Genomic DNA, 54007 nt, shown 5'->3' on the forward strand with positions numbered 1-54007 from the left:
GCGAAGGTAACGGCATGGATTCCAGGGTCTTCGCGACGGAGCTTCGCTCCTGCTCCGCCCTGGAATGACGATCGCGAGGGGTGTTTCGGCCAATCTCCAACGCATGCCACCTGCCAACGCAAACAGAGCCGACCGGTCAAAATCCCCTGTGCAGTGCCACTAGTTCCCCGGCCTTGGCCTTGGCAACGGGATGCCGATCTTTGGCGTCGGCGCGAAAGCGCTTGCCGCCGCCGGGATCGCGGCGTTGCCGCTGGAGATCGCTTCCGCCGGTTCGGTCGGCTGCGGTTCGGCCACGGCGGCGCCGCCATGATAGGTCACCGCTTCCAGCGAGGGCGCGTCCGGCGCATTGACCACGTCCTGGCATTGCTTGGGCAGGTTGGCCATCGTCATCAGGTCGCGCGCCTTGGGCGCATCCGGATTCTTGTTCGGCCGCCACGGCTCCTCGGTGAACCACCAGGCCAGCGGCTTGCCGCAGCCATCGTCGCCCGGCGTCGTCTCTTGCCCCTTGCAGAAGGGCGAGCCCGGCTGGCAGCCAATGCGCATATGGAAATGATAGTCATGGCCCCAGAACGGCCGGATCTTGCGCAGCCAGGAGCGGTCGCCGGTGACGGTGTCGCAGAGCTTCTTCTTGATGCCCGGATTGACCAGGATGCGCTCGACCTCAGGATAGCTCGCCGCGCGCTTCAAAAGCAGCGTATGCGCCGGCGTCCACAGCGCGTCCTTCACCAGATGCGTTTTTTCGTCGACCATCAGCGTCGCGCTCATGGTCTCGCGCTGCGCCATGGTCAGCGGCCGCTTCGGCATCGGCGTCAGCCAGATATCGGCGTCGAGCCCGATCTGGTGCGAGGCGTGGCCGGTCATCATCGGTCCGCCGCGCGGCTGCGAGACGTCGCCGACCAGAAGCCCCGGCCAGCCATCCGCCTGGGCATCGCGCGCTAGCTTCTCGATCAGTGCGATCATCGCCGGGTGGCCCCAGCGCCGGTTGCGCGACGGGCGCATCACTTCCCAGGTCGGGCCGTCCATCGGCAGCGCGACGCCGCCGGTGAAGCAGCCTTTCGAGTAGAAGCCAAAGGATTGCGCGGGCGCCACGGCCGGCAGTTTTCGGGCGCCGAACAACTCCTTGGCGCGAGGTTCGGCCGAAATAGCGACAGCCGCCAGCGCGGCCAGGGCCACCAGCGCCAGGGCGGCGGTCAGGAACGGCTTGCGGTCAGGAAGCGATCGCAAATTCATCAGGCTGGGTCCCTCTCCAGTCTATCCGTTTGCCGCGCGTCAAGCGACCCGATCAGGAACGAATCATACCACGCCGCGCGTCCCGCATCGATCAATGGTTGGAAGGTGATGTGGTCGAAAACCGCTCCGCGGTTCAGCATCATCCTCGCATCGGGCTGCGCGGCTCTCCGTCCCGCCAGTTGCCCTCGGCCCACATCCGCTCCAGCGCCACCCGGTAGTTGGGAAACCGGAAGCGGTAGCCGGCCGCCTGGATCGCCTGATTCGCGACGCGCTTGTTCTCGCCATAGAAAGACCGCGCCATGGGCGAAAGTTGGGCGGTCCCGAAGGGAATTTCGGGCGGCGGCTCGACCCCCATCAGCCCAGCGGCGTAAGCCACGACGTCCTGCGGCGGCGCCGGCTCGTCATCGGTGACGTTGAAAATGCAGCCGAGATTCTTGTCGGCCAGAAGCCAGAGCGCCCCGGCGATGTCGTCGCAATGGATGCGGTTGAACACCTGTCCCGGCTTGACCAGCCGCCTTGCGGTGCCGTCTTCGAGATTGGCCAGCGCGTTGCGGCCCGGCCCGTAGATCCCGGAAAGCCGCAGGATCGCTACCGGTTTTCCGATCTCCCGGCCAAGCTTCAGCCATTCCTGTTCGGCCGCCACCCGCATCGTCGAGCGCTTCGACACCGGGCGGCACGCGCTGGTCTCGTTCACCCAGGCGCCGCCATGGTCGCCATAGACGCCGACGGTCGAGAGATAGCCTATCCACTCCAGCGCCGGCATCTTTGCCCGGATCGTTTCGCCGGCGGCGTTGAGCACCGGGTCGCCGGCCTCGTCGGGGGCGATCGAGACGATGAGATGTGTGGTCCTTGCAAGCGCTTCGCTGAGCTCGGGCGACAGCACGCCGTCGAATTGCAGCGGCTCGATGCCGGCCGACCGCAGCGCCTCAAACTTTTCCGGCGCCCGGGTCGTGCCGGAGATCGGCGCATGTTGCGCGTTGGCCCGCGCGAAAGCCTTGCCGGAATAGCCGGCGCCGAAGATGAAGAAGCGTCTTTCGCCCATCGATGAATCCTTCAATCGGCCTTCGCCGGATTTGCCGGCACCGCCAGCCATTCTTCGCGGACCGCCGCATCCGTCTCGGTCTTCAAAGCTGTGGCGGCAAGCTCGCCAAATTCGCGGTCGGAGAGCAGTCGCGACAGGGCCCAGATTGCCGCACCCCGCACCAGCGGCGAGGCATCGTCGAGCAGGCGGCGCACAATGGGCGTTAGCGAAGCGTCGTCCGAATTGCCGGCGGCGGTCAGCACATTGCGGACAAAGCGGTCGCGGCCGATGCGCTTGATCGGCGAGCCAGAGAAGAAAGCGCGGAACGCCGCGTCGTCGAGCGCGAGCAGCTCCGAAAGCGACGGCTCGCGCAGATCGGCGCGCGCGGCAAGCTTCGCCTCGGACGCCGCGCTGGCGAACTTGTTCCACGGGCAGGCGGCCAGGCAATCGTCGCAGCCATAGATGCGGTTGCCGATCGCCTCGCGGAACTCGCGCGGGATCGGCCCCTTGTTCTCGATGGTCAGATAGGAAATGCAGCGCCGCGCATCGAGCCGGTAGGGTGCGGGAAACGCGTTGGTCGGGCAGACGTCGAGACAAGCGCGGCACGAGCCGCAATGGTCGATCTCTGCCTGGTCCGGCTCAAGCTCGGCTGTGGTGAAGATCGTGCCGAGGAACAGCCATGAACCATGCGCGCGGCTGACCAGGTTGGTGTGCTTGCCTTGCCAGCCGAGCCCCGCTGCTTCGGCAAGAGGCTTTTCCATCACGGGTGCTGTATCGACAAACACCTTCACGTCGCCGCCGGCCTTTGCCACGATCTTGCCGGCGATCTCCTTCAGCCGGCCTTTCATCACGTCGTGATAGTCGCGGTTTTGCGCATAGACCGAGATCGCGCCGCGGTCGCGCTTTTCGAGGATGGCGCGCGGATCATGGTCCGGGCCGTAATTCATGGCGAGAACGATGATCGAGCGCACCTCCGGCCACAGCGTGGAGGGTTCGGCGCGCCGCTGAACCGTCTCGGCGATCCACTCCATCGAGCCGTGAAAGCCGTCGGAGACGAATTCGGCCAAGCGGGCGGGCGCCAGCGGGATCGCGTCGGGCCGGGTCACTGCGACTGCCTCGAAGCCGGCGCGGCGCGCCTCCGCCTCGATCAGCGCGCGTAAGGTTTCAGAAGTCGAGGTCCGCATAATGCGATACCGGCGACAGGCCGCGCACCCGGTCGGAGAGCAGCGGCCGGAACGACGGCCGTGATTTCACCCGCGTGTACCATTCGCGCGCGGCGCCATGCTCACGCCAGTCGATCTCGCCGAGATAATCGAGCACCGACAGCGTCGCGGCCGCCGCGAGATCGGCATAGGTCACCTTGTTGCCGGCCAGCCAATGGCGCGTGCCGGCCAGCCAGTTGGTGTATTTCATGTGCTGGCGGATGTTGGCGCGCGCGGCGCGGATGGCGGCCGAGTCCGGCGAGCCGCCGCCGGCGGTTTCCGGCATGACCGGCTTCAGCACGCGCTCCCGTACCAGATGCCGCGTCACTTCGCTTTCGGCCTTCGCCAGATACCAGTCGGTCAGCCGGCGGATTTCGGCGCGCTGCATCGGATCCTCGGCGAACAGCCGCTTGTCGCGCTTCAAGACGCCGCGCGTCTCGTCGAGGTATTCGGCGATCACCATGGCGCCGACGATCGGCACATCGCCTTCGGCAAGCAGGATCGGCAGCGTGCCGGCCGGGTTCAGCGCCAGGAATTCCTTGCGCCTGGTCCACGGCTTTTCCTCGATCAGCGCCAGCTCCTCGCCATACTCGCCGAAGGCGAGGCGCACGAAGCGGCAGGTGGCGAACATGGGATGGTGGAAAAGCGTCAGCATGGTTCCGCGATGATAGGGCGCACTGGCGAATCGCTAAAGGCGCCGGTAAGTCTTGGCCGCCCGATTCCCGGGGCTGTCTTGGTGTTGCGACCTATAGGGGCACTTCCGCCCCATGACAAGCAAGCCCCTTCCTCCGCCTCGGAGCATGATGTCGTCCGAAAACCGCTTCACTCTTTTCGGCATCATGCTCTAGCCGCCATTCGAACCAAGAGGTTGCCATGGAAAGCCAGACCATCGTCGAAGCGCTGCTGCTTGGGCTGCTGGAGGGCCTGACCGAGTTCATCCCTGTGTCCTCGACCGGCCACATCCTGCTAGCCGGGCATTTCCTCGGCTTCCATTCTACCGGCAAGGCATTCGAGATCCTGATCCAGCTCGGCGCGATCCTGGCGATCCTCAGCGTCTATTTCAGCAAGCTCTGGCAGATGCTGATCAAGCTGCCCAGCGATCCCCAGACTAGGCATTTCGTCGTCGGCATCCTGATCGCCTTCCTGCCGGCCGCCGTCATCGGCGCGCTCGCGCATGATTTCATCAAGACCATATTGTTCGAATCGCCCCGGCTGATCTGCATCATGCTGATCATCGGCGGCGTGGTGCTGCTCATCGTCGACCGCATCAACCTCAAGCCGGTCCACCACGATGTCGAGGACTTCCCGTTGAGCGTTTATCTCAAGATCGGCCTGTTCCAGTGCCTGTCGCTGATCCCCGGCACCTCGCGCTCCGGCTCGACCATCGTCGGCGCGCTGCTGATGGGCGTCGACAAGCGCGCGGCGGCCGAATTCTCCTTTTTCCTCGCCATGCCGACCATGGTCGGCGCCTTCGCCTTCGATCTTTTCAAGAACCGCAACGTGCTGACCTCGGCCGATTTGCCGATCATCGCCGTCGGCTTCATCGCCGCCTTCGTCACCGCGCTCATCGTGGTGCGCTTCCTGCTCGATTACGTCTCGAGCAACGGTTATTCGCTGTTCGGCTGGTGGCGGCTTCTGGTCGGAGGGCTCGGACTGCTGGCGTTGATGGTTTGGGGGTGAGCGGCTGGGCCGCTTAACGCCGCGATCCTTCGCGCCCCCCTCTGTCCTGCCGGACATCTCCCCCACGAGGGGGGAGATTGGCAGCTTCGGCGCCCCGCCGACTCTACAACGCGGGCGATTGGCGAAAGCGACGGCGACATCTGATCTCCCCCCTCGTGGGGGTTGAGGAGTGGTCCACGAAGTGGACGGAAAGCCAATTGCTTGGCTTTTCGAACGACGAAAGCCGGCAGGCCAGAGGGGGGCGCTGTCCCGCCAGCCTATCGTCATTGAGCAGGCGCTCAATTCCGCCCATAAAACGCGTTCTCGACATGCACCGGCCAGCGCCAGGGCAGCACCGCCACCATGTCGAAGCGCATCGACAGCCGGCCGTAATCCGGTTGGCGCGACAGCCACAAATCCGCGGCGCCCTCGATGCGGCGCTCCGATTCACGGCCGATCGCCTCCATCGCCTCGATCAATGTCCGCCGCGCCTTGACCTCGACGAACAGCACGAGGTCGCCGCGCCGGGCGATGAGGTCGATCTCGCCGAGCCTAGTGCGGTGGCGGCGGGCAAGGATGCGATAGCCTTTCAGCATCAGCGCCAGCGCCGCCAGCCACTCGCCGCGATGACCGCGCCGATAGGCCTTTCGGCGATGGCCGATCGAACGCTCAGCCATCCCCGGCTCCTTTCTGTTTGACCATGATCTTGTCCGAACCGAAGGTCAGCGAATGCAAAAACCGGCCTCCACTTTTCGGGATCATGGCCTGTCCTTGAGCTCGATCAGCCGGCGGTAAAGCGCCTGCTTCTGGGCGCCGGTCATCTTCGCGGCTTCCGCCGCCGCCTTCGATGCTGGCATTTCGGCGGCTAAGGACAAAAGCAGCCGGTCGATGTCGGCCGGCTGCTCCTCCGAGGCTTCGGGCGGACCGACACAGATAACGATCTCGCCCTTCGGCGTGTCGGCCGCCGCATAGTGGCCGGCCAACTCGGCAAGCGTTCCGGTGCGCATCTCCTCGAAGGCCTTGGTCAGCTCGCGCCCGATCGCGGCTTTCCGCATGCCGCCCAGCGCCTCGACCATCGCGCCGAGCGTCTCGGCCAGACGACGCGGCGATTCGAAGAAAATCAGTGTCGCCGGCACCTGCTTGAACGTCTCCAGCTTGGTCAGCCGCTGCCCGGTCTTCACGGGCAGAAATCCGGCGAACAGGAAAGCATCGGAAGGAAGGCCGGAAGCGGTCAGCGCCGCAAGCGGAGCCGAAGGTCCAGGGATCGGCACGACGCGAATGCCGCGCTCCAGCGCCTCGCCGACCAGCCGGTAGCCGGGATCGGAAACCAAAGGCGTGCCGGCGTCGGAAATCAGCGCGACGCTCTGTCCGGCGGCCAGCGCCTCGATCAGCTTCGGCCCGGCCTCGCCCGCATTGTGCTCGTGATAGGCAGTGGTGCGGCGGCGGATGCCGTAGCGCTCGAGCAGCACGCGCGAGACGCGCGTGTCCTCGCAGGCGACGATGTCGGCGGCGGCTAGCGTCTCCAGCGCGCGCAGCGTGATGTCGGCCAGATTGCCGATCGGCGTCGCCACCAGATAAAGCGCCGGCTGAAGCGGCCGCGCCGCGACCTCGCTCTGTCCGATCAGATAGCTGCGTTTGTCGCCGGTCACCGAATGCCCCTCATTCCGAGCAATTCCAGGAAAAGTGCGTCGCGGTTTTCCGTCCGGAATTGCGTAAGAACCAAGTCTGTTTCGCATGGCTGACGCCCCGTTGCAAAACGTGAGGTCGAGGCAACGAAATCGCCTTGCCTTTGCCACAGTGCGGAACGAAACCCAGATCGGCGAATTTAACCCCTGATTCCCGGGAGGAGGCAGGACCGAACGATGCCCAATCGCTTCGATATTTTTATCAGCCGACTTGAAAGCAAGACCGCCCGCGAGGACATTCCTCCACATCCCATCGCCGCCGAGTCCGGCGCGCGCCGCGACAAGGCCGACCAGAAGCCTGTCCGTCACGGCGAGGCGCATGGCGAGAAGCACCGCGGCAAGCACCGCCAGAAGCACGACGCTTAAAGCAGTTTGCGACCTTCGCGACCTCGCGCCTCGTCATTCCAGGGCGGAGCAAGGAGCGAAGCGACGCGCGCAGACCCTGGAGTCCATGCCGTTACATCGACGTTCTGCCGGCGGTGCAGAATTCTGTTCCGCAGCGCCCTTCGCCCTGGTCACGGAATGGATTCTCGGGTCAAGCCCGAGAATGACGAACGTGCGGGAAGCGCCACATCTCAGAGAGGGAAAACCGGCGTTACGCGTCCATGATCTCGCGTATCGATTTCGTAAGCGGTAGGTACTGATCCAAGGTAAGTCCGTTCAAGTCGAATTCTATCGAATCGTCTTTTGCGATTGCTCTTAAATTTATCCCAACATAAGTCATGAAGCTGCGCACGACGTCAAACTCGCTCAAGCCCGATGTTTTGTGTTCCTTCGATTTCTGGTTTCTGCTGAACACGATCACTGCTTCATAGATGTCTGGATGTTCATGGGATTTGGAAATCTCGGTCAATCCAAACTCAAAAACGTCATCCGTGTTTAAAGTTCGCAGCGTCTCATGGATCAGGAACTTCATTGCAGGTCCTATTGGATGCACCGCGACGGCATTCGGCTGAAGCTAGCAGAATGTCTAACATACACGCGCAGATCGAAAAAACAGTCGACGGTCGACTACCTGGCTAAATCCGCCACCACGGCATCCAGCACGATCATGCCGGCGGTCGTGGCACGGAGCCTTGCATTGCCGACCGGCGCCACCAGGCCTTCTTCCTGCAGCACCGAAAGCCGCGCGCTCGACAGGCCGCGACCCGAGAGCGCCTCGTAGCGCTGCAGGTCGATGCCTTCGGCAAGCCTCAGGCCCATCAGCAGGAACTCGTCCGCCTCTTCGGAACGCGTCAGGATCTCGCCGCCGGTGACGCCGTGGCCTTTGGCCCCGACCAGATTGGCCCAGGTCTCCGGCATTCTTTCTGCAATCGTCACGGTACGGCGGCCGTTCTCGACGAAGCGGCCATGCGCGCCGGGGCCGACGCCGACATATTCACCGTAGCGCCAATAGGTCAGATTGTGCCGGCTTTCCGCGCCCGGCCGCGCGTGGTTGGAAATCTCATAGGCGGGCAGGCCATGCGCCTTCGTCACCTCCTGCGTCAGCGCGTAGAGATCGGCGGCATGGTCGTTGTCGGGCAGCGTGAATTTGCGCGCAGCGTAAAGCGCGTGGAAGGGCGTGCCCTCCTCGATGGTCAGCTGATAGAGCGAAAGATGGTCGACGGCATAGCCGATCGCCTGCTCCAGCTCCGCCCCCCATGCATCCGGCGTCTGGCCGGGCCGCGCGTAGATCAGGTCGAAGGACAGCCGCGGAAAAATTTCGCGCGCGAGGCCAATGGCGTGCAGCGCCTCCTCGACATTGTGCAGCCGGCCGAGGAAGCGCAGGTCCTTGTCGTTCAGCGCCTGCACGCCGAGCGAGACGCGGTTGACGCCGGCTGCGCGGTAGCCGCGGAAGCGCTCGGCCTCGACCGAGGACGGATTGGCCTCCAGCGTCACCTCGATGCCTGCGGGCACCGACCAGTTCCTCGCCACTGCCTCCAGCACGGCGCCGACGGTTTCCGGCTTCATCAATGACGGCGTGCCGCCGCCGAGGAAGATGCTGGTCACCTCGCGCGGCCCGGTGCGGTCGCGCATGGTCTTGAGCTCCGTCTCGAAGGCGCGGGCAAAACGCTCCTGGTCGACCGGCTGGTGGCGGACATGGCTGTTGAAGTCGCAATAAGGGCACTTGGCCGCGCAGAACGGCCAGTGGATATAGACGCCGAAGCCGGGGCTGCGGTCGAGCGGTAGGGTCACTGCGCTCATGCGGGTCCTGATCGCGCCAAATCCAATCTGGCCAAATTCAATCGCGCTTCGGCGAATTTCTGAAAGGCGCGGGCGCGGTGCGAAAGCGCCGTCGCCTGGCCGGGCTTCCAGCCATGCTTTTCTTGCGCGCTCATCTCGCCAAAAGTCCTGTCGAAACCGTTGGGCAGGAACACCGGATCGTAGCCGAAACCGAGCGTGCCGCGCGGCGGCCACACCAGCGCGCCTTCGGCCTCGCCCCGGTAATATTCGGCTTCGCCGTCGGGAAAGGCGAGGCAGATGACGGCGACGAAGCGGCCGGCGCGCTGCGCGGGCTCCGTAGCGCCGACCTCCTGCAGCGCCACCTCGGTGCGCTGCATGGCCATGCCGAAATCCCTGCTGCCGTCCGGCGTCTCGGCCCAGTTGGCAGTATAGACACCGGGCGCGCCGTCGAGCGCGTCGACGCAGAGCCCGGAATCATCAGAAAGTGCCGGCAGGCCGGTCGCCTTGGCGGCCGCATATGCCTTGATATAGGCGTTCTCCTCGAAGGTGGTGCCGGTCTCATCCGGCTCGGGCAGGCCGTATTCCTTGGCCGATTTCGCCTCGAAGCCGAACGGCGCCATCAGGTCGGCGAATTCGCGCAGCTTGCCTTCATTGTGGCTGGCGACGACGATCTTTTTTCCGTTGAGCGAGTGCATCAGAAACCCCAGATCCTTGGCTCGGCGAACTCGATCGAATTGCCGGACGGGTCGCGGATATAGATCGAATGCCCGCCCTGCGGCCATTCGAAATCGCTTTCGATGGCGATGTTGTTGGCGGCGAGATGCTTGCGCCATGCGGCGATTTCATCGGCGGTTGCCGCAAAGCAGAGGTGCCCTTCGCCGGCCGTGCCATGCGGCGGCACCTTCAGCCGAGCGTCCGGCGCCGGCGGGATTTTGGTCGCGTCGGCATTGAAGAGAAGCAATACGCCATCGCCGCAGCGGAAGAAGACATGCCGGCCCTCGACCTTGCCCAGCGCTTCGAGGCCGATGACGTCGCGGTAGAAGGCTTCGGCGGCGTGCAAGTCTGTGACGTAGAGGGCGGATTCGAGGATTGCGGAGGGTATCACGAGGCCCCCCTCTCTGCCCTGCCGGGCATCTCCCCCTCAAGGGGGGAGATTGGCAGCTTCGATGCCGCCGCACATCTCGCAACGCTGGCGATTGGCGAAAGCCGTGGTGACAGCTGATCTCCCCCTTTGAGGGGGAGATGGCCGGCAGGCCAGAGAGGGGGGCCTAGGCTCGGCATTTCAAACCTACGCCACCGCCATCTGCTGCAGGCTCACCAGCCGCGAAATACCCTTCTTCGCCAAGCCCATCAGCGCCGCGAACTGCTCCTCGGAGAAAGGCTCGCCCTCGGCCGTGCCCTGGATCTCGACGATGCCGCCCTTGCCGGTCATGACAAAGTTGGCGTCGGTGCCGGCCGAGGAATCCTCCAGGTAATCGAGATCGATGACCGGCTGGCCGTCATGGATGCCGCAGGAAATCGCCGCGACATGGTCCTTCAGCACCTTGGCGACGCTCACCATCTGGCGCGCTTCCATCCAGCGCAGGCAATCGTAGAGCGCCACCCAGCCGCCGGTGATCGAGGCCGTGCGGGTGCCGCCATCGGCCTGGATGACGTCGCAGTCGACGGTGATCTGCTGCTCGCCCAGCGCCTGCAGGTCGACCACGGCGCGCAACGAGCGGCCGATCAGCCGTTGGATCTCCAGCGTGCGGCCGCCCTGCTTGCCGGCGGAGGCTTCGCGCCGCATGCGCTCGCCGGTCGAGCGCGGCAGCATGCCGTATTCGGCCGTCACCCAGCCCTTGCCGGAATTGCGCATCCAGGCCGGCACCTTTTCCTCCAGGCTCGCCGTGCACAGGACATGCGTGTCGCCGAACTTCACCAGGCACGAGCCTTCGGCGTGCTTGGAGACGCCACGTTCGAAGGAGATGGCGCGCATTTCGTCGGCTTGGCGTTTGGAGGGGCGCATTCAGCCTTCTTTCTTGTCGTTTCCGGAATCGTGGCCGGCTTGTAGACGCATGCGGGGCAAGTCGCAAAGGAAAAGGACGCGGCACAGGAAAACGGGCGGCGCGACCGCAAATGCGCCACCAAGTGACCGCGAGCGCGGCACCGGGTGACCGCAAACGCGGCACCGGGTTGCGCCGCCGTAGCTTAAGTCTATATCTTTCTGAAGGAGGTTTCTCGCCGGAATGAACAAACCAGTCGATCCGACGTCGCAGTCGCCGGTACTTCAGTCACTCGACATGCGCTCGCGCGATATCTTCCGGCGGATTGTCGATTCCTACCTGCGCGACGGTGAACCGGTCGGCTCGCGTAGCCTGTCGCGCATCCTGCCCTCCTCGCTGTCGCCCGCTACCATCCGCAACGTGATGAGCGACCTCGAGCATCTGGGGCTGATCTACGCGCCGCATATTTCCGCCGGGCGGCTGCCGACCCAGACCGGGCTGCGCTTTTTCGTCGACGCCTTCATGGAGCTGGGCGACCTTTCCGACGACGAGCGCCGCACCATCGAGGCGCAGGTGCGCGCCTCCGGCTCGGGCGCGACGCTGGAGCATATGCTGACCGAGGCCAGCCAGATGCTGTCGGGCATGTCGCGCGGCGCCGGCCTCGTGCTCGCCTCCAAGCACGAGGTGGCGCTGAAGCACATCGAATTCATCCAGCTCGAGCCCTCCAAGGCGCTCGCCGTGCTGGTGTCGCAGAACGGCGATGTCGAGAACCGCGTCGTCGACCTGCCGGCCGGCACCACCGTGTCGCAGCTGCACGAGGCGTCCAATTTCCTCAACGCCCATATCCGTGGCCGAACACTGGCCGAGGCGCGGGCGGAAATCGCCCGCATCAAGGGCGAGACCAGGGCGGCCCTCGACACGCTGTCGCAGGATCTGGTCGAGAAAGGCCTCGCGGTCTGGGCCGGCGCCGAAAGCGGCCTGCCGGCGCGCCTTATCGTGCGCGGCCGCGCCAACCTTCTGGAAAACGTCACCGCTCAGGCGGACATCGAATTGCTTCGCCATCTGTTCGAGGATTTGGAAACCCAGGACGGACTGCTGCAGCTGCTCGACCTTGCCGAAGAAGGGCCGGGCGTGCGCATCTTCATCGGCTCGGAGAACAAGCTGTTTTCGCTGTCCGGCTCCTCGCTGGTCGTCGCCCCCTATCGCGACAAGGACGCCCGCGTCGTCGGCGCGCTTGGCGTCATCGGGCCGACCCGGCTGAACTACGCCCGTATCGTGCCGATGGTCGACTATACGGCACAGCTGATTTCACGCATGCTTCGTTAGGTGTATCGATATTCAGGTGAGGCCGGCCTGACCTGAACCTCGACGCAGCTGAGGGTGCAAAGGAGAAAAACATGGCGCTGGAATCGCTCAAGGCCCAGATCAGCCTGCTGCTCGAGGAGATGGTGAACCAGCCCGAGGACGAGCACGAGATCCAGGAGCAGCTGCGCGAGAAATTGAGGGAGATGCGCGCCATGGGCCTGCCCCTGCCGGCTGATCTCGTCGAGTTGGAAAAGCGCCTCGACGACGATCTGGATGCCGAAGAGACCTGAGGCCGGCGCTCCGTCAAATCGGCTTGCGCACGCTTCTCTTTTCGATCGTTTGCCCAATATGTCCTATCTCTGCGCGCCCGATCGTTTGAGGGGCCCGGAGACAGGACATGTTGACAGACGACGGAGAGCAGCCATGATGCGGATCGTCGGCCTTGCGGGCCTCGCGCTGGTTTTTGCCACGGCTGCCTTTGCGCAGCAGGCCGATCAGCCCTTGCTCAGCGGCGAGAAAGCCTTCGGCGACTGGAAGGCCGACCGTCCAGGCGTGCGCCGGCAGCTGAAACCTGAGGATTTGCCGAAACCCGATATGACGGAGTCCGCATCCAACGGCGGCGGCGTCACCGAGCGCCCCGAGGATGCGAAGCCGAAGCTTCCGCCTGGCTTTTCCGCCGAGCTCGTCGCGTCGGGCATCGACAGTCCGCGCGTCGTGCGGGTGGCGCCGAACGGCGACCTCTTCGTTGCCGACAGCCGGGCGAACCAGGTGCGCGTCTATCGCCTCGCGGAAGGCAGCGCCAAGCCCGCGCAGAAATCGATCTTCGCCAAGGGCCTGACCCGGCCCTACGGCATCGCCTTTTATCCACCGGGCGACAAGCCGCAATGGGTCTATGTCGCCAACAGCAACAGCGTCGTCCGCTTTCCCTATCGCGACGGTGACCTGGAAGCGTCGGGCAAGCCGGAAACCGTCGTCGCCAAAGTCCCCGCCAGCCATCACTGGACGCGCGACATCGCCTTCTCGCCCGACGGCAAGACGCTCTATCTGTCGGTCGGCTCCGGCTCCAACATCGCCGAGGACATGGGCGCGAAGCCGAAGGGCGGTGTCGAGGCGTGGGCGAAATCGCAGCCGCTCGGCGAGGCCTGGGGTCCGGAACAGGGCCGCGCCGACGTGCTGGCCTTCGACCCCGACGGCAACAACCGCAGGGCGGTCGCCACCGGCCTGCGTAATTGCTCCGGCATGACCGTGCAGCCGGCGACGGGCGCGCTCTGGTGCGTGGTCAACGAGCGCGACGAGCTTGGCGACAACACCCCGTTCGAATTTGCCACCGCCGTGAAGGACGGCGCCTTCTATGGCTGGCCCTGGTATTATATCGGCGACAATGAGGACCCGCGCCACGAGGGCGCGCGCCCTGATCTCGCCGGCAAGGTCACGGTTCCGGATGTGCTTATGCAGGCGCATTCGGCGCCGCTCAACATCGCCTTCTATGATGGCGCCAACTTCCCGGCCGATTTTAAGGGTGACGCCTTCGTCACGCTGCACGGCTCGTGGAACCGCAATGTCCGCACCGGCTACAAGGTGGTGCGGCTGAGGCTCAAGGACGGCAAGCCGACCGGCGAATACGAGGACTTCGCCACCGGCTTCGTCATATCCGACGACGCGGTCTGGGGCCGGCCGGTCGGCGTCGCTGTCGCCAAGGACGGCGCGCTGATCCTCACCGAGGACGGCAATGGCACGATCTGGCGTGTTACGTATGGTGGGTAGCTGTTCGACATAGGGGTTTTTAGAAGGTGCCGTTTGTCGATGGACAAGGCTTTACCCGTTCATTTCTATGGGAAATCGGCGCAAACGTTGGCAACTAGCGGAAGCCTCCCCAACCTCGTCATTCCAGGGCGTAGCAGCGGCGTCGCGGAGACCCTGGAATCCATTCCGTGACCCTGATCATAGAACGCAGCGGAGCAGAATTCTGCACCGTTGCTACGCTTCGAGGTCACGGAATGGATCCTCGGGTCTGCGCGCGTCGCTTCGCTCCTTGCTCCGCCCGTGGATGACGAGGCCGGGCCGTTTCGGCCAATCTCCAAAGTGTACGGACTGCCAACAAGGGAACGCGCACTCCGTCGAGCTGGCGCAACGAATCCCGCCGCGAGGGAATTACCAGTGGCCGGGCGTCATGATAAAAGCCCCGCTCCTCATCGATCCCTTCGGGGAATCATGCGCTAGGCCAGAACCAATGACACTCACCGGATTCCTCGCTTACAGCGCTGCGCTCGGCGTTGCCGCCGCCATTCCGGGCCCCGGCGTTACGGCGCTTGTCGCCCGCGCGCTCGGCTCCGGCTTTCGGTCCTCGCTTGCCATGGCGTTCGGGCTGATGCTCGGCGACCTCACCTATCTCACCGCCGTGGTGCTCGGGCTCGCCTTCGTCGCGCAGACCTTCGGCATGGTCTTCCTCGCCATCAAATGGGCCGGCGTTGCCTATCTCGCCTTTCTTGCCTGGCGCTTCTGGACCAGCGGCATCACGCCTGAAAACATCGAGGCGCGGAAGGCCAAGGGCGGGCTGGTGTCGAGCTTCATCGCCGGGCTGACGGTGACGCTCGGCAATCCCAAGACGATGATCTTCTATCTCGCCATCACGCCGACCATCGTCGACCTCAAGACCATCACGCTTGCCGACTACGCCATCCTTGCGATGCTCACCGTGGCGGTTCTGTTCGTGGTGCTGGTGCCTTATCTGGCTTTGGCCGCCAAGGCGCGCTGGTTCCTGAAATCGCCGCGCGCGCTGAAAGTGCTGAACCGCACCGCCGCCGGCTTCATGATGGGGGCGGCTGCCGCTATAGCGGCGCGTCAATAGGTTCCGATCTCAACCGATCCCGGATTCGGCCAAACTATTCCTGAAACCCGGCGTGGCGGAAAATGCATTTCCGGCCGCGGGCGCTTTTGAGCAACCGCCCCACTCGGATATTTTCCAGCCTCAGCCTATCTTGCGCGGCTGAAAGCCTTATTCTGTCTGCCTGTGCCATTGCCTTGGGAGCGAAACCAATGAACAAGCCCGTCACCTCCGCGCGCGTGCCCGGCCGCGGCCGCGTCTTCAACTCAATCACGGAGACGATTGGCGACACGCCGCTGGTCAGGCTGGACAAGTTCGCCAAGGAGAAGGGCATCGTCGCCAATCTTCTGGCCAAGCTCGAATTCTTCAACCCGATCGCCTCCGTCAAGGACCGCATCGGCGTCGCCATGATCGAGGCGCTGGAGGAAGCCGGCAAGATTTCGCCCGGCAAGACCACGCTGATCGAGCCGACTTCCGGCAACACCGGCATCGCGCTCGCCTTCGCCGCCGCCGCCAAGGGCTACAAGCTGATCCTCACCATGCCGGAGACGATGTCGGTCGAGCGCCGCAAGATGCTGGCGCTGCTCGGCGCCGAGCTGGTGCTGACCGAAGGCCCGAAAGGCATGAAAGGCGCGATCGCCAAGGCCGACGAGCTCGCCGCCACACTGCCCAACGCCATCATTCCGCAGCAGTTCGAGAACTCGGCCAATCCCGAAATCCACCGCCGCACCACGGCCGAGGAAATCTGGAACGACACCAATGGCGAGGTCGACATCTTCGTCGCCGGCATCGGCACCGGCGGCACCATCACCGGCGTCGGCCAGGTGCTGAAGAAGCGCAAGCCTTCGCTGCACGTCGTGGCGGTCGAGCCGGAAGCCTCGCCGGTTCTGTCGGGCGGCCAGCCCGGCCCCCACAAGATCCAGGGCATCGGCGCCGGCTTCGCGCCGAAAATCCTCGATACCTCGATCTATGACGAGGTCGTCAGGGTCTCGAACGAGGATTCGGTCGCCAATGCCCGCCTCGTCGCCCGTCTCGAGGGCGTGCCGGTCGGCATCTCGTCGGGCGCAGCACTCCAGGCGGCAATCGTCGTCGGCTCGCGGCCGGAGAACAAGGGCAAGACCCTCGTCGTCGTCATCCCCTCCTTCGCCGAGCGCTATCTCTCGACCATCCTGTTCGACGGGCTGGGGGCTTAGGCGCTTCAACGCCCCCACGGTCGTCATCCACGGGCGGAGCAAGGAGCGTAGCGACGCGCGCAGACCCGAGGATCCATTCCGCGACTTCCGAGCGCTGCTACGGTGCAGATTGTGCCCTGTTGCGTTCTTCGATCAGGTCACAGGATTCGAGGGTCTCCGCGACGCCGCTTCGCGGCTGCTCCGCCCTGGAATGACGAGGCTGGGAGGCTTCGGACAATCCCCAGCGTTCGCGCCGATTTCACGGAACTGGAAGAATTAGGCTATTCCAGCAATTGCTCTAGTTCTCCGACACAGGGATTTTGAAAGGTTGCCGTTTGTCTTGGTGCAAGATTTTCCGTTCATTTCCGTGAAACCAGCACAAACCGCCGGGGATTGGTTGAAGCCGCCCCAACCTCGTCATTCTATGGCGGAGCAAGGAGCGCAGCGACGCGCGCAGACCATAGAATCCATTCCGTGACTTGGAAGCGCCGCTTCGGTGCAGAATTTTGCTCCGTTGCATTCCTTGGCGAAGGCAACGGCATGGATTCCAGGGTCTTCGCGACGGAGCTTCGCTCCTGCTCCGCCCTGGAATGACGATCGCGATGGCGTTTCGGCAATCTCCACGCATGCCACCAACGCAAACAGAGCCGACCGGTCAAAATCCCTGTGCAGTGCCACTAGTTCCCGAAAAGCTTCGCCTTCTCGCCCTGCAGGAAACGCCGCAGCGCGGCGTCGCGCTCGAGGCCGATCGCCCGGTCATAGGATTCCGCCGCCTGCTTGGTGTTGCCGAGTCTCGCCAACAGCCCGGCGCGGGCGGCCCAATAGGGCTGGTAGTCCTGCAGCCGCTTGTCGTCGCCCAGCACGTAAAGCGCCGCCAGGCCGGCCGTAGCGCCCTCGGTTTCGGCGATCGCCACCGCGCGGTTGATCGCCACCACGGGCGAGCCGGCCACGGCCTGCAGCGCGTCATACAGCTGGCGGATCGCCGCCCAGTCGGTGCCGCTGCCGCGCCGGCGTGCCGTATGGGCGGACTGCACGGCGGCCTCCAGCTGGTAGCGGCCGATGATGCCCCTTTGCGCGGCGCGCACCAGCAAGGCTTCCGCCTCGTCGATCAGGCTGTCGTCCCAGAGCGCGATGTCCTGCTCGGCTAAAGGCACGAAGTCGCCCTGCGGGTCGCGCCTTGCCGAGCGGCGCGCCTCGGCGAACAGCATCAGCGCCAGCAAGCCGAGCGCCTCCGGCTCGTCCGGCATCAGCGAGGCGACCAGCCGTCCGAGCCAGATCCCTTCGGCGGCGAGATTGCGCCGCCGGCTGTCGGTGCCGGTCGGATCCGACCAGCCTTCGGCGAAGGTGGCGTAGATCGCCTCCAGCACCGCGCCCAGCCGCTCGCCCAGCTCCGCCTGCTCCGGCACGCGAAATGGAATCCCGGTCTCGCGGATGCGCGCCTTGGCCCGCACCAGCCGCTGGCCCATCGTCGCCAGCGAAACCAGGAAGGCCGAGGCGATCGTCGCGGCGTCGAAACCGAGGATCGTCTGCAGGATCAGCGGCGCGCGCACGCTGGCCTCGATCGCCGGATGGGCGCAGGCGAACATCAGCCGCAGCCGGTCGTCGGGCAGGTCTTCGCCGCGCACGCGCGCCTCCATCTCCTCGGCGATCAGCTGCAGATGATCGCGCGCCGCCTCGCCAGTCAGACGACGCCGCACGGCGTCCACGTCGCGCCGCCGCGCCACGGCGAGCAGCCAGGCTTCGGGCTGCGCCGGCACGCCGGTTCGCGGCCAGCGTTCGAGCGCGGCGGCGAAGGCATCGGCCAGCGCGTCCTCGGCACCGGCGACGTCGCGCGTGCGCGCCGCCAGCCAGGCGACCAGCTTGCCGTAGCTGCGCCGGGCGGCCGCTTCGGCGGCCGCCCGAGCGATCTGCGAGCGATCATGCATCATGGGGTCGCTATGCGGCGGCTACGTATTCGGCCATTTCCCAGATCGGCCGCAGCTCGACTGTGCCGGTGCTGGACGCGGGGCAGCGCGCGGCCCATTCGATGGCCGTGTCGATGTCGGCCGCCTCGATCATATAGAAGCCGGCCAGTTGCTCCTTGGTGTCGGCATAGGGGCCGTCGAGCACGTTGGTCTTGCCGTTCGCCATCCGCACCGCGGTGGCCGCCTGCGTCGGGCGCAGCCGCTCGCCGGCGATGTACGCGCCAGATTTCTTCAGCGCCTCGGTATAGGCGCCATAGGCCGCGAGCACCTGCTGGGTCTGCTCCTTCGGCACGTTCGCCATCGCGGCCTCGTCATTGTAGATCAAAAGCATGTAACGCATGGATGTTCTCCCGTTTTCTTGAAGGCCGCATCGTCGCGTGCCGACCTATGTCGTGCGGCATCGACCGATTTCGACAGGCGTCTTGAAAATCTTTCGCCCCCAAAGCCATCAAGCGCAAGCCGTCGCCTTTCGCCATCGCTCAACCATTGGTCTAACGCACGCAATTGCGGGTTGGCATTTGCCTTCCGCCGTCTAAACTCGTCGCGGGCTCGCCAGGAGGGGCGGATTGCGGGCCGGCATTTCAGGGAGGAAATCGCGATGTTCAATTTCAGGACCAAGTCTATTGCCGCCGGCGCGCTGGCCTTGTCGCTCGGCCTTGGCGCCGTGTCGGCCGGGGCGCAGGAATTCATCAATGTGCTCACCGGCGGCACGTCGGGCGTCTACTATCCGCTCGGGGTCGCTCTGTCCGAGATTTACGGCAAGGGCATCGAAGGCGCCCGCACCCAGGTTCAGGCGACCAAGGCTTCGGTCGAGAACCTCAACCTGCTGCAGCAGGGCAAGGGCGAGATCGCCTTTGCGCTCGGCGATTCGGTCAAGATGGCCGCCGAAGGCAACACGGAGGCCGGCTTCCCGGGCAAGCTCGACAAGCTGCGCGGCATTGCCGCGATCTATCCCAATTACATCCAGATCGTCGCCAGCCAGGAATCCGGCATCAAGACGCTCGCCGACCTCAAGGGCAAGAGCCTGTCGGTCGGCGCGCCCGCCTCCGGCACCGAGCTCAACGCGCGCGCCATCTTCGCCGCCGCCGGTCTCAAATACGAGGATCTCGGACGGGTCGAATACCTGCCCTTCGCCGAGTCGGTCGAGCTGATCAAGAACCGCCAGCTCGACGCCACCTTGCAGTCGGCGGGCCTCGGCGTCGCCTCCATCCGCGACCTCGCCACCTCGGTTCCCATCAACGTCGTCGCCGTGCCGGCCGAGGACGTCGCCAAGATCGGCGCGCCCTATCTTTCCGTGGTTATCCCGAAAGGCACCTATGAAGGCCAGACGCAGGATGTCGCGACCGCCGCGGTCGGCAATTTCCTGATTACCCGCGCCGACGTCTCCGACGAGACCGCCTACCAGATGACCAAGCTGCTGTTCGAGCATCTCGACCAGCTGGTGGCCGCCCATGCCGCCGCCAAGGCGATCGATCCGGCCAAGGCGTTGGACGGCATGCCAGTGGCGCTGCATCCCGGCGCGGAGAAATATTACAGGGAAAAAGGGCTGCTGAAATAAAAAGGTGGCGCGGCTAACGGAGATGTCTTCGCCAGGCACCCCCCTCTGGCCTGCCGGCCATCTCCCCCGCAAGGGGGGAGATTGGCTGTCGCCACGCGCTTCGCCAATCGCCGATGTAGCAGGAAGAGCGCCGCCATTGACGCTTCCGATCTCCCCCCTTGCGGGGGAGATGCCCGGCAGGGCAGAGGGGGGTGCCTCGCACTGCCATTCTTTCGTCTTGGAGCCCGTCGGATGAGCGAAGCCAAGCCCGCAACAACAAGCGACGGCAACCCGCCCACGTTCCATCTTCCCACAGCCGAGGAACAAGTCGAAGGCCTGCCGCCCGGTTTTGGCGAAGGCCTCGCCGGCAAGGCGGCCTTCCTGATTGCGGTCGCCTTTTCCGTCTTCCAGATCTACATCGCCGCCTATGGCAGCCTGCCCAGCCAGGTGGTGCGCGCCATGCATGTCGGCTTCCTGCTGCTGCTCGGTTTCGGCCTGATCGCCAATCTGCGTGCCAGGAGCGCCGCGGCGAAAGCAGTGTTCTGGACGCTTGGCGTGCTGGGATTCGCGACCGGCCTCTACAACTGGGTCTTCTATGCCGACCTCATCCGCCGCTCCGGCTTCCTCACCACGCCGGACCTGATCGTCGGCACGCTGCTGGTGGTGCTGGTCTTCGAGGCGGCGCGGCGGCTGATGGGCCTGCCGCTGGCGGTCATCGCGTTCATCTTTCTCGCCTATTGCTTCGTCGGCAATCATTTGCCGCCGCCCTTCATCCATCGCGGCTATGATTTCGCGCAGCTTGTCGACACCTTCGCCTATGGCACCGAAGGCATATACGGCACGCCGGTCTATGTTTCGGCGGCCTACATCTTCATCTTCGTCGTCTTTGCCGCCTTCCTCGAACGGGCGGGCATGATCGCGCTGTTCAACGATTTCGCGCTCGGCCTCGTCGGCTCGTGGCGCGGCGGCCCGGCCCAGGTCTGCGTACTGTCCTCGGCGCTGATGGGCACCATCTCCGGTTCGGGCGTCGCCAATGTCGTCGCCAGCGGCCAGTTCACCATCCCGCTGATGAAGCGCTTCGGTTTCCGCTCCGCCTTCGCCGGCGCGGTCGAGGCGACCTCCTCGATGGGCGGCCAGATCATGCCGCCGGTGATGGGAGCCGTCGCCTTCATCATGGCCGAGACGCTGAACATCCCTTACGCCGAGGTGGTCAAGGCGGCGATCATCCCGGCGCTGCTCTATTTCGGCGCCTGCTTCTGGCAGGTGCATCTGGAAGCCGGCAAGGCCGGGCTGCACGGCATGGCCAAGGCGGAGCTGCCCAATCCCTGGGAAGCGGTCAGGAAGCACTGGCCGCTTGTGCTGCCGCTCGCGGTGCTGGTCTATCTGCTCTTTGCCGGCTACACGCCGGTCTTCGCCGGCACGATGGGCCTCGCGCTGACCGTCGTGCTCATCCTCGGCACGCCGCTGGCAGCCTTGATCGGGCCGTTCGCCTTTCGCCTCGTTTTCTGGCTGGCGCTCGGTCTTGCGGCGGCATCCTTCATGCGCTTCGGCGTCAATGTGCTGAGCCTCGTCATCGCAGCGCTCGTCATTGCCTGCTTCGCCTTCAAGGGCGGGCGCGAGACGCTGCGCATTTGCGTCGATTCGCTCGCCGAAGGAGCGAGGAATGCCCTGCCCGTCGGCATCGCCTGCGCCATCGTCGGCATCGTCATCGGCACGCTGACGCTCACCGGCATCGCCTCCACCTTCATCGGCTGGATCATCTCGATCGGCCAGAACAATCTATTCCTGTCGCTGGTGTTGACGATGCTCACCTGCCTGGTTCTCGGCATGGGCATTCCGACCATCCCGAACTACATCATCACCTCCTCGCTTGCCGGCCCGGCGCTGCTGTCGCTGGGCGTGCCGCTGGTGGTCAGCCACATGTTCGTCTTCTATTTCGGCATCATGGCGGACCTGACCCCGCCAGTGGCGCTCGCCGCCTTTGCCGCAGCACCGATGGCCAAGGAAAGCGGCCTCAAGATCGGCATCCAGGCGACCAAGCTCGCCATTGCCGGCTTCGTCGTGCCGTTCATGGCCGTCTACACGCCGGCCCTGATGCTGCAGGACGCCGGCCCGATCGCGGCGTCGTTCGGCTATCCCGTCGAGGTCGGCTATATCGTCGTCAAAGCCTGCATGGGCATCGTGCTCTGGGGCGCCGCCGCCGTCGGCTTCCTCGCCCGCCGCGTGGCCTGGTGGGAGCGTCTCGTCGCGTTCTGCGCCGGCCTGCTGCTGGTGGCCGCATTGCCGCTCACCGACGAGACCGGCTGGGCGCTGGCGCTGGTCTGGATCGGCTGGCACTGGTGGCGCGCCCGCCGGCTGTCCACGGCCGGGACCACATGAGCCTGTGTGTCCTCGCCGCCGGCAAGACGGTGACGCTTGCCGTCGCCGCCTTCACGCTGTCTTGGACGCATTCGGTGGAACGGACGCGCTGGCAGGAGGATTGGAAAGTGTCGCCGGCCGGGCTGCAGGTCGTCGAGGCGCGGGTCAAGGGCTCCGGCGCCGGCATGGAGCCGCCGGAGGGCTCGGTGCTGCGCAGCGGCTGGTGGGTCTATGCGCCACGGATCGGACCCCAACCGCGCCTGGTGCTCGCAGCGTCCGGCGCCACCGGGAAGGGTTGGACGCTGTGCACGGCCGCCGGCTGCCGCGAACTGGGCGAGACGGCCGACGAACCCACCGTGCTCGAACCGTGCGACGGTTCGAGCCAGCCGCGGTAGCGCACGATCAGCCCAGTCGCCGGATGCGATATCTCGACATGGAAGCGGAAGCGGCCGTCCTCGACGGTTTCATATGCGTTCGAGCGCGGGCAAAGCCACATCGGCAATGGCAGGCCGAGAAAACTCCAGCGGCGCAGCACGAGCGACAGGCGGTTCTCGCCGGGAACCAGCGCCATGGCGAAGACGAGCGGGCCGAAACGCTCGCAAAGCAGCCGCTCCGAGCCGCCACGCCCCGCGAACTGCCGGCTCGAAAAACCATGCTTTGCGAAAGTCCGCGTCCAGGTCTCGCCTTGCCCGTCGGTAACGAAACGCACCTTGACGGGGACATCGGCCGCGCCAGGCGGGAAGCCGGCCATGCGCGCAGCAAGCCGGCTAAGCATGCCGCCGCCGCGTTCGATGCTGGCGCGTCCATCCGCCATCGCCGCTCCCTCATGCATCGCACGGACTTCAGCCGGTAGCCTCGTCCAGGCATCGCCGAGCAGGCCGGGATAGAGCGCCTTCCCCTGGCCGGTGTCGTCCCTGACGCCGGTGTGGATTGTCTTGCCGGCAAAGAGCGCCTCATAATCATCCAGCTCGACGTCTCGCACCGCCGCCCGCGCGCCCGGCCCGGGCATGCGGCCGTCGAGCGCCTTGCGGACGATCGCCTCGATCGCCATGGACGGGATCAGCGGCCCGTCATCGCCCTCGGCCAACAGGTGCCAGGATCGTTTGTTTGGTCTGCCCTCTGCGTCCACGCCATCGACCTCGACGAACATGCCGCCGCGATGCTCGCCCCAAGACAGCCGGTTGGTCGCCCAATGCATCAGCGGCGCCAGCGGCGACAGCGACCGCACCAAGCCGGCGCGGACCAGCCAGGCAAGGCCGATCAGCGCCCGGTGCAGCACCTCGGGTACCGGGCCGGCGCCCATCCAGATCGTCTTCGCTTCCGGCCACAATGCCTGCAGCGCGCGCAAATCCGGCACGTCGACCAGCGATAACAGCGTGTTTCTCACCGGCACGCGCCCGGGCGGCGCGATCGTATAGCGCATCTGCTCGGTGAGCGGGTAGCCTTCGGTCTGCCTGCCGTCGCGCAAAAGCCGCACCGGCCGGCCGGCATAGCTTGCAATGGCGCGGATGACGTTCTCGCCGACGCCGGCGAAGGGCGACGGCGCGATGCCGCCGCGGATGCCGTCTACACGCGCCATGCCGGCCGAAAGGCGCCGCACGACCGCCGCCGTCAGCACCGGAAAGCTCGACACGCCGGAGAGCACCATCACGCCGGCTGCCTTGGCCGCCGCGTCGAAAGTGGATACCCCGGCGACGAAGTCCGAACCGTCGGCAAGATCGAGATAATGGGTACGCGCACCGATACAGGCTTCGACCAGCCGGTAGCGCCCCTCGCCATAGGCCTGGAACGGACCGCTGGCGTCGACGACGATGTCGGAAAACATGCCGGCGAGTTGCACGCCAAGGTCGCCGCCGCGGTCGAATGCCGCCGGCACGAGCCTGGCCTTGGTCGCGCCCCGGCCTTTGCAGTAAGCCTCGGCCCTGGCGAGCGACCGGCCGGCGACGATGAGCTCGAGGCGCGGCTGGTTCTCCAGCAATTGGACGATGCGTCCGCCGAAGGTGCCGTAGCCGCCGACGATGAGAAGCTTCATGCCTTGCCCCCAAGCCTCCGTAACCGCCGTCAGCCGATCAATCGCTCCCGCAACTCGGCCGAAGGTATCGCGCAACTGTCTTTCCGGCCGAACAGCGCGTAGCGGTTCTTGGCAACGCGGTCGTAGAGCCAGTCGCGCAGCGGCCGCGGCAGGATGAGCAGCGCCTTCGCGGCGCGCCATGGCCAGCCGAGCGCGGCCATGACCGCGACGAAGCTGTCGAGCTTCGTGAAGGCCGCGCCCTCGATGATGGCGAGGTTGCTGTCGTAGTCGTCGGTCGGCAGGCCGTGCTCGCGAAACAGCGCCTCGCCGAGCGGCGACTGCGCCGTAGCAAAGCGGAAACGTTGTTTCCGGTCGAGCTTGAGGATGAGCTGGACAAAGCCCGAGCAGAACACGCAAACGCCGTCGAAGACGATCAGCGGCTGGCGGGCGTCATAGGCCTGGCGCGGCAAGGTGGGACGTTCGGGCAGGTCGGTCATGGCGGCCCCGGCTGCTTGTGACCCTGGACACTAACCTAGGGGAGACACTAAGCCAGCCGGCGGCGGCGTCAAAGTCGCGGCGTTGTCGCACGCCAGTTGGCGGCGAGCACAAGGCGCTCGGCGCGATAGGTGGTGGCGCGCTGGTCGGCGGCCGGCCTGCAGATGCGGCCGTGGCGGGCACGTTCGCGGGTCATGATCAGTTCGCGCCGACGCCCAGCGAGTTGCCGCGGCGCGCGCAGGCCGGGCCTGGGCCGCGCATGTAATAGCGCTCCGGCCGATAGGTCGGCGCGACGAATTCGCGAATGGCGGCGGCGTAGCCGGCGATGTGATTCCAGAAGTTCATTTTACCTGGTCCCTGTCCGCTTTCGGATGTCCCGTCCGAATTGTTCGAGAGCATAGCGTTGAGGCGTGAATAGTCCGTGAACGTGATGTTAATTTCTGGTCCGAAACACGTTGCTTCGTGGCTGGATTGCGGCTGATTCGCGGTCTTTCGGTGCCTTTCGTCGCGTTTCCGGCTCGTGTGACTTTTGCATCACATATGTTTCGTTCCGATGTCGCTTGCGCGCGCATCTGTTTCACGTTCGGCCAGTGGCAGGGGAATTTCCTTTCGCGCGCCTGGGCGGGCAGGAACCTGCCCCGGAAGAGGACGTTGACCCCGCAAGGCCGGGGCGAACCCGGCCAAGTTGACGGCTGCCCTGCCGCGCAACTTCCCGACAATGCGAAACATGGAAAGGCAACCGCCATGGGCTTCTTTTCGAAAGACATCAAGACGCTGGACGACCTCTTCATCCACACGCTGCGCGACATCTATTATGCCGAGAAGCAGATCGAGAAATCGCTGCCGAAGATGATCGACAAGGCGACCGATCCGCAATTGAAGGCCGGCTTCGAGAAGCATCTCGCGCAGACCAAGGGCCACATCGAGCGGGTCGAGCAAGTGTTCGAGTTGCACGGCGTCAAGGCCAAGACCGTCAATTGCCCGGCCATCGACGGCATCCTCGCGGAGGCCGACGAAGTCAGCGGCGATGTCGACGACAAGGAGGTTCTGGACGCCGCGCTGATCGCCTCCGCCCAGGCCGTCGAGCACTATGAGATAACGCGCTACGGCACGCTGATCGCCTGGGCCAGGCAGCTCGGCCGCAGCGACTGCGCCAACGTGCTGGCCAAGAACCTCAAGGAAGAAGAGGCGACGGACCGCAAGCTCACCGAGATCGCCGAGAGCAAGGTCAACCTGCAGGCCGCCGAATAGCAGGCTGCGTGGCCAGCCCTCCCGGAACCCAAGCGAACCCCTGTCCGTTGCGATTGAAACCGCATCGCGCAGGAGTTCGCAATGGCACCACGCCCGGCTTGGAAGGGCTATCTCAAACTGTCGCTGGTCACATGCGCCATCGAGCTCACCAACGTCGTGACCCATGCCGAGAAGGTCGCTTTCCGCATCCTCAACCGCAAGACCGGCAACACCGTCAAGCGCATCTATGTCGATGCGGGCACCGGCAAGCCGCTTGAGGAGGGCGACGAGATCAAGGGCTATGAGGTGAGCGACGGCGACTTCGTCCATATCGAGGAGGACGAGATCGAGGCGGTGCAGATCGAATCCTCGCACACGATGAGCCTCGACGGCTTCGTCGAGAAATCCTCGATCGAGCAGATCTACCTCGACACGCCCTACTATGTTTCCCCGGCGGACGAGGTGTCGCAAGAAGCCTTCGCCGTCATCCGCGACGCGATGGCGGCCAGGAAGATGGCAGGGCTTGCGCGCATCGTGCTTTATCGGCGCGAGCGCCCGGTGGCGATCGAGCCGCTCGGCAAGGGCATGGTGCTGACCACCTTGCGCTACGACGACACGGTGCGCCGGCCGGCGACGGTGTTCGAGGACATCGCAGCGGCGAAGACCGACAAGGAGATGATCGACTTGGCCCAGCACATCATCGACGGCAAGAAGACGAAGTTCGACCCGTCGAAATTCGACGACCGCTACGAGGAGGCGCTGCTCGAGCTGATCCGCGCCAAGAAGGCGGGCAAGACGGCGCCCAAGGCCAAGGCGCAGCCAAAGCCGTCCAACGTGGTCAACCTGTTCGATGCGTTGAAGAAGAGCCTGAACGCGGAAGGCGGCGGCGGCAAAGCCGGCAAGGCCACAGCGAAAGCGGCGGCCGGGAAAAGCAAGAGCAAGGCCGCGCCAAAACGCAAATCCGCATAGGAGGGTGGCGGCATGGCCGGCCTCGAGCAGTATCACGCCAAGCGCGATTTCAAGAAGACCGCCGAGCCGGCCGGCAAGGTCGGCAGGCAAAAGCAAGGCGGCGGCATCTTCGTCGTCCAGAAGCATGCCGCCACGCGGCTCCACTATGATTTCCGGCTTGAGCATGACGGCGTCTTGTGGAGCTGGGCGGTGACGCGCGGCCCGAGCCTCGATCCGCACGAGAAGCGGCTGGCCGTGCATGTCGAGGATCACCCGATCGACTACGCGTCCTTCGAAGGCACCATTCCGAAGGGCCAATATGGCGGCGGCTCGGTCATCGTCTGGGACGAAGGCAAGTGGACGCCGGATGGCGATCCGGCCAAGGGCATCAAGAAGGGCCATATCGACTTCGAGCTCGAGGGCCACAAGCTCAACGGCCGCTGGCATCTGGTCAGGCTGCGGCCCCGCCCGGGCGAGACGCGCGACAACTGGCTGCTGATCAAATCCGACGATGCCGCCGCCCGGCCCGGCAAGGACGTTCTCGAGGAGAAACCGAAATCGGTGAAGTCGGGCCTGACTATCGAGGAGGTGGGCGAAGGCAAGGCCGCCAGGGGCGAGAAGCCGAAAGTCTGGCAATCCAACAGGCCGGCTGCCGCCAAGACCAAGGCCGGGCCTAGCAAGCGTCTCGAATTCATCGAGCCGCAGCTCGCGACGCTGGAAAAGGATGCGCCCGCCGGCGAGGACTGGCTTCACGAAGTCAAATTCGACGGCTACCGCATGCAGGCGCAGATCGCCGGCAGCGAGGTCAGGCTGCTCACCCGCGCCGGTCTCGACTGGACGGACAAATTCGATGGTCCGGTCACCGGCGCGCTTGCCAGGCTGAAATGCCGCGACGCCATCATCGACGGCGAGATCGTGGTTTTGGCCGACAGCGGCGTGTCGTCCTTCCCCTTGCTGCAGGCGGATCTGTCGGCCCGCCGCGCCGACCGCTTCGTCTACTATGTCTTCGACCTGATGCGGCTCGACGGCAAGGACCTGCGCCGCGAACCTTTGGTCGAACGCAAGCAGGCCCTGGCAGAGCTGCTGGGCCAGCAGCCCGAACATTCGGCGCTGCGCTTCAGCGACCATTTCCACGAGCCGGGCAAGGTCATGCTGCAGCATGTCTGCCGCATGGGCCTGGAAGGCGTGGTGTCGAAACGCGCCGACGCGCCCTACCGCAGCGGGCGGGGGCTCTCCTGGATCAAATCCAAATGCACGCTGCGCCAGGAATTCGTCATCGGCGGCTATCTGCCCTCGGACAAGACCGGGCGCGGCCTGCGCTCGCTGCTGGTCGGGTTCAACGAAGGCGGCAAGCTGCACTATGCCGGCCGTGTCGGCACCGGCTTTTCCGGCAAGGTGATGACCGATTTGAAGAAGAAGCTCGACGGCCTCAAGGCGACGGCCTCGCCGTTCTCGGGCGCCGTGCCCAAGGGCAAGGGCCTCACCTTCGTCAAGCCGGAACTTGTCGGCGAAGTGGAGTTCCGCAGCTGGACTTCCGACCGTATAATCCGCCACGCCTCGTTCCAGGGGTTGCGCGAGGACAAACCGGCGGAGGAAGTCGTGCAGGAACAGCCGAAGAAGGTCGAAACCGGGGCGAAGCCGGGTACAGAGACCGCGCCGAAACCCTCGGCCGGAACGGCGAAGACCTCGATCAAGCTCTCGCATCCCGACAAGCTGCTATGGCCCGACGAAAAGGTTTCCAAGCGGGACCTGCTCGATCACTACGCGCTGGTCTGGCCGCGCATGGCAGAATTCGTCGTCAACCGGCCGCTGAGCCTGGTGCGGGCGCCGGACGGCATCCACGGCCAGCGCTTCTTCCAAAAACACGCCTCGCCCGGCATGAGCGACAAGATCGCCAGGATGAAGGATCCGACCGACGGCGAGGAGATACTGTTCATCAAGGATTTCGACGGGCTGGCCGCGCTTGTCCAGTACGGCGTGGTCGAGGTCCATATCTGGGGCTCGACGATCGACGAGCTGGAAAAGCCGGACCAGATCATCTTCGATCTCGATCCGGACGAAGGCGTCGATGTCGGCCGCGTGCGCGAGGCGGCGCTCGACATCCACAAGCAGCTCGACGAGCTGTCGCTGCCGAACCTGGTCAAGACCTCGGGCGGCAAGGGCTACCACGTGCTGGTGCCGCTGAAGCCGTCGGCGGAGTGGGACGAGGTCAAGGATTTCGCGCATGATTTCGCCCGCGCGCTCGAGCAGGCCGCGCCCGACCGCTACACGGCGACGTTGTCGAAGAAGGCGCGCACCGGCAAGATCTTCGTCGACTATCTTCGCAACGGCAGGGGCTCGACCACGGTCGCGCCCTATTCCTCGCGCGCCAAGAAGGGCGCGACAGTGTCGATGCCGGCGACCTGGCCGGAGATAAAGAAGGGGCTCGCGCCGAATGCCTTCCCGCTTGGCGATAAGACGACGCTGAACGAGCTGAAGAAGGCCGATCCGTGGAAGGAGTTCTTCAAGCTGGGGAAGCCACTGAAAAGGGGGTGAGCCTGTGCGGAAGAAGCCCACGTCGTGATCCTTCGCGCCCCCCTCTGGCCTGCCGGCCATCTCCCCCTAGGGGGAGATTGATCGCTCAGCCGGTTTCGCCAATCTCCAACCTTGCAGGAATAGCGGAGCGCCAGAACTGCTGATCTCCCCCCTAGAGGGCCTAGAGGGGGAGATGCCCGGCAGGGCAGAGGGGAGCGCCTCGCGCCGATATTGCGAGCGTATCGCTTGCGCAGAACTACGCCAGGAACACCCTCTCGAATTCCTGCCGGCCCTTCGGCGAGAACGCCACGGCGCGGCTGTCCTTTTCGCGCCTCGCCCATTTCTCGGCGATGATCTTGTCGAGGATGGCCGCACCCAGCGTGCCGGCGAGGTGCGATCGCCGCACGCTCCAGTCGAGGCAGGCGCGGCAAACCGGCCGCCGCGCCTTGGCAGCGGTCTCGATGCCGAGCGCGGAAAAATGCGAGGCGCCGGATGGCGAGAGCCTGATCTGGTTGTCGTCGCGCAGCAAAAGCTTCCTGTCGAGCAGCCGGTCGAGCATCGCCACCGCCTGCTCGCCGGCCAGGTGATCGTAGCAGACCCGCGCCACGCGCATGGCCGCGTCGCGCGGTCCCGGCCGCACGCGCTTCGGGCCGACCGCTTCGGCGACGCCGATGATCGCCTCGATCATGCCGGCAACCTGCGCCCCGGCGAGACCGTAATAGCGGTGCCGGCCCTGGCTGGCCAAAGTCAGCAGGCCGCCATCCATCAGCTTCGACAGATGCGAGGAAGCGGTGGGCAGCGACACGCCGGCTTCCAGCGCCAGTTCCGACGCCGTCAGCGCGGTGCCGCCCATCAGGGCGTTCAGCATGTTGGCGCGGGCCGGGTCGCCGACCAGGCTGGCGATGCGGGCGATGTCGGGTCCTTCACGCATGGTTCGATCCTCGTCGAAGCATTCTTGTCAGGGAAGCACTATTCTGCGGTCGGCTCAAGCAGCGCGGCAAACACTCCTGACAGGAGAATGCCTAGCACGATGACGGAGACGATGTTTCGACCGCGATCGAACCGTCGTCGTCAAAAACCAACGGACGAGGAGACCGACATGACCATCACCTGCTTTATCCGCTACGAGATCGACCCGTTCGGCAAGGCGGCCTTCGAGCAATATGCGCGGGCCTGGGGCCAGGCCATTCCGCGCTGCGGCGCCGACCTGATCGGCTATTACGCCCCGCATGAAGGCTCGGCCACCACCGCTTACGCCGCCTACAACATCGAGAGCCTCGCGGCCTACGAGGCCTACCGCGCGCGGCTTGCCGCCGACCCGGCGGGCAAGGCAAATTACGAGTTCGCGCGGCGCGAGAAATTCATCTTGAAGGAAGATCGCCTCTTCCTGAAGCTGGTGTCCGGGCCGCATGGTCCGCGGCAGATCTTCAGGACCGACGTGACGGTCAAGGAAGGGATAGAGGCATGATCGCTGTCATCTTCGAGGTGGAGCCGGCGGAAGGCAAGCGCGATGCCTATCTCGGCATCGCCGCCGAGCTTAAGCCGCTGCTCGAGAGCATCGACGGCTTCATCTCGGTCGAGCGCTTCCAGAGCCTGACCGATCCGAAGCGGGTGCTGTCGCTGTCTTTCTGGCGCGACGAGGAAGCGGTGAAAGCCTGGCGCAACACCGAGGAGCACCGGCAGGCGCAAAAGGCGGGGCGCGGCGGAATCTTCGCCGGCTACCGTCTGCGCATTGCCCATGTCGTGCGCGACTACGGGATGAAGGAAAGGGCCGAGGCGCCGCAAGATAGCCGCGAGGTGAATGGGTAGGCTCTCCCTTCTCCCCTTGTGGGAGAAGGTAAAGAGCTACGCATTGCCGATCAGCACGCCCGCCCCGAACACCAGCGCGCCGCCCAGCACCACCTGGAAGGCGGCGCGCCAGAACGGGGTCTGCATGTAGCGGTTCTGCACGAAAGCGATCGCCCAGAGCTCGAAGAACACCACCACCGCCGCCACGGCGGTGGCCGTCCAGAAATGCGGGATCAGATAGGGCAGCGCGTGGCCGAGGCCGCCCAGCGAAGTCATCAGGCCGACCGTCAACCCTCGCTTGAGCGGTGAGCCGCGCCCCGACAGCTTACCGTCGTCGGAGGCGACCTCGGTGAAACCCATCGAGATGCCGGCGCCGATCGAGGCGGCGAGGCCGACCAGGAGCGTCTGCCAGGTGTCGTGCGTGGCGAACGCCGCGGCGAAGATCGGCGCCAGCGTCGACACCGAGCCGTCCATCAGCCCGGCCAGCCCCGGCTGCACATAGGTGAGGATGAACTGGCGCTGCTCGGCCGTCGCCTCCTCCTCCTTGACCGTGCCCGGCACATGCTCCTGCTCCAATTCATGCGCCGAGCTCTCATGGCCCTGCTCGGCCGCAGCGAGGTCGTTGAGCAGCTTGCGCGTCGAGGCGTCGGTGGTGCGCTTGGCCGCCTCGACGTAGAAGCGATAGGCCTGCCGCTCCATTTCCTCGGCCTGCCGCCGCACATGCTCGATGCCGAGCGGCTTCACCAGCCAGTCGGGCTTGCGCTCGAAATAGCCTTTCACATGCTCGCGCCGGATCAGCGGGATGCGCTCGCCGAAGCGCTTGCGGTGAAGCTCGATGAGCGAATCGCGATGGCCGTCCTCTTCCTCGGCCATCGCCTCGAACACTTTTGCCGATTGCGGAAAGTCCTGCGCTAGGCCATCGGCGTAAGCGCGGTAGATGCGTCCGTCATCCTCCTCGGAAGAGATCGCCAGCGCCAGGATCTCCTGCTCCGAAAGCGAATCGAAGGAACGGCGGCCGAAGCCGAAAACACGGGAAAGCATGATGGGATCACTCTAGTTTAGAATTGTTCTAAACTATGATCTTGGCAGTCGAAGGTCAATTGCCAACGGCGCGGGCTGCGGGCGCGCGAATGCTGATCCCGCGAGGCCAAACCCTTCATTATTGCCGAATGTTTGCCTATATAGCTGATCACCACCGAAATTGAAGGACGCCCGGCATGACGGACAAGAAGCCCCCACACGCATTTGACGCCAAGCCGGTTCTCGATCTCATCGCCAGCATCGAGGCCGACCTGCAGCGCCTGAAGGGTCTTGTCGAGGAACAGCTCGATAAATTCGACCCGGCAAACCCGCACAACAAGACGCCGGACGGCAAGCTGACCGAGGAAGGCGCGGAGTGCTGCTACCGCATGTTCGACGAAGGCAAGTCGCGCTACACCGTCTCCCAGCAGATGAAGATATCCTTCGCCGCCGCCACCCACCGCTTCAATTCCTGGCGCAAGCTGGGCGGCAGCAAAAGGACGAAGACGCTGCTGGGGTGAGGGGTTGCCGGCAGGCGCAATGTCGGCGGGACAGCGCCCCCCTCTGGCCTGCCGGCCATCTCCCCCACGAGGTGGGAGATTAGCTGTTTCGGCGCCCCGCCCAATTTTGCGACCTAGGAGATTGGCGAAAGCCGGCGTGACGTCTGATCTCCCCCCACGTGGCGGAGATGTCCGGTAGGACAGAGGGGGCGCGACGGAACGCCAACTCCCCAAGCTGCCAAACTAACCTTGTCTCCATCACATTTTTTCGTTGGCGCGACGCCTCGGTTTGCGTGCACCATGACCGGGCTTATCCCGCGAGGCCCATCATGCTCACCCTGCCCGGCATCTCCGACATCCGCGCCGCCGCCGAGCGGCTTTCCGGCCTGATCGTCGAAACGCCGCTGATCGAATCGCCCGAGCTCAACAAGCGCTATGGCGGCCGCATCCTATTCAAGCCCGAGACGCTGCAGCGCACCGGCTCCTTCAAGATCCGCGGTGCCTACAACAAGCTGTCTAGCCTGAGCGAGGAAGAGCGCGGCCGGGGCGTCGTCGCCTTCTCCTCCGGCAACCACGCGCAAGGCGTGGCGGCATCGGCCGCCATGTTCGGCGTCAAGGCGGTGATCGCCATGCCGGCCGACGCGCCGGCGCTGAAAGTCGGCAATGTCCGCAAGATGGGCGCCGAAGTGGTGCCGTTCGACCGCTTCAAGGACGACCGCATGACGGTCGTTCGCCCCTATATCGAAAAGGGCATGGTGCTGGTGCCGCCCTTCGACGATCCGGCCATCATCGCCGGCCAGGGCACGATCGGCCTGGAAGTGATCAAGCAGGCGAAAGCGCTTGGCGTGGCGCTCGACGCCGTCGTCGTCCCTTGCGGCGGCGGCGGCCTGTCGAGCGGCATCTCCGTCGCCGTCAAGGACGCCTCGCCGCAAACCGCCATCTGGGCGGTCGAGCCCGAACATTTCGACGACACGCGCCGCTCGCTGGCCAAGGGCGAGCGGGTTTCGAACGAACCCGGACACGCTTCGATCTGCGATGCGCTGCTCACCGCCGAACCCGGCGCCATCACCTTCGAGATCAACCGCCGGAATCTCGCCGGCGCCATCGCCGTCTCCGACAAGGCGGCCGCCCAGGCGATGCGCGACGCCATGGCTCATCTCAAGCTTGTCGTCGAGCCCGGCGGCTGCGTCGCGTTTGCCGCGCTCTCATCCGGCGAGATCGACGTCGCCGGCAAATGCGTCGCCGTGGTGCTGTCCGGCGGCAATGTCGATCTCGGCACCTATGCCGGGATCATGGCGGCGGCATAGAGACCCTTCGTAGCGGGACACTTGCCTTTAGCGTCGATCACGTTACGTTTTCCATCAGTTGGTCACTGCCGGAGAAGCTGTTGCTAGGTTACCTGCCATTTGCCTTGGGCGGGGCATTCGGGCTGCTGGTTGCGTTTCTGCTTGCCGGAGCGTTTGGCATCGGTGGAACCGCCCAATTGTTGCTCTTTGGCCTGTTGCCTGCGATCGGCGGCGCCATCTGCGAGCGCATGACCAGCCGCAACTGATCTTGGCCAATCGTGTCGACCTGCCCTGCGTCAGGGGCGTCCGACCTAATCCAGCGTGCGCCTGAACCGCACCAGCGCCACGCCGGCAAACAATGCCACGAACACCACCAGCCAGCCGACTTCCGCCGCCACCGCCGGCAGCTCTGCCCCTTTCAGCATGACGGCGCGGGTGATGCGCAAAAAATGCGTCAGCGGGAAGATCTCGCCAAAGGTCTGTGCCCACCCCGGCATGCCGCGATAGGGGAACATGAAGCCCGACAGCATGATCGAGGGCAGGAAGAAGAAGAAGGTGAGCTGCAGCGCCTGCATCTGCGTGCGCGCGATCGTCGAGATCGTGTAGCCGAGCAGCACCAGCGACAGCACGAACACCAGCACGGTCGACAGCAGCAGCGACAGCGACCCCATGAAGGGAATGGCAAACAGAAGCTTCGCCGCCGCCAGCACGACCACTACCTGCACCGCGCCCACCACCAGGTAGGGCAGCACCTTGCCCATCATGATCTCGAGCGGGCTCGACGGCATGGCCAGAAGGTTTTCCATCGTGCCGCGCTCGGTCTCGCGCGTCAGCGCGATCGAGGTCATCATCACCATCGTCATCTGCAGGATAACGCCAAGCAGGCCGGGAACGATGTTGTATTGCGAGATGCCTTCGGGATTGTAGCGCCGGTGCACGACGACATCGAGTTGGCCGCGCGCCGCCTCCTTGGCAGTCTCCTCAGTGCCCTGCGCCCTGAGCAGCGCCTGGCCGGCCACGGTGCTGAGCGTCGAGATCGCGCCGCTGGCGACCGCCGGGTCGGTGGCGTCGGCCTCGATCAGGATCTGCGGGTGGTCGCCGCGCTCGACGCGGCGGGCGAAATCGGCGGGGATGGTGACCACGAAGGAGACGTCGCCGCGCGCCATCAGGAACTCGGCTTCCTCGGCACTTTGCGCGACATGGTCGAAGCGGTAGTAGCCGGTGGTCTGCAGCGCCGAGACCATGGCCCGCGTGTAGGGGTCGCTGCTGGTCGCCACGAGCGCGGCCGGCAGGCTCTTCGGGTCGTTGTTGATCGCATAGCCGAACAGCACCAGCTGGATCAGCGGCACCCCCAGCATCATGGCGAAGGTGATGCGGTCGCGCCGCATCTGGATGAATTCCTTGGCGAGCAGCGCGCCCAGCCTGGCGAAGGAGAAGACCGCGTTCATGCCATATTGTCCTTCGAGCCGGCCATGAACTGGATGAACACATCCTCAAGGCTGGTCTCGCCTGGCTTCACGGTGACGCCCTTGTGTTCCTTCTCGACGTCGGCCAGCGCCTTTTCGAGCGCCGCCTTGTCGGAGCCGACGACATGCAGCGTCGCGCCGAACGGCGCCACCTGGTCGACGCCGGGCCTGCCCTGCAGCGCCTCGGCCACCTGGTCGAGCCGCGGCCCCTGCAAGACGAAAGTGGTCAGCCCGGCATTCTTCACCACCTCGTCCACGGTGCCGGTGGCGAGCATCTTGCCGTAGGAGATGTAGCTGATGCGGTGGCAGCGCTCGGCCTCGTCCATGTAGTGGGTGGAGACGAGCACGGTCAGTCCGCCGCCGGCAAGGCGATGGATCTCGTCCCAGAACTCGCGCCGGGCCTTCGGATCGACGCCGGCCGTCGGCTCGTCGAGTAGCAGCAGCTTCGGCTCGTGCATGATGCAGGCGGCTAAGGCCAGCCGCTGCTTCCAGCCGCCGGAAAGCGTGCCGGCCAGCTGGTTGCGGCGGCTGGCCAGGCCGAGATCCTGAAGCGTGCGCGAGACATACTCCTCGACCGGCCTCAGCCGGTAGAGCCGCGCCACGAATTCGAGGTTCTCGCCGATCGTCAGGTCCTCGTAGAACGAGAATTTCTGCGTCATGTAGCCGACTTCGCGCTTGATCTTGAGCGCGTCGGTGCGGATGTCGAAGCCCAGCACCGTGCCGTCGCCTTCGTCCGGCGTCAAAAGCCCGCACATGATGCGGATGGTCGTCGTCTTGCCCGAGCCGTTCGGCCCGAGGAAGCCGACGATCTCGCCTTCGGCGACCGTCATCGTCACATGGTCGACGACGGTCTTGTCGCCGAAGCGCTTGACCAGGCCGCGAACGTCAATGGCGTTCATTGCCCGAGATCCGCAAGATCGACATCGACGATCTGGCCGGGCTGCAGCGGTCCCGCATCGCCCTCCGGCCGCGCCTCGACGAGATAGACCAGCTTCTGCCGGTTCTCCAGCGAGTAGATCACCGGCGGCGTGAATTCGGGGTCAGGCGAGACATAGCTGACGCGTGCCCTCAGCCCCGTCCCGCAGCCGTCGCAATGGACGTTGAGCTCGGTGCCGACCTTGACCGCCGAGAACGCGCCTTCGGGCACATAGACGCTGAGCTTCACGGCGCCGTCCGGCAGCATCGAGATCACCGGCGCGGTCGGCCCGGCTGTGTCGCCTGGATTGCGGATGACATCGTTGACGCGGCCGGGCGAGGGCGCCGCCAGAACCCGCTTCGACAGCCGCCACTCGGCCTGCTCCAGGGTCGACCGCGCCTGCTTGACCTGGTTGTCGGCGGCCTTGATGGTCTCGGCCCGCGCCGGCAGATTGCCGACGGCGAGATTGGCCTCCGCCTGGCCGACCTGGGCATTGGCGGTCTCCAGCGAAGCCGAGGCGGTGTCGTAATCGGCCTGGGTGCCGGTGCCGCGCTTGTACAGGTCGCTGGCGCGGTCGTATTTGCGCTTGGCGTCGGCCGCCTGGGCTTTGGCCATGTCGACCTCGGCCTTGAGCACGGCGATTTCCTCGGGGCGCTTGCCGACCTGCAGATCGGCAAGCTGGGCCTGGGCCTGCGCAAGCGCGGCTTTGGCCTGCACAACCTCGATCTTGGCGTCGGCATCTTCCAGCGTCGCCACCGCCGTGCCATTCTCGACGCGGTCGCCGCGCCGAACCGTCACCGTCGCCACCTGGGCCACTTCGATCGGCGCCATCAGCACATATTCGCCTTCGACATAGCCGACGGCCAAAGGTGCGGCCGGCGCGCAGGCGCCGAACAATTGGGCCGCGAGCGGCAGCGAACAAAGAAAGCTCATGATTTGCCCTTCTTGCCGGTGGCCGGCCCGCGTGCGGCCAGCATTGCCCTGAGATTGTCGGTTGCGACCGCAACCACCTTGGCGGCCTCTTCATTGCCGATCTCGCGCCAGCCCATCCGGCGCATCACCGCCTCGCGGCCGATGCGGAAATAGATGACCTGGCCGATCATGGTGAAGACGGTAAGCTTGGTCGCTTCGCTCTCGGCCGGCTCGCCGGTCGCCTGTTCCCAGACCTGGCACAGCCGCCGGTGCGTCGGCTCGAACACGCCGGAATAGATGCGGTCGAGCGCGGCGGTCGGATGCGAGAGCTCGCGAAGTACGAATTGTACGATCTCGCCGGCCTGCGGACTGGCCACGACGAAGCCCACCATCCGCTCGAGCGCCGCGAAAAGCTGCGCCTGGGCTGCTTCCGGGTCCAGGGGCGCCGTTGCTTGCACGCCGCCCAGCGCCTGGCCGGCAATCCCCTGGATGGTGTCGACGATGAAGTCGGCGGCGGCGGCGCGCAGGCCTTCCTTGCCGCCGAAGTGATAGGCGATGGAGCCAATATTGGCCTTGGCCTCGGCCGCGATCTCCCGCGTCGAGGTGCCGTCGAAACCCTTCCGCCCGAACAGCCTGAGCGCCGCGTGGACAAGCGCCGCGCGCGTTTGATCGGCGGTGCCGACCTCGCGCTGCGGCCTCCTTGCGATTGATCCTTTGTTCATGGCCCGACTTTAATCAATCGATTGATTAAAGTCAAATTTGACCGCGACTCGGCTTGCCTTCTCGATCCTCACAGGCTTTAGTGCGCGGCCATGGGCAAGGAAGTCGAGCGTAAGTTCCTGGTCTCCAGTCCCGCCTGGCGCGATGAGGTCGAGGCGGAAATCCGCATTCGTCAATTCTACGTCGCCGCACAGCCCGGCCGCTCGGTGCGGGTGCGCATCAGCGACGAGCGCTCCGCCAAGCTCACGCTGAAGTTCGGCGACAGGGCGCGCGAGCGCGACGAATTTGAATATTCGATCCCGCTTGGCGAGGCTGAGGAATTGATGGCGTTCGCCGTCGGACGTGTCATCGAGAAGACACGCCACCATGTTAGACACGGCGGCTATCTCTATGAAGTCGATGTTTTCGGCGGCGAGCTCGCGGAGCTGGTGATCGCGGAGCTGGAGACGCCGGAGGACATATCTGACGAAATGCTGCCCGACTGGCTCGGTCGCGAGGTCACCGGCGAGTCGAGGTTCTACAACGCGTCGCTGGCCCTCGGGGGGAATCCGGAGATCGCCGCATGAGCTTCCGCATCGATCCGCGTTTGCCGCTGACCGGCGAGGTCAGGCGCATATTGGCCGACGAGATCGGCAAGGCAGTCGCCCATCTCGAGATGGCGCGCGAGAAGCCGGAGCAGGGACTGCACAAATGCCGCAAGCGGCTGAAAAGCGTGCGCGCCTTGCTACGCCTGGTTCGTTTCGGGGACGAACCGTTCTGCCAGACCGAGAACGAATGTTATAAGCAAGTATCGGCGCTGCTGGCCGGCCCGCGCGAGGCGACCGCCTTGATCGAGACCGTCGACCGCTTGGCCGATGCCTTTCCGGAACAATCGGCAGGCGGCGGTCTCGACCCCGTGCGCGAGCGGCTGGTGCTGCGCCAGCACGAACTCCACGCCGGCCCCGGCCTTGACGCCGCCATCAATGCGGCGATCGCCGCTTGCCGGGAAGGCCTGGAGCGCATCGACAGGCTGGCTTTGCCCGATCAGCCGGAGCAGGCGGCCGATATATTGGCCGACGGCGCCCGCGCCACCTTGCGGCGGGCGAAAAAGGCGCTGGACAAGGCGGAGTCGCGCGGCGAGGCCGACGACTTTCACGACCTGCGCAAGGCGACAAAGACCCACTCCATGCATCTGTCGCTGCTCGGCCGCCTGTGGCCGACACCGATCAAGGCGCGCCGCAAGGCGGTCGACAGGCTCGGCGAAGAGCTCGGCGAATTGCACGACGTCTTCGTCATGCGCGCCCTGCTCGACGCCGAAGGCGAGCCGCTCGGCCCCGCCGACGAGACGAAGCTTCTGCGCAAGCTGTTGAAGCGCTCCGAAAAGAGCTTGGCCAAGGCCTGCCTTGCCGATGCCGCCGACCTGTTCGGCGACAGCCCCAAGCGCTCGGCCAAGAGATTGGCCCGCAAGGCGCGCGACGATCTCGCCGGACCGCAGGAAGAAGCAAAAGCGGCGTGACGCCAGCCTCACCTTCTCCCCTTGTGGGAGAAGGTGGCCGCGAAGCGGCCGGATGAGGGGTGCTCCAGGGAACGAGGCGTTGGCGATTGCGGCTTTGGACGAGCGCTTCGGCCAAGCTGGAACACCCCTCATCCGTCTCGGCGCTGCGCGCCGATCCACCTTCTCCCACAAGGGGAGAAGGAGAAGGCGCTACGCCGGCAACGCCCGTTTCCCTTTCGCGCCGCCATCGGCCCTGGCCCCCGCATCCCTCGGATGCGGGCCGATCGGCATGATCGCGGGAAAGGGCGTCGCTCCGAAGGCAAAGGTCCATTTGTAGCCCGTGAGCTCGTCCTCGGGCGTGGTGTGCTGGTCGTGATGGGCAAGCAGCCTGGCGCGTTCGGCGAGCTCCTCGGCCTCGCGCCGCAGCATTTCCGCCGTTTGCGGCCGCATGCGCCTGGAAAAGCTGATGAAGGTCGCGCCCTGCTCCATTTGGCCGATCGCCCAGCCGATGAAGTTCTTGTTGGTCATCTCGAAATGCGGCTTCAGCGGACCTTCGAAATCCCATTGGATCGGCGTCTCGACGAGCAGCCTTGCCGACAGGCCGCGCCCTAGCGCCACCAGCCCGAGCTCCTCGAGGTCGCGCAGGTAGAGGAACATCGAAGCTTCGCTCAGGCCTTGCGAGCGCATGATGCCTTCGGACGTGAACTTCTCCGACAGCATGACGAAGACGAACAGCAGCGCCGGCCGCGCCGCCAGCCGGCGCTCGATCTCCGGCGCGACGCGGTTGGCCGGCCCCGGCCCGCGGTTCATCGCGCCGAGCACGTTCTCCAGCTCGACATCGGCCGCGGCGCAGATCTCCATCAGCCGGTCGAGCTTGCAGTTCTTCTCATGGAAGATGCGCTTCACCGTCGGCTCGGAAACGCCCATGCGCTCGGCCAGTGTCCGATAGGTCAGGCCCTTGGCCTTCAACGTCCGTTTCAGCGCCTCGAAGATCGGACCGTTCATGGAATGCACCTCGTTTGCGCGAATTCGTATTGAACTGCGATACTAGGCTTGTTCCGGCTTCCAGGAAAGTATCGAAAATCCTAGCTCTCTGCCGTCATCACCGGAGAGCACCCATGAAACACCTCATCGCTTCAACCGTCTTCGCCGCCATCTCCGTGTCCGTCGCGCAGGCCGGCGAACTCTGGCGGGCCACCGGCTTCGAGCAGCCGGAATCCGCGCTTGTCGATACCGCCCACAACCGCATCGTCGTCTCCAACATCGTCGGCAATCCCGGCGCGGTGGACGGCAATGGCTACCTGTCGCTCTTGTCGATGGACGGCAAGGTCGTCTCTCGCCACTGGGTGGACGGCATGGACGCGCCCAAGGGCATGGCGATCGCCGGCGGCAGGCTCTACGCCGCCGACATCACCAAGGTGCGCGTCGTCGATCTCGCCAGCGGCAGACTGGTCGAGACCATTGATGTGCCGGGCGCTGTGTTTCTCAACGACATGACCGCCGACGGCGCCGGCAAGGTCTATGTCAGCGACATGCTGGCCGACACGATATACCGCATCGACGGCGACCGACCGGAGCTGTTCGTCAAAGATGCGCTGCTCGCCTCGCCGAATGGCGTCTTCGCCGATGGCGACAGGTTGATCGTCGCGTCCTGGGGCAAGGGCATCGACAAGACCGATTTCAGCACCGCCGAGCCCGGCGGATTGCTGTCGGTCGACCTCGCCACCAGGAAGGTCGCGCCGTTGCCCGGCGCGCAAAAGTTCGCCGACCTCGACGGCGTCGTCGCCATCGGCGACACCATCTACGCCACTGCCTACATGACCGGCACGCTCTACGGCTACAAGCGCGGCGGCGCGCCGACGGCGATAGCGCAGTTCAAGCCGGGCAGCGCCGACATCGGCACAGACGGCAGGCGCATCTTCGTGCCGCTGATGGGCGAAGGCGAGGTCGTCGCGCTATCGCTGGATTCCTCGCAGGATTGATCGCGGCGCTGAAGCTGCCGCCCTTGAGGGGAGGTGTCCGGTCTACCCTCCGAAGCTGCTGCGGAGGACGGGCAGGACAGAGGGGGCGCTGTCTCGCCAACCTCTCGCATTTCGGCTTGCCGGCTTAGCCTTGCGGGTTCTGCGCCGCGGTGGCCTTGAGGCGCACGCCCCGGCCGCCGCGCTCGCTGGCCTGGTTCTCGCCGATCAGCTCCACGCCGACCTCGTCGAGCGCCTGGATGACCTTCATCAGCGTGTCGACCACGCCCCTGACGACGCCGCCGCTCGCTTCCATGCGCTGGATCGTCGGCAGCGAGACTCCGGCGCGCTCGGCCAGCGTCTTCTGGTCGATGCCCGTCAACGCCCGCGCGGCGCGCATCTGTGCGGCAGTGATCATCGGCCGGAATCCACCTTTGAATTTATAAAAAGATGTATACTATAAATGTTACGATGTCTCAAGCATCATTATAGATGTACTAGGCATCGGTCAATCGCTGTCGGCTACCACTTTGCGTCGCTGCAGCAGGCGGGCCGCGAGCCAGCACAGCATGGCCCAGGCAAAACCCGCGCACCAGCCTGCAAGCACGTCGGAGGGCCAATGCACGCCGAGATAGACGCGGCTGGCGCCGACCAGCACGGTGGTGAGCACGGCGAGGCCGAGCACGAAGACCTTGGTCGTCCGGTCCGGCAGGAAGCGGGCCGCCAAGGAACCGAGCGTCAGATAGGTCACTGCCGACAGCATGGCATGCCCGCTGGGGAATGAGAGCGAGGTCTCGGTGACGAGATGCGAGACGAGATCGGGCCGCGGCCGGTCGACCTCGAGCTTGAGCAGGCTGGAGAGCGCTTGCCCGCCGGCGACGGCCGCGAACATGAACAGGGCTGTCGAGGGTCTGCGGATCAGGAGCAGATAGGCGATCGTCGCCGTCGTGATCAGCGCCAGCACGGCGGTGCTGCCCAGCGCGGTGATGTCGCGCACCGCGCCCTCCAGCCAAAGCGGGCCGATCGGGCTGTCCGGTTGCCCGGCGTGGCGGAAGGCGAGCAGGATTTCCGTATCGAAGGCATGCGGCGTCGTCGCGCGCGCCACCTCCATGAGTTCCACCAGGCCCCACAGCCCGCCGGCGATCACCAGCCCAGCCACGAGCACCGGGAATTCCAACCTGTTGAGGAGCGCGTTGGCGGTCGATTTCATTCGGGCCCTCGGGTCCAGCTACAGCCGCTGCATATAGGGCCCGAGCGTGATCAGCGCGACGGCGGCGATCGCCAGCACCACACCGGTCGCCTGCAAGGCATTGAGCCGTTCGCCGAAGAAGGCGAGCGCCACGACATTGACTGCGACGAGCTGGATCACCGCCGACAGGCTGAACGATACCGACATGCCGAACTCGCGTACCAGCCTCAGCATGATCAGATTGCCGGCCGAGTAGAGCGCCAGCGTCAAAAGGAGCTTGGCCAAGCTCGGCGCCATCCCCCATTGCTTGGCCGCCGTCGCCGCCAGCAGGAATATCACGGTCGAAATGCCGAGCTGCGCCAGTCCCCAGAAACTCACCTTGCCCTCCCCTTTTTAAGCGCCGTCGCCACGCCGGCCAGCCCTTGTTTCCGAAGCGGGCGATGTCGTCAAGCTGACCGCAGCCAAGCGCAGGCGCTCAAGGGGCCGAAGCCGGGTGTCGCAAAAGCCGCCGCGAGCCGGCAAACAACTATTGCGGTTCTATCACGGCAGTGTCACGAAAATGTGATCGGCGCGCTTTAGGGGTCGAAGGGTCAAAATCCCCAGCCACTCAAGAAGCCAGAGGACAACTCATGACCGTGACCCCTGAGACCCGTTTCCGCACCAGCCAGCTCGAGGAAAATGACGGCCCGCCGGTCAACCCGACCGACAACCGCACCATGGGCGAGATCATCGCCGCGCGTTTCTCGCGCCGCGGCTTTCTCATGGGGTCGCTGGCCGTGTCGGCCATCGCCGCCACCGTCAGCCCGCTGGCGCTGATTGCGGCCGACGAGGCGCGCGCTGCTGAGGCTTCGGCCTTCAAGTTCGACGAGCTCGAAGCCGGCATCGACGACAAGCACCATGTCGCGCCCGGCTATGACGCCGACGTGCTGTTGCGCTGGGGCGATCCGCTGTTTTCCGATTCCCCCGACTTCGATCCGCTGAAGCAGTCGGCTGAAGCCCAGGCAAGACAGTTCGGCTACAACAACGACTATGTCGGCTATATTCCGATCGACGGCTCGGCCGAGCACGGCCTTTTGGTCGTCAACCACGAATACACCAACCCGCATCTGATGTTCCCCGGCATCGTCTCGGTCGTCGAGAAGGACGGCAAGAAGAAGGCCGAGGTGGCGCCGCTCTCAAAGGAGCAGGTCGATGTCGAGATGGCCGCCCATGGCGGCACCATCGTCGAGATCCGCAAGCAAGAGGGCAAATGGCAGGTGGTGCGCGACGGCAAGCTCAACCGCCGCATCATGTCCACCACCGAGATGGCGCTCTCCGGCCCGGTGGCGGGCCATGACCGCGTCAAGACCAATGCGGACCCGTCCGGCACCAAGGTCATTGGCACCCTCAACAATTGCGCCGGCGGCGTCACGCCCTGGGGCACCTATGTGATGGCCGAGGAGAACATCCACGGCTATTTCTCGGGCGAATTGCCGGAAGGCCACAGCGAAGCCGCCAATTACAAGCGGCTCGGCATTCCGGAAGGCGCCTATGAGTGGGGCACGCATTACCATCGCTTCAATCTTGCCAAGGAGCCGAACGAGCCGAACCGTTTCGGCTGGATCGTCGAGGTCGACGTCAACGATCCCAACTCCATGCCGAGGAAGCGCACCGCCATGGGCCGCTTCAAGCATGAGGGCGCCGAATCGATCGTCGCCAAAGACGGCCGCGTCGTTTTCTATCTCGGCGACGACGAGCGCTTCGACTATGTCTACAAATTCGTCACCAAGGGGATTTTCAACCCGAACGACCGCGCCGCCAACTTGGACCTGCTCGACGACGGCACGTTGCATGTGGCCAAATTCGCCGAGGACGGCTCGGTCGAATGGATGCCGATCGTTTTCGGTCAAGGCCCGCTGACGGCCGAGAACGGCTTTGCTTCCCAGGCCGACGTTCTCATCGAGACGCGCCGCGCCGCCGACCTGCTCGGCGCCACCAAGATGGACCGGCCGGAGGATATCCAGCCCAATGCCGGCAACGGCAAGGTCTATGTCATGCTGACCAACAATTCCAAGCGCAAGTCCGAGCAGGTCGACGCCGCCAATCCGCGCGCCGACAACGCTTTCGGCCACATCATCGAGATCGTCGAGGACGGCGGCGATTTCGCCGCCACCAAGGGCAAATGGGAAGTGCTGTTGAAATGCGGCGATCCTTCCGTTGCCGATGTCGGCGCCACCTTCTCGACCGCGACCACCGCCCATGGCTGGTTCGGCATGCCTGACAATTGCGCCGTCGATTCCGCCGGGCGTTTGTGGGTCGCCACCGACGGCCAGGGCCCGAAGGCCACCGGCCGCACCGACGGTCTCTGGGCGGTCGATACCGAGGGTGACGCGCGGGCAACGTCGAAACTGTTCTTCCGCGTGCCGATCGGCGCCGAAATGTGCGGCCCGCTGTTTTCGCCGGACGACCAGACCGCTTTCGTCGCCGTCCAGCATCCGGGCGACGGCGGCGAGGACTGGGAAGGTTTTGGCCGCCCGTCCTATTACGAGGACCCGTCGACCCGCTGGCCGGATTTCAAGCCGGACATGCCGGTGCGGCCGTCCGTCGTTGCCATCACGAAGCAGGGCGGCGGCAAGATCGCGGTGTGACGCGCTAGGGGTAGCACGGACCGACAGCTCGTCGTTGGGGATTGGCTAACGCCCTCCCCGACGTCGTCATTCCAGGGCGGAGCAGGAGCGAAGCTCCGTCGCGTAGACCCTGGAATCCATGCCGTGACCGCGATCGCAGGGCGCAGCGGAGCAGAATTCTGCACCGTTGCGACGCTCGCATGTCACGGAATGGATCCTCGGGTCTGCGCTTCGTCGCTACGCTCCTCGCTCCGCCCGTGGATGACGAAGCGAGAGACATCCGCTGCCGGTGCTTATTCGGCGCGTTGAACCATGGCCATGTTCATCCTGCTTCTCAAACGGAAGCCGATCGATTCGTAGAGTCCGGTCGCCGCGGCATTGCTTTCATAGGCGTGCAGGTATGGTACCTCGCCGCGTGCTGCGATCCGGCCGGCGACGAACGTTGACAGCAGGCTGGCAAGACCGCGGCCGCGAAAGTCCGGATGCGTGCACACGCCGCTGAGCTCGCTGCAGCCAGGCTGCTTCATGCGCTCGCCGGCCATCGCCGCCAGCCGGCCGTCGATCCTGATGCCCCAGAAATCGCCGAGGCTCAGCGCCTCCAGCGTGAAGGGACCGGGCTTGGTGAGCAACGCGAGCGCCAGCATTTCCGCTGCGTCGTCTTTCATCAGCTGCCGGATGCGCCCGTCTGGTGTCGCCGGCATCGGCTGCTCGGCGATCATCTGCACCAGCGTCGCCGTCGAAACAGCGGAAATTTGCGGCGGCAAGGCGATCTCGTCCGCCTGGACCAGCACGGCGGCTTCGCCCGGTGGGAGAAGCCTGGCCAGCGCCCGCAGGCTGTCCGCATCGTCGGCTGCGGTGGCCGCGAAAGGAACGATCGACGGGCGATATCGCCTCGCCAGCTCACCCCCTTCGGCGAGAGCCTGGTGCCGCGTCGTAAGCGCGCTCCAGATGGGGCGGTCGAGAAGATGTTTCACGACGCGGCCACCCTGGTGTTTTCGGCGCGACGATCGAGCGGCGTCGCGGCCAGACGATCCTCGATGGCGGCAAGCTGGCCGAGCAGCGGCCCGGAAAGATCGGCGCACAGACCCGCTACGGCATTTTCGATGCTCGGCCAGATCTCCCGCTTCGCCTGGTCGACCAGCCGCCGGCCGTTGCGGCTCAGCGAAACGATCCTGCGCCGCTGGTCGTCATTCGAAGGGTTGACCTCGACCAGTCCCAGCTCGGCAAGCAGCGTCGCGCTGCGCGTCACGCCCGGTTGCGCGACGCCGAGAGATTGCGCCAGCTCTCCGACCGGCAGCGGACCCAACCTGTCGAGCGCGGCGAGCAGCGGGTACTGACTCGACTGGATGCGCACCTCCAGGCGGTCGAGCACGCGCTGCGTATCGGCCTGCAATTGCTCGCCTATTCGTTTCATCCGGCTGCCGAGGCAGAGAAAGCCGAGGGATCGAAGGACGTCTTCCATAGCACCATTCGCCTATATCTATAACTTGATATATAACATTGCATGGAAATATCAAGCCCTACACGCGCGTGGCGCGTTTCCGATGGACGATACGGACGCTTTGGGACATTTGCTCTTCATTCGCCGCCAATTGCATCCTATATCGCGCTGGCGCGACGTGACCGCAATCGGCCGCGCCGGCGATTCGTGACCTGAGGGGGCAGGTCATCCATTCTTGGCACGCGGAGCTCATGGCGCCCCTGCGCATCTATTTCGACAGGCTTCTCGATGCCGTGGCACCCAAGGTCCCGCGACGCGACCTGACGGACGACGAGCGCCTGGCGCTGGTGCGCCGTTACGGCGACTTCTCGCTCGCCTATTCGACGGCCGTGCAGCAGAAACTGTCCTATTTCAGCGATGGCGACGGCTACATCGCCTTCGGCACCAAGATGAGCCGTCATTTCGCGCTTGGCGATCCGGTGGCAGACCCGGCCGACCGTCCGGCCTATATCAAGCGCTTCGTCGAGGCTGCCGGCAGCCCCTGGTTCGTCCAGGTCGGCGCCGACACGGCCAAGGTGCTCGCCGGCCTCGGCTACCAGGTCAATCGCCTCGGCATCGACACCAGGCTGCCGCTGCCTGCGCATGATTTTTCCGGCAGGCGCAACGAGACCGTGCGCTATTCCGAGCGCTGGCTGACGAAGAAGGGCTTTACCCTCGCCGAGGACAAGGGCGACGGGCTGCAGGACGAGATCAAGCAGCTTTCCGCCGACTGGCGCAAAGAGCGTATCATCAAGCGCTGGGAAATGGGTTTCCTCAACCGCCGTTTTTCCGAAGAGATCGGCGCCGACATGCGCCGCTTCCTCCTGCACGGCCCTGAAGGCCGGCTTCTCGCCATCCTCGACTTCGACCCGTTGTTTCGCGACGGCAAGGTCATCGGCTACACCACCTCCTTCAAGCGCAAGCAGGTCGATGCGACGCCACATGCCGAGATCGGCCTGACCAAATTCGCCGTCGACCGCTTTCGCGAGGAGGGCGTCTCGGAGGTGACGCTCGGGCTCTCGCCGCTGCTCGACATCGAGCCGAGCGGCTTCGCCGAATCGGGCTTCTGGCGCGGAACCTTCCAGCGCGCCTACAACTCGCCCTGGATCAACCGCTCGCGCTTCAACCTGCAGGGCCAGGCGGCCTTCAAGCGCCGCTTCCATGGTGTCGAGGAGCCGACCTACATCGCGTTCCGCAAAGGGACTTTCGTGGAAATGCTGGGCCTGCTGCGGTTGATCAAGGCGATCTGAATACGCTTGGTTTTCCGGGCATCCCAGGCATTCTTGCGCCAGCCGGATGAACCGTGGCTGGATCATGGCAGTTCTCTTGCTCGGTAAACTGCATCAACTGGTATCTTGCATAAACAGGTAGCTTGCTATATCTGTTTTGTAAACCGGGAACCAAGCTGTCCGGTGAACCGGAATGCGACATGACCGACTCGATCCAGGTGCAATTGCGAAAAGGCGCGCTCGACCTGTGCGTGCTGGCCGTGCTGTCGCGGGGTGAAAGCTATGGCTACGAAATCGCCAGCCAGCTGGTCGCCGCGGTCGGCATGGGGGAAGGCACGATCTACCCGCTGATGCGCCGCATGCAGAATGACGGCCTGGTCGCCACCCGCATCGCGGAGTCGAGCAACGGACCGCCCCGCAAATATTACCGGCTCTCGCCGCTAGGACAGAAGGCGTTCGAAGCGCATCGCCGCGATTGGCGCTCGCTCGTCGGCGCGATCGACAAAATTCTCGAGGATCTGCCATGACCAAGGACGCTTTCCTGCAGACGCTGAGACAGGGGCTGGCCGGCCTGCCGGCGCACGAGATCGACGACATAGTCGGCGACTATAGCTCCCATTTCGCTGATGCTTCCGGCCGCGGCGAAGCGGAGGTCGCGGCGGCGCTGGGCGATCCGGCCAGGCTCGCCCGCGAGCTGCGCGCCGAGGCCGGGCTGCGCCGCTTCGAGGCGCATTGGAGCATGTCCAACATGCTGGGGGCGACACTCGCGCTTGCCGGTCTTGCCTTCGTCGATCTCGTCCTGCTGCTGCCGCTTCTGCTCACCGCGATCATCCTTGGCATCGGGCTTGGCATCACGCTTGTCGCCATCGGCGCGCTGGGCATCAAGATCATCCTCACGACGCTGCTGTTCGATCCTGCCGGAACGCTCACCGCCGTGCTCGGCCGCCTCTTCATCGGCGCCGGGCTGGTGAGCGGCTTCATCGGCGGCGGCGCCTTGCTGTTGCTCGGGTTCAGCGCCGGCCTACGGGTCGTCGGGCGCTACGCCAGGCTGCATTCGCGTCTGGCGCGACCTGACCGCGATCGCGCCTGAGCTTTGTTTGTCATCACGTGGAAGGAACCGCACAATGACTGGAAAACTGGCATTCGTCGCGACAGCGGGGCTGACCGGCGCAATCGTCTTTCTGGCGCTTGGCATCGGGCTTTCCGGGCCGGACTCGATCTATGCCGGCGGCTCGTGGATCGGCGGGCAATCCACCTGCGGAAAGTCCACCTCCACGACGAAACAGGTCACGCTGCCGTTCAGCGCCGGCGATGGTTTCACCATCGCCGTTCCGGCAGCGGTGCGCTACCGGCCGGGAGACGTGGCGCAAGCCGTCGTCAGCGGCGAATCGGTCCTGGTCGACCATGTGCGGATGGAAGGCAGCAAGCTCAGCCTGGACTGCGATCCGGGCTGGTTCAACAACCGCGTCGACGTCACCCTGTCGGGGCCTGCGATAACGGACTGGAAGATAATCGGCAGCGGCGATCTCGCCCTGGACGAGATCAACCAGCCCGCGCTGCGGCTGGACATCCGCGGCAGCGGCAGCATCACCGCCGCCGGAACGGCTCAGACCGTCGACCTTCAGATTTCCGGTTCAGGCGACGGGCGTCTCAAAAACCTGACCGCCCAATCTGCTAAGGTCGATATCCGCGGCAGCGGCGATGCCGAGATCACCGCGCAGGCGGATGCGGATGTCTCGATTTCCGGTAGCGGCGACGTCGATGTCTACGGGCACCCGACCATGCGGCGTTCGCAGGTGCGCGGCAGCGGCAGCATCACACAGGTGCCGTAAAAACAAAGGCTCTGCGGCGGCTGAGCCCTGTTCAGTTCCTCAACCGATAGCCCGTCTTGAAGATCCACGCGACGATCGCGATGCAGATCGCCAAAAACATCACCGTCATGCCGAGGCTGACGCCGACCGAGACGTCGGCCTTGCCGTAAAAACTCCAGCGGAACCCGCTGATCAGGTAGACGACCGGGTTGAACAGCGTGATCGTCTTCCAGATGCCGGGCAGCATGTGGATCGAATAGAAGCTGCCGCCGAGGAAGGTGAGCGGCGTCACGATGAGCAGCGGCACCAGCTGCAGCTGCTCGAAGGTCTTTGCCCAGATGCCGATGATGAAGCCGAACAGGCTGAAGGTCACCGCGGTCAGCACCAGGAAGGCGATCATCCAGAATGGGTGCTCGATCCTGAGCGGCACGAACAGCGCCGCGGTGGCCAGGATGATCAGGCCGAGCATGACCGACTTGGTCGCGGCACCCCCGACATAGGCGATGATGATTTCCAGATAGGACACCGGCGCCGACAGGAGCTCGTAGATCGAGCCGACGAATTTCGGGAAATAGATGGCGAAGGAGGCGTTGGAGATCGATTGCGTCAGGAGCGACAGCATCATCAACCCCGGCACGATGAAGGCGCCATAGGCGATGCCGTCGATCTCGGTGATGCGCGAGCCGATGGCCGAGCCGAAGACGACGAAATAGAGCGATGTCGAGATGACCGGCGAGATGATGCTCTGCAGCACCGTGCGGAAGGCGCGCGCCATCTCCACCCGGTAGATCGCCCATACCGCACGAAAATTGGGGGCAGCCCGCAGGTTCATGGCTCTTGCCTCAGAAGATTGACGAAGATCTCCTCGAGCGAGCTGTTCTTGGTGTCGAGGTCGCGGAACTGGACGCCGGCCGCCTCGAGGTCGCGGATCAGCGAGGCGACGCCCGGACGGTCGCTCTGGTTGTCATAGGTGTAGGTGAGCTGGTTGCCGTCGTCCGACAGCTCCAATGAATAGTGCGACAGGCCGTCCGGAACGGCGGCGAGCGGCGCGCGCAGCTCCAGATTCATCTGCTTGCGGCCGAGCTTGCGCATAAGCTCGGCCTTGCCCTCGACCAGGATGATCTCGCCCTTGTTGATGACGCCGACGCGGTCGGCCATCGCCTCGGCCTCCTCGATGTAATGCGTGGTGAGGATGATGGTGACGCCGTCCTCGCGCAGGCGCCGCACCATCGCCCACATGTCCTGGCGCAATTCGACGTCGACGCCCGCGGTCGGCTCGTCGAGGAACAGCACGCGGGGCTCGTGCGACAGCGCCTTGGCGATCATCAGCCGGCGCTTCATGCCGCCCGACAGCGTGATCGCTTTGGAATCCTTCTTGTCCCACAGCGAAAGGTCGCGCAGCACTTTCTCGACGAAGGCCGCGTTGGGCGCCTTGCCGAACAGGCCGCGGCTGTAGTTCACCGTCGCCCAGACCGTCTCGAAGGCGTCGATGGTGAGCTCCTGCGGCACCAGCCCGATCAGGCTGCGCGCGGCGCGGTAGTCCCGGCCGATGTCGTGGCCGTCCACGGTGACGGTGCCTGAAGAGCGGTTGACGATGCCGCAGACGATCGAGATCAGCGTCGTCTTGCCGGCGCCGTTCGGCCCGAGCAGCGCGAAGATCTCGCCGCGCTCGATGTCGAGATTGATTTCCTTCAGCGCCTTGAAGCCGGTGGCATAGGTTTTCGTGACACCGGAGATCGAGATGATGGATGACATGCTGAAATACGGCCGGCTGGAAAAGGTGATCTCATATAGGTCGGATGCCGCCCGGTGCAACTGTGAATCGCCGCTGCTGCTGACAGTTCTGGACAGGGAGGGCGTCTTTCTCCCCGGTTGCGTAGAGAAATGCCCTGCGACGGGATGAATGAGATCGATCGGAGACTGCGCGAGCTGCCGGCGCCGCGTCTATCCGACCTGTTCCAAATGGTTCAACTTTAAATAGGTGCTTGAGAAAATTGCAATTGTGTCGCCGCACTATTGGGGGATGTTCAAATTCGCACAGAGCTATCCGTTTCGCAGAGGTCTGGTTGGCGTTCTTTACGGCCTGATCTTTGCCGGGTTTTCCGTCATGGCCTTCGGCTTGTCGACCGCGCATTGGATAGCTCGCACCTGGGGAATCTCTGGCTTGCTGATTTCCCTCATGGCGTACATCGCCGTCATGACGCTTCTTTTTTGGGTTGTGAATAGGGTCAACGACGCGGCCCCAACGTTTACGCTTCCACCTGGCGACGCGATCCGGGTTGGACCGCCGATTGAAGAAACTGTCGAGAACACAGCCGTGTCGCTGGAAACAGCTCTGAAGACAGCACAGTTTAAGCAGAAGTGATTGTGGGTGCCCTCATCGATGCCCGATCTAATCGCAAGCGGCTAAGTTGCCGCTTGTCGGCCGGCAGTATTTTCACCGTTCCTTTCTGTGAAATCGGCGCAGACGCCCGGGATTGGCGGAAGCCTCCCAACCTCGTCATCCACGGGCGGAGCAAGGAGCGAAGCGACGCGCGCGAGTATCCATTCCGTGACGCATGAGCGCTGCTGCGGTGCAGAATTCTGCTCCGCTGCACGTTTGATCAACGTCACGGAATGGATTCCAGGGTCTGCGCGACGCCGCTTCGCGGCTGCTCCGCCCTGGAATGACGAGGTTGGAGGCCAATCGCCAGCGTTTGCACTGATTTCACGGAAATGAGCGGCCAAAGTTCCCTGCGTCGAACAACTAACCCTGCGTCCAGAACGCGATCTCCTGCGCCTTGGTCCTGAGCTCGGTCTTCAGCCACTGGTCGTCGTCGTCGAGATAGCTCCACGGCGTCCTGCCTTGGGCCCGCATCTCGCGGATGTAGGAGCGGTAGCGGTAGTGGCTGTAGACCGACATCGCGTAGGTGGCATAGGCGGCGGCGAGCTTCCTGTGGCCCCGCACGATCACCAGGTTCTCGTCGTTCTTCTCGCTCGCCGGCGCCGAGAAATTGTGGCTGCCGGTCACCACCACGCAGTCGTTCGAATGCGGGTCGGTCACCAGGATCTTCGAGTGCACGATGGCGTGGCCGATCTGCGACAGGAAGCTCCGCCGGTTGACCTCGGCGATCCATGGCCCGAGCGGCGTATCGAGGCCCTGCGGCTGCGCCACCGCATAGTGGTCGGGCGTGAATTTCCGGTCGCTGCTCACCAGGTCGATGTCGAGGAAATTCTGCTCGGTGCCGCCCTCCTCCGCGCTCAGCGTCGAGACCACGCCGCGCACATACATGCCCTTTTCCCTGGCGCGCTGGCCGGCCAGCGTGTGCAGCCCCTGCTTGCCCGGCGTGAACATCAAGAACAGCACCGCCTGTTTGGCTGAGGCGATGACATCGCGCAGCGCCGCCATGTCGGCACCATCCGAGGTGCGGGTGAACCAGACGGTCGCCTTGGCGGTCCCGACCGTGAAGGTCTTGGGGGCATCGTTGTCCGCCATCAGCGCCGGCGTGAAATTGGCCGGGTCGGTCTTGGGCGGCGAGGCGTCCTTCAACAGGTCCCAATGCTTGCGGAAATGCGCCGCGACCGCCGCGTCCTCGATCAGCAAGCCGTTGTTGACCTGCGTGCACAGGCCGGTCGTGCTCCAGTTGGTGCTGCCCGTCCACGCCATCTTCGGCTCGCCGTCCTTGGACACGACGACGAATTTGTTGTGGCCGAGGCCTTTCGATTTCAGCATCCGGTCGATGGTCGCGATGCCGTGGTCGTTGAGGTTCCTGCGCGCGTCCTTGTTGCCGTCGCCACTTTTGTCGGAGCCGTTGGCGAGGATGAGATGGAGCCGCGGCCCGAGCCCGATCAGCGCTGTCTCCAGCGTCGCGTCGCCGAGCTCGTAGAGCGCGGCGTGTAATTCGTCGCCGGCGACCTGCGTCAGCCCGACCATGCGCAGCCCGAGATCGCCTTCGAGGAAAGCGCGGAATTTTGCGTCGCCATTGGTCTGCAGGCTCTTCTTGAAGGCCGCGGGCGACAGCTTGTTCTTGGCCATGTAGCGGGCGACGAATTGCGACAGCACCAGGCCGCGATTGAAGTAGCAGGAAAAGCCGCCGCCCGCGTCGGTGGCAAGTGTCGCCCAGTCCGTCCAGTCGCTCGACACGCCCTTGGTCAGCGGCTTGCCGGGGCCGGCGCTCATCATCGCGGTCACCCGGTAGCGCACGACATTGCCGACATCGGCCGCATGGTCGGTCCAGTTGAAGCGCTGGAACGGCCAGACGTCCGACGGCCTGTGGTCGCCCGATTTCGGCTTGTCCTTGGTGAAGCCGACGCGGTTCTCCACCGGCTCGATCCTCTCGCTCGCCCCGGCCTTGCGGCCGCGCTCGAGCAGA

At 65.0% G+C, this 54007-nt stretch carries 58 protein-coding genes and 1 pseudogene (1 of these 59 cut by a window edge); 27 read left to right on the forward strand and 32 right to left on the reverse strand.

The genetic code is table 11. The features are described from left to right. Positions 1-159: 159 nt before the first annotated feature. The 4 genes from mepA to FJ425_RS18235 form a co-directional block, all read right to left on the reverse strand. Positions 160-1230, reverse strand: coding sequence for a penicillin-insensitive murein endopeptidase (mepA, locus tag FJ425_RS18220; protein WP_140725122.1), 1071 nt, complete (start codon positions 1228-1230; stop codon positions 160-162). A 139-nt stretch (positions 1231-1369) separates the two neighbouring features. Then, positions 1370-2272 carry an SDR family oxidoreductase gene (locus FJ425_RS18225; protein WP_140725125.1) on the reverse strand — a complete coding sequence of 301 codons (903 nt, stop codon included), beginning with the start codon at positions 2270-2272 and terminating at the stop codon, positions 1370-1372. Between the two features lie 11 nt (positions 2273-2283). Continuing rightward, complete coding sequence (gene queG, locus FJ425_RS18230; RefSeq protein ID WP_140725128.1) at positions 2284-3435, reverse strand: tRNA epoxyqueuosine(34) reductase QueG; 1152 nt, start codon at positions 3433-3435, stop codon at positions 2284-2286. Continuing rightward, a complete protein-coding gene (locus FJ425_RS18235) occupies positions 3416-4108 on the reverse strand; it encodes a glutathione S-transferase family protein (protein ID WP_040986376.1) in 693 nt (230 codons plus the stop codon). The genes queG and FJ425_RS18235 overlap by 20 nt, the downstream gene beginning before the upstream one ends. 218 nt (positions 4109-4326) lie before the next feature. Between FJ425_RS18235 and FJ425_RS18240 the strand changes: the two genes are divergently transcribed. Continuing rightward, a complete protein-coding gene (locus tag FJ425_RS18240; protein ID WP_140725131.1) occupies positions 4327-5133 on the forward strand; it encodes an undecaprenyl-diphosphate phosphatase in 807 nt (268 codons plus the stop codon). 278 nt (positions 5134-5411) lie between these two features. Here the strand turns inward: FJ425_RS18240 and FJ425_RS18245 are convergent, their stop codons facing one another. Both FJ425_RS18245 and rsmI read right to left on the reverse strand, forming a co-directional pair. After that, the gene (locus FJ425_RS18245; RefSeq protein ID WP_140725134.1) at positions 5412-5789 is read right to left on the reverse strand and encodes a YraN family protein; all 378 of its coding nucleotides are present in this window, start codon (positions 5787-5789) and stop codon (positions 5412-5414) included. Between the two features lie 81 nt (positions 5790-5870). Further along, positions 5871-6761 carry a 16S rRNA (cytidine(1402)-2'-O)-methyltransferase gene (gene rsmI / locus FJ425_RS18250; protein WP_181175959.1) on the reverse strand — a complete coding sequence of 297 codons (891 nt, stop codon included), beginning with the start codon at positions 6759-6761 and terminating at the stop codon, positions 5871-5873. Between the two features lie 213 nt (positions 6762-6974). Here rsmI and FJ425_RS18255 point away from each other — a divergent pair, with 213 nt between their 5' ends. After that, positions 6975-7163 carry a hypothetical protein gene (locus tag FJ425_RS18255; RefSeq protein WP_140725140.1) on the forward strand — a complete coding sequence of 63 codons (189 nt, stop codon included), beginning with the start codon at positions 6975-6977 and terminating at the stop codon, positions 7161-7163. A gap of 229 nt (positions 7164-7392) precedes the next feature. On the opposite strand, the gene FJ425_RS18260 is transcribed toward FJ425_RS18255, so the two are convergent. The 5 genes from FJ425_RS18260 to rph all read right to left on the reverse strand — a co-directional run bounded on the left by FJ425_RS18260 (position 7393) and on the right by rph (position 10965). Next, a complete protein-coding gene (locus FJ425_RS18260; protein ID WP_140725143.1) occupies positions 7393-7713 on the reverse strand; it encodes a hypothetical protein in 321 nt (106 codons plus the stop codon). A gap of 95 nt (positions 7714-7808) precedes the next feature. Then, positions 7809-8981: a radical SAM family heme chaperone HemW gene (hemW, locus tag FJ425_RS18265; RefSeq protein WP_181175961.1), complete on the reverse strand. Its 1173-nt coding sequence runs from the start codon at positions 8979-8981 to the stop codon at positions 7809-7811. After that, on the reverse strand, positions 8978-9655 hold the full coding sequence (rdgB, locus tag FJ425_RS18270; protein WP_140725146.1) for an RdgB/HAM1 family non-canonical purine NTP pyrophosphatase: 678 nt from the start codon (positions 9653-9655) through the stop codon (positions 8978-8980). The genes hemW and rdgB overlap by 4 nt, the downstream gene beginning before the upstream one ends. Continuing rightward, on the reverse strand, positions 9655-10065 hold the full coding sequence (locus FJ425_RS18275; RefSeq protein ID WP_140725149.1) for a VOC family protein: 411 nt from the start codon (positions 10063-10065) through the stop codon (positions 9655-9657). The genes rdgB and FJ425_RS18275 overlap by 1 nt, the downstream gene beginning before the upstream one ends. A gap of 183 nt (positions 10066-10248) precedes the next feature. After that, the gene (gene rph, locus FJ425_RS18285) at positions 10249-10965 is read right to left on the reverse strand and encodes a ribonuclease PH (RefSeq protein ID WP_027169620.1); all 717 of its coding nucleotides are present in this window, start codon (positions 10963-10965) and stop codon (positions 10249-10251) included. Between the two features lie 220 nt (positions 10966-11185). Between rph and hrcA the strand changes: the two genes are divergently transcribed. The 5 genes from hrcA to cysK all read left to right on the forward strand — a co-directional run bounded on the left by hrcA (position 11186) and on the right by cysK (position 16264). Beyond that, entirely contained in the window at positions 11186-12268 is a 1083-nt protein-coding gene (gene hrcA, locus FJ425_RS18290) for a heat-inducible transcriptional repressor HrcA (protein ID WP_140725152.1), read from the forward strand. Positions 12269-12339: 71 nt separating this feature from the next. After that, positions 12340-12537, forward strand: a complete 198-nt coding sequence (locus FJ425_RS18295) for a hypothetical protein (protein ID WP_140633392.1) — start codon at positions 12340-12342, stop codon at positions 12535-12537. Positions 12538-12670: 133 nt separating this feature from the next. After that, positions 12671-14011, forward strand: coding sequence for a sorbosone dehydrogenase family protein (locus FJ425_RS18300; RefSeq protein WP_140725155.1), 1341 nt, complete (start codon positions 12671-12673; stop codon positions 14009-14011). A gap of 466 nt (positions 14012-14477) precedes the next feature. Continuing rightward, positions 14478-15095, forward strand: coding sequence for a LysE family translocator (locus FJ425_RS18305; RefSeq protein WP_140686745.1), 618 nt, complete (start codon positions 14478-14480; stop codon positions 15093-15095). Positions 15096-15283: 188 nt separating this feature from the next. After that, entirely contained in the window at positions 15284-16264 is a 981-nt protein-coding gene (gene cysK, locus FJ425_RS18310) for a cysteine synthase A (protein ID WP_140725158.1), read from the forward strand. A gap of 656 nt (positions 16265-16920) precedes the next feature. Here the strand turns inward: cysK and FJ425_RS18315 are convergent. Next, complete coding sequence (locus tag FJ425_RS18315) at positions 16921-18168, reverse strand: RNA polymerase sigma factor (RefSeq protein WP_140725384.1); 1248 nt, start codon at positions 18166-18168, stop codon at positions 16921-16923. A gap of 10 nt (positions 18169-18178) precedes the next feature. Continuing rightward, positions 18179-18547: a YciI family protein gene (locus tag FJ425_RS18320; protein WP_140545776.1), complete on the reverse strand. Its 369-nt coding sequence runs from the start codon at positions 18545-18547 to the stop codon at positions 18179-18181. 258 nt (positions 18548-18805) lie between these two features. Here FJ425_RS18320 and FJ425_RS18325 point away from each other — a divergent pair, with 258 nt between their 5' ends. The 3 genes from FJ425_RS18325 (at position 18806) to FJ425_RS18340 (ending at position 22497) form a co-directional block, all read left to right on the forward strand. After that, positions 18806-19765, forward strand: coding sequence for a TAXI family TRAP transporter solute-binding subunit (locus FJ425_RS18325; protein WP_140633382.1), 960 nt, complete (start codon positions 18806-18808; stop codon positions 19763-19765). A 231-nt stretch (positions 19766-19996) separates the two neighbouring features. After that, a complete protein-coding gene (locus tag FJ425_RS18335) occupies positions 19997-22123 on the forward strand; it encodes a TRAP transporter permease (RefSeq protein ID WP_140725164.1) in 2127 nt (708 codons plus the stop codon). Then, the gene (locus tag FJ425_RS18340; RefSeq protein ID WP_140633377.1) at positions 22120-22497 is read left to right on the forward strand and encodes a DUF1850 domain-containing protein; all 378 of its coding nucleotides are present in this window, start codon (positions 22120-22122) and stop codon (positions 22495-22497) included. The genes FJ425_RS18335 and FJ425_RS18340 overlap by 4 nt, the downstream gene beginning before the upstream one ends. Positions 22498-22541: 44 nt before the next feature. Here FJ425_RS18340 and FJ425_RS18345 read toward each other — a convergent pair. From FJ425_RS18345 to FJ425_RS18355, 4 genes and pseudogenes are all read right to left on the reverse strand, one after another. Next, positions 22542-24134: pseudogene (locus FJ425_RS18345) on the reverse strand (DUF4166 domain-containing protein); the annotation flags it as partial. Between the two features lie 29 nt (positions 24135-24163). Next, entirely contained in the window at positions 24164-24610 is a 447-nt protein-coding gene (locus FJ425_RS18350; protein ID WP_140633374.1) for a thiol-disulfide oxidoreductase DCC family protein, read from the reverse strand. Between the two features lie 68 nt (positions 24611-24678). Continuing rightward, positions 24679-24804, reverse strand: coding sequence for a hypothetical protein (locus FJ425_RS32350; protein WP_281405778.1), 126 nt, complete (start codon positions 24802-24804; stop codon positions 24679-24681). Between the two features lie 2 nt (positions 24805-24806). Then, positions 24807-24953: a hypothetical protein gene (locus FJ425_RS18355; protein WP_140545780.1), complete on the reverse strand. Its 147-nt coding sequence runs from the start codon at positions 24951-24953 to the stop codon at positions 24807-24809. Positions 24954-25352: 399 nt separating this feature from the next. Here FJ425_RS18355 and FJ425_RS18360 point away from each other — a divergent pair, with 399 nt between their 5' ends. The 3 genes from FJ425_RS18360 to ligD all read left to right on the forward strand — a co-directional run bounded on the left by FJ425_RS18360 (position 25353) and on the right by ligD (position 29321). Continuing rightward, entirely contained in the window at positions 25353-25859 is a 507-nt protein-coding gene (locus tag FJ425_RS18360; RefSeq protein ID WP_140545781.1) for a ferritin-like domain-containing protein, read from the forward strand. Positions 25860-25940: 81 nt separating this feature from the next. After that, on the forward strand, positions 25941-26807 hold the full coding sequence (locus tag FJ425_RS18365; RefSeq protein WP_140633371.1) for a Ku protein: 867 nt from the start codon (positions 25941-25943) through the stop codon (positions 26805-26807). Positions 26808-26819: 12 nt separating this feature from the next. Then, complete coding sequence (gene ligD, locus FJ425_RS18370) at positions 26820-29321, forward strand: DNA ligase D (protein WP_140633368.1); 2502 nt, start codon at positions 26820-26822, stop codon at positions 29319-29321. A 235-nt stretch (positions 29322-29556) separates the two neighbouring features. Here ligD and FJ425_RS18375 read toward each other — a convergent pair whose 3' ends face one another. After that, positions 29557-30231 (reverse strand): winged helix-turn-helix domain-containing protein, encoded by a 675-nt coding sequence (locus tag FJ425_RS18375; protein WP_140633365.1) that lies wholly within the window; start codon positions 30229-30231, stop codon positions 29557-29559. Between the two features lie 168 nt (positions 30232-30399). Here FJ425_RS18375 and FJ425_RS18380 point away from each other — a divergent pair, with 168 nt between their 5' ends. Both FJ425_RS18380 and FJ425_RS18385 read left to right on the forward strand, forming a co-directional pair. Further along, complete coding sequence (locus tag FJ425_RS18380) at positions 30400-30768, forward strand: NIPSNAP family protein (protein ID WP_140633362.1); 369 nt, start codon at positions 30400-30402, stop codon at positions 30766-30768. After that, positions 30765-31109, forward strand: coding sequence for an antibiotic biosynthesis monooxygenase (locus FJ425_RS18385; protein WP_140725167.1), 345 nt, complete (start codon positions 30765-30767; stop codon positions 31107-31109). The genes FJ425_RS18380 and FJ425_RS18385 overlap by 4 nt, the downstream gene beginning before the upstream one ends. A gap of 36 nt (positions 31110-31145) precedes the next feature. Here the strand turns inward: FJ425_RS18385 and mbfA are convergent, their stop codons facing one another. Further along, positions 31146-32129 (reverse strand): iron exporter MbfA, encoded by a 984-nt coding sequence (gene mbfA / locus FJ425_RS18390; protein WP_140545787.1) that lies wholly within the window; start codon positions 32127-32129, stop codon positions 31146-31148. Positions 32130-32305: 176 nt separating this feature from the next. Here mbfA and FJ425_RS18395 point away from each other — a divergent pair, with 176 nt between their 5' ends. The 3 genes from FJ425_RS18395 (at position 32306) to FJ425_RS31580 (ending at position 34160) form a co-directional block, all read left to right on the forward strand. Further along, on the forward strand, positions 32306-32629 hold the full coding sequence (locus tag FJ425_RS18395; RefSeq protein ID WP_095770189.1) for a hypothetical protein: 324 nt from the start codon (positions 32306-32308) through the stop codon (positions 32627-32629). A gap of 308 nt (positions 32630-32937) precedes the next feature. Then, the gene (locus FJ425_RS18400; RefSeq protein WP_140725170.1) at positions 32938-33915 is read left to right on the forward strand and encodes a threonine/serine dehydratase; all 978 of its coding nucleotides are present in this window, start codon (positions 32938-32940) and stop codon (positions 33913-33915) included. Positions 33916-33995: 80 nt separating this feature from the next. Next, positions 33996-34160, forward strand: coding sequence for a hypothetical protein (locus tag FJ425_RS31580; protein WP_181175963.1), 165 nt, complete (start codon positions 33996-33998; stop codon positions 34158-34160). 45 nt (positions 34161-34205) lie between these two features. On the opposite strand, the gene FJ425_RS18405 is transcribed toward FJ425_RS31580, so the two are convergent. The 4 genes from FJ425_RS18405 to FJ425_RS18420 are packed head-to-tail and all read right to left on the reverse strand — an operon-like array spanning position 34206 to position 37910. Next, the gene (locus tag FJ425_RS18405) at positions 34206-35342 is read right to left on the reverse strand and encodes an ABC transporter permease (protein ID WP_140725173.1); all 1137 of its coding nucleotides are present in this window, start codon (positions 35340-35342) and stop codon (positions 34206-34208) included. Continuing rightward, positions 35339-36259, reverse strand: a complete 921-nt coding sequence (locus FJ425_RS18410; protein WP_095770115.1) for an ABC transporter ATP-binding protein — start codon at positions 36257-36259, stop codon at positions 35339-35341. Before FJ425_RS18410 ends, FJ425_RS18405 begins: the two co-directional genes overlap by 4 nt. After that, on the reverse strand, positions 36256-37209 hold the full coding sequence (locus FJ425_RS18415; RefSeq protein WP_140725175.1) for an HlyD family efflux transporter periplasmic adaptor subunit: 954 nt from the start codon (positions 37207-37209) through the stop codon (positions 36256-36258). The genes FJ425_RS18410 and FJ425_RS18415 overlap by 4 nt, the downstream gene beginning before the upstream one ends. Next, positions 37206-37910 carry a DUF1956 domain-containing protein gene (locus FJ425_RS18420; RefSeq protein WP_140725178.1) on the reverse strand — a complete coding sequence of 235 codons (705 nt, stop codon included), beginning with the start codon at positions 37908-37910 and terminating at the stop codon, positions 37206-37208. Before FJ425_RS18420 ends, FJ425_RS18415 begins: the two co-directional genes overlap by 4 nt. Positions 37911-38000: 90 nt before the next feature. On the opposite strand from FJ425_RS18420, the gene FJ425_RS18425 reads away from it, so the two are divergent. Both FJ425_RS18425 and FJ425_RS18430 read left to right on the forward strand, forming a co-directional pair. Further along, entirely contained in the window at positions 38001-38474 is a 474-nt protein-coding gene (locus FJ425_RS18425) for a CYTH domain-containing protein (RefSeq protein WP_140725181.1), read from the forward strand. Then, entirely contained in the window at positions 38471-39403 is a 933-nt protein-coding gene (locus FJ425_RS18430; protein ID WP_140545793.1) for a CHAD domain-containing protein, read from the forward strand. Before FJ425_RS18425 ends, FJ425_RS18430 begins: the two co-directional genes overlap by 4 nt. Before the next feature lie 189 nt (positions 39404-39592). On the opposite strand, the gene FJ425_RS18435 is transcribed toward FJ425_RS18430, so the two are convergent. Next, positions 39593-40387 carry a helix-turn-helix transcriptional regulator gene (locus tag FJ425_RS18435; RefSeq protein ID WP_140725184.1) on the reverse strand — a complete coding sequence of 265 codons (795 nt, stop codon included), beginning with the start codon at positions 40385-40387 and terminating at the stop codon, positions 39593-39595. Between the two features lie 113 nt (positions 40388-40500). On the opposite strand from FJ425_RS18435, the gene FJ425_RS18440 reads away from it, so the two are divergent. After that, on the forward strand, positions 40501-41364 hold the full coding sequence (locus FJ425_RS18440) for an SMP-30/gluconolactonase/LRE family protein (protein WP_140725187.1): 864 nt from the start codon (positions 40501-40503) through the stop codon (positions 41362-41364). Between the two features lie 124 nt (positions 41365-41488). Here the strand turns inward: FJ425_RS18440 and FJ425_RS18445 are convergent, their stop codons facing one another. From FJ425_RS18445 to FJ425_RS18455, 3 genes are all read right to left on the reverse strand, one after another. Then, positions 41489-41758, reverse strand: coding sequence for a helix-turn-helix transcriptional regulator (locus FJ425_RS18445; RefSeq protein WP_140633335.1), 270 nt, complete (start codon positions 41756-41758; stop codon positions 41489-41491). Positions 41759-41848: 90 nt separating this feature from the next. Beyond that, positions 41849-42550: a phosphatase PAP2 family protein gene (locus tag FJ425_RS18450; protein WP_140633332.1), complete on the reverse strand. Its 702-nt coding sequence runs from the start codon at positions 42548-42550 to the stop codon at positions 41849-41851. Between the two features lie 18 nt (positions 42551-42568). Beyond that, positions 42569-42907 (reverse strand): hypothetical protein, encoded by a 339-nt coding sequence (locus tag FJ425_RS18455; protein ID WP_140546700.1) that lies wholly within the window; start codon positions 42905-42907, stop codon positions 42569-42571. A gap of 251 nt (positions 42908-43158) precedes the next feature. On the opposite strand from FJ425_RS18455, the gene FJ425_RS18460 reads away from it, so the two are divergent. After that, positions 43159-45156 (forward strand): PhoX family phosphatase, encoded by a 1998-nt coding sequence (locus tag FJ425_RS18460; RefSeq protein WP_140725190.1) that lies wholly within the window; start codon positions 43159-43161, stop codon positions 45154-45156. Positions 45157-45428: 272 nt separating this feature from the next. On the opposite strand, the gene FJ425_RS18465 is transcribed toward FJ425_RS18460, so the two are convergent. Beyond that, positions 45429-46109: a GNAT family N-acetyltransferase gene (locus tag FJ425_RS18465; RefSeq protein WP_140546698.1), complete on the reverse strand. Its 681-nt coding sequence runs from the start codon at positions 46107-46109 to the stop codon at positions 45429-45431. Next, positions 46106-46597: a MarR family transcriptional regulator gene (locus tag FJ425_RS18470; protein WP_140633323.1), complete on the reverse strand. Its 492-nt coding sequence runs from the start codon at positions 46595-46597 to the stop codon at positions 46106-46108. Before FJ425_RS18470 ends, FJ425_RS18465 begins: the two co-directional genes overlap by 4 nt. Before the next feature lie 230 nt (positions 46598-46827). On the opposite strand from FJ425_RS18470, the gene FJ425_RS18475 reads away from it, so the two are divergent. The 4 genes from FJ425_RS18475 (at position 46828) to FJ425_RS18490 (ending at position 49676) form a co-directional block, all read left to right on the forward strand. After that, positions 46828-47865 carry a phosphatidylglycerol lysyltransferase domain-containing protein gene (locus FJ425_RS18475; protein WP_140725192.1) on the forward strand — a complete coding sequence of 346 codons (1038 nt, stop codon included), beginning with the start codon at positions 46828-46830 and terminating at the stop codon, positions 47863-47865. A gap of 179 nt (positions 47866-48044) precedes the next feature. Continuing rightward, positions 48045-48371: a PadR family transcriptional regulator gene (locus FJ425_RS18480; RefSeq protein ID WP_140546695.1), complete on the forward strand. Its 327-nt coding sequence runs from the start codon at positions 48045-48047 to the stop codon at positions 48369-48371. Continuing rightward, complete coding sequence (locus FJ425_RS18485) at positions 48368-48934, forward strand: DUF1700 domain-containing protein (RefSeq protein ID WP_140546694.1); 567 nt, start codon at positions 48368-48370, stop codon at positions 48932-48934. The genes FJ425_RS18480 and FJ425_RS18485 overlap by 4 nt, the downstream gene beginning before the upstream one ends. A 34-nt stretch (positions 48935-48968) precedes the next feature. Continuing rightward, on the forward strand, positions 48969-49676 hold the full coding sequence (locus tag FJ425_RS18490; RefSeq protein WP_140725195.1) for a DUF2807 domain-containing protein: 708 nt from the start codon (positions 48969-48971) through the stop codon (positions 49674-49676). Between the two features lie 31 nt (positions 49677-49707). Here FJ425_RS18490 and FJ425_RS18495 read toward each other — a convergent pair whose 3' ends face one another. Further along, entirely contained in the window at positions 49708-50487 is a 780-nt protein-coding gene (locus FJ425_RS18495; protein WP_140546692.1) for an ABC transporter permease, read from the reverse strand. Further along, positions 50484-51410 carry an ABC transporter ATP-binding protein gene (locus tag FJ425_RS18500; RefSeq protein WP_095770129.1) on the reverse strand — a complete coding sequence of 309 codons (927 nt, stop codon included), beginning with the start codon at positions 51408-51410 and terminating at the stop codon, positions 50484-50486. Before FJ425_RS18500 ends, FJ425_RS18495 begins: the two co-directional genes overlap by 4 nt. A 226-nt stretch (positions 51411-51636) precedes the next feature. Between FJ425_RS18500 and FJ425_RS18505 the strand changes: the two genes are divergently transcribed. Continuing rightward, positions 51637-52020, forward strand: coding sequence for a hypothetical protein (locus FJ425_RS18505; RefSeq protein ID WP_140633314.1), 384 nt, complete (start codon positions 51637-51639; stop codon positions 52018-52020). A 381-nt stretch (positions 52021-52401) separates the two neighbouring features. Here FJ425_RS18505 and FJ425_RS18510 read toward each other — a convergent pair whose 3' ends face one another. Continuing rightward, positions 52402-54007: the 3' portion of a phospholipase D-like domain-containing protein gene (locus FJ425_RS18510; protein ID WP_140633311.1), read on the reverse strand. The gene runs 95 nt beyond the window's last position; only the last 1606 of its 1701 coding nucleotides appear in the window; the start codon falls outside the window, past its right edge — the gene reads right to left on this strand; it ends in the stop codon at positions 52402-52404.

Source organism: Mesorhizobium sp. B2-7-2 (assembly GCF_006440775.1).
In the GTDB taxonomy this organism is placed as follows: domain Bacteria; phylum Pseudomonadota; class Alphaproteobacteria; order Rhizobiales; family Rhizobiaceae; genus Mesorhizobium.

Excerpts from the sequence above, each read along its gene's own strand:
- mepA (WP_140725122.1), bottom strand. The coding sequence starts at position 1,230 with ATGAATTTGCGATCGCTTCCTGACCGCAAGCCGTTCCTGACCGCCGCC.
- FJ425_RS18225 (WP_140725125.1), bottom strand. The coding sequence starts at position 2,272 with ATGGGCGAAAGACGCTTCTTCATCTTCGGCGCCGGCTATTCCGGCAAG.
- queG (WP_140725128.1), bottom strand. The coding sequence starts at position 3,435 with ATGCGGACCTCGACTTCTGAAACCTTACGCGCGCTGATCGAGGCGGAG.
- FJ425_RS18235 (WP_040986376.1), bottom strand. The coding sequence starts at position 4,108 with ATGCTGACGCTTTTCCACCATCCCATGTTCGCCACCTGCCGCTTCGTG.
- FJ425_RS18240 (WP_140725131.1), top strand. The coding sequence starts at position 4,327 with ATGGAAAGCCAGACCATCGTCGAAGCGCTGCTGCTTGGGCTGCTGGAG.
- FJ425_RS18245 (WP_140725134.1), bottom strand. The coding sequence starts at position 5,789 with ATGGCTGAGCGTTCGATCGGCCATCGCCGAAAGGCCTATCGGCGCGGT.
- FJ425_RS18255 (WP_140725140.1), top strand. The coding sequence starts at position 6,975 with ATGCCCAATCGCTTCGATATTTTTATCAGCCGACTTGAAAGCAAGACC.
- FJ425_RS18260 (WP_140725143.1), bottom strand. The coding sequence starts at position 7,713 with ATGAAGTTCCTGATCCATGAGACGCTGCGAACTTTAAACACGGATGAC.
- hemW (WP_181175961.1), bottom strand. The coding sequence starts at position 8,981 with ATGAGCGCAGTGACCCTACCGCTCGACCGCAGCCCCGGCTTCGGCGTC.
- rdgB (WP_140725146.1), bottom strand. The coding sequence starts at position 9,655 with ATGCACTCGCTCAACGGAAAAAAGATCGTCGTCGCCAGCCACAATGAA.
- rph (WP_027169620.1), bottom strand. The coding sequence starts at position 10,965 with ATGCGCCCCTCCAAACGCCAAGCCGACGAAATGCGCGCCATCTCCTTC.
- hrcA (WP_140725152.1), top strand. The coding sequence starts at position 11,186 with ATGAACAAACCAGTCGATCCGACGTCGCAGTCGCCGGTACTTCAGTCA.
- FJ425_RS18295 (WP_140633392.1), top strand. The coding sequence starts at position 12,340 with ATGGCGCTGGAATCGCTCAAGGCCCAGATCAGCCTGCTGCTCGAGGAG.
- FJ425_RS18300 (WP_140725155.1), top strand. The coding sequence starts at position 12,671 with ATGATGCGGATCGTCGGCCTTGCGGGCCTCGCGCTGGTTTTTGCCACG.
- FJ425_RS18305 (WP_140686745.1), top strand. The coding sequence starts at position 14,478 with ATGACACTCACCGGATTCCTCGCTTACAGCGCTGCGCTCGGCGTTGCC.
- cysK (WP_140725158.1), top strand. The coding sequence starts at position 15,284 with ATGAACAAGCCCGTCACCTCCGCGCGCGTGCCCGGCCGCGGCCGCGTC.
- FJ425_RS18315 (WP_140725384.1), bottom strand. The coding sequence starts at position 18,168 with ATGCATGATCGCTCGCAGATCGCTCGGGCGGCCGCCGAAGCGGCCGCC.
- FJ425_RS18320 (WP_140545776.1), bottom strand. The coding sequence starts at position 18,547 with ATGCGTTACATGCTTTTGATCTACAATGACGAGGCCGCGATGGCGAAC.
- FJ425_RS18325 (WP_140633382.1), top strand. The coding sequence starts at position 18,806 with ATGTTCAATTTCAGGACCAAGTCTATTGCCGCCGGCGCGCTGGCCTTG.
- FJ425_RS18335 (WP_140725164.1), top strand. The coding sequence starts at position 19,997 with ATGAGCGAAGCCAAGCCCGCAACAACAAGCGACGGCAACCCGCCCACG.
- FJ425_RS18340 (WP_140633377.1), top strand. The coding sequence starts at position 22,120 with ATGAGCCTGTGTGTCCTCGCCGCCGGCAAGACGGTGACGCTTGCCGTC.
- FJ425_RS18350 (WP_140633374.1), bottom strand. The coding sequence starts at position 24,610 with ATGACCGACCTGCCCGAACGTCCCACCTTGCCGCGCCAGGCCTATGAC.
- FJ425_RS32350 (WP_281405778.1), bottom strand. The coding sequence starts at position 24,804 with ATGACCCGCGAACGTGCCCGCCACGGCCGCATCTGCAGGCCGGCCGCC.
- FJ425_RS18355 (WP_140545780.1), bottom strand. The coding sequence starts at position 24,953 with ATGAACTTCTGGAATCACATCGCCGGCTACGCCGCCGCCATTCGCGAA.
- FJ425_RS18360 (WP_140545781.1), top strand. The coding sequence starts at position 25,353 with ATGGGCTTCTTTTCGAAAGACATCAAGACGCTGGACGACCTCTTCATC.
- FJ425_RS18365 (WP_140633371.1), top strand. The coding sequence starts at position 25,941 with ATGGCACCACGCCCGGCTTGGAAGGGCTATCTCAAACTGTCGCTGGTC.
- ligD (WP_140633368.1), top strand. The coding sequence starts at position 26,820 with ATGGCCGGCCTCGAGCAGTATCACGCCAAGCGCGATTTCAAGAAGACC.
- FJ425_RS18375 (WP_140633365.1), bottom strand. The coding sequence starts at position 30,231 with ATGCGTGAAGGACCCGACATCGCCCGCATCGCCAGCCTGGTCGGCGAC.
- FJ425_RS18380 (WP_140633362.1), top strand. The coding sequence starts at position 30,400 with ATGACCATCACCTGCTTTATCCGCTACGAGATCGACCCGTTCGGCAAG.
- FJ425_RS18385 (WP_140725167.1), top strand. The coding sequence starts at position 30,765 with ATGATCGCTGTCATCTTCGAGGTGGAGCCGGCGGAAGGCAAGCGCGAT.
- mbfA (WP_140545787.1), bottom strand. The coding sequence starts at position 32,129 with ATGCTTTCCCGTGTTTTCGGCTTCGGCCGCCGTTCCTTCGATTCGCTT.
- FJ425_RS18395 (WP_095770189.1), top strand. The coding sequence starts at position 32,306 with ATGACGGACAAGAAGCCCCCACACGCATTTGACGCCAAGCCGGTTCTC.
- FJ425_RS18400 (WP_140725170.1), top strand. The coding sequence starts at position 32,938 with ATGCTCACCCTGCCCGGCATCTCCGACATCCGCGCCGCCGCCGAGCGG.
- FJ425_RS18405 (WP_140725173.1), bottom strand. The coding sequence starts at position 35,342 with ATGAACGCGGTCTTCTCCTTCGCCAGGCTGGGCGCGCTGCTCGCCAAG.
- FJ425_RS18410 (WP_095770115.1), bottom strand. The coding sequence starts at position 36,259 with ATGAACGCCATTGACGTTCGCGGCCTGGTCAAGCGCTTCGGCGACAAG.
- FJ425_RS18415 (WP_140725175.1), bottom strand. The coding sequence starts at position 37,209 with ATGAGCTTTCTTTGTTCGCTGCCGCTCGCGGCCCAATTGTTCGGCGCC.
- FJ425_RS18420 (WP_140725178.1), bottom strand. The coding sequence starts at position 37,910 with ATGAACAAAGGATCAATCGCAAGGAGGCCGCAGCGCGAGGTCGGCACC.
- FJ425_RS18425 (WP_140725181.1), top strand. The coding sequence starts at position 38,001 with ATGGGCAAGGAAGTCGAGCGTAAGTTCCTGGTCTCCAGTCCCGCCTGG.
- FJ425_RS18430 (WP_140545793.1), top strand. The coding sequence starts at position 38,471 with ATGAGCTTCCGCATCGATCCGCGTTTGCCGCTGACCGGCGAGGTCAGG.
- FJ425_RS18435 (WP_140725184.1), bottom strand. The coding sequence starts at position 40,387 with ATGAACGGTCCGATCTTCGAGGCGCTGAAACGGACGTTGAAGGCCAAG.
- FJ425_RS18440 (WP_140725187.1), top strand. The coding sequence starts at position 40,501 with ATGAAACACCTCATCGCTTCAACCGTCTTCGCCGCCATCTCCGTGTCC.
- FJ425_RS18445 (WP_140633335.1), bottom strand. The coding sequence starts at position 41,758 with ATGATCACTGCCGCACAGATGCGCGCCGCGCGGGCGTTGACGGGCATC.
- FJ425_RS18450 (WP_140633332.1), bottom strand. The coding sequence starts at position 42,550 with ATGAAATCGACCGCCAACGCGCTCCTCAACAGGTTGGAATTCCCGGTG.
- FJ425_RS18460 (WP_140725190.1), top strand. The coding sequence starts at position 43,159 with ATGACCGTGACCCCTGAGACCCGTTTCCGCACCAGCCAGCTCGAGGAA.
- FJ425_RS18470 (WP_140633323.1), bottom strand. The coding sequence starts at position 46,597 with ATGGAAGACGTCCTTCGATCCCTCGGCTTTCTCTGCCTCGGCAGCCGG.
- FJ425_RS18475 (WP_140725192.1), top strand. The coding sequence starts at position 46,828 with ATGGCGCCCCTGCGCATCTATTTCGACAGGCTTCTCGATGCCGTGGCA.
- FJ425_RS18480 (WP_140546695.1), top strand. The coding sequence starts at position 48,045 with ATGACCGACTCGATCCAGGTGCAATTGCGAAAAGGCGCGCTCGACCTG.
- FJ425_RS18485 (WP_140546694.1), top strand. The coding sequence starts at position 48,368 with ATGACCAAGGACGCTTTCCTGCAGACGCTGAGACAGGGGCTGGCCGGC.
- FJ425_RS18490 (WP_140725195.1), top strand. The coding sequence starts at position 48,969 with ATGACTGGAAAACTGGCATTCGTCGCGACAGCGGGGCTGACCGGCGCA.
- FJ425_RS18495 (WP_140546692.1), bottom strand. The coding sequence starts at position 50,487 with ATGAACCTGCGGGCTGCCCCCAATTTTCGTGCGGTATGGGCGATCTAC.
- FJ425_RS18500 (WP_095770129.1), bottom strand. The coding sequence starts at position 51,410 with ATGTCATCCATCATCTCGATCTCCGGTGTCACGAAAACCTATGCCACC.